Annotated in this window: 61 protein-coding genes and 1 tRNA gene (2 of these 62 only partly in view); 18 read left to right on the top strand and 44 right to left on the bottom strand. The window is 57.9% G+C overall.

The features are described 5' to 3' along the window. From eno to ispF, 15 genes are all read right to left on the bottom strand, one after another. On the bottom strand, window positions 1-566 hold the 5' end (the start) of the coding sequence (eno, locus tag K3767_RS09175; protein WP_221173282.1) for a phosphopyruvate hydratase. Its footprint begins 706 nt before the window's first position; the window shows 566 of its 1,272 coding nt (coding positions 1-566); its start codon is at window positions 564-566; its stop codon lies beyond the left edge, outside the window. After that, window positions 559-1,542 carry a bifunctional heptose 7-phosphate kinase/heptose 1-phosphate adenyltransferase gene (locus K3767_RS09180; protein WP_221173283.1) on the bottom strand — a complete coding sequence of 328 codons (984 nt, stop codon included), beginning with the start codon at window positions 1,540-1,542 and terminating at the stop codon, window positions 559-561. The genes eno and K3767_RS09180 overlap by 8 nt, the downstream gene beginning before the upstream one ends. Before the next feature lie 4 nt (window positions 1,543-1,546). After that, complete coding sequence (gene recA, locus K3767_RS09185; RefSeq protein ID WP_221173284.1) at window positions 1,547-2,581, bottom strand: recombinase RecA; 1,035 nt, start codon at window positions 2,579-2,581, stop codon at window positions 1,547-1,549. 176 nt (window positions 2,582-2,757) lie between these two features. Continuing rightward, window positions 2,758-2,961, bottom strand: coding sequence for a cold-shock protein (locus K3767_RS09190; protein ID WP_168719675.1), 204 nt, complete (start codon window positions 2,959-2,961; stop codon window positions 2,758-2,760). 125 nt (window positions 2,962-3,086) lie between these two features. Further along, the gene (locus tag K3767_RS09195; protein WP_221173285.1) at window positions 3,087-3,446 is read right to left on the bottom strand and encodes a DUF5615 family PIN-like protein; all 360 of its coding nucleotides are present in this window, start codon (window positions 3,444-3,446) and stop codon (window positions 3,087-3,089) included. Further along, window positions 3,436-3,660: a DUF433 domain-containing protein gene (locus tag K3767_RS09200; RefSeq protein WP_221173286.1), complete on the bottom strand. Its 225-nt coding sequence runs from the start codon at window positions 3,658-3,660 to the stop codon at window positions 3,436-3,438. Before K3767_RS09200 ends, K3767_RS09195 begins: the two co-directional genes overlap by 11 nt. Before the next feature lie 88 nt (window positions 3,661-3,748). Beyond that, window positions 3,749-4,876: a glutamate 5-kinase gene (proB, locus tag K3767_RS09205; protein WP_221173287.1), complete on the bottom strand. Its 1,128-nt coding sequence runs from the start codon at window positions 4,874-4,876 to the stop codon at window positions 3,749-3,751. After that, window positions 4,869-5,885, bottom strand: coding sequence for a GTPase ObgE (obgE, locus tag K3767_RS09210; RefSeq protein WP_221173288.1), 1,017 nt, complete (start codon window positions 5,883-5,885; stop codon window positions 4,869-4,871). Before obgE ends, proB begins: the two co-directional genes overlap by 8 nt. Then, complete coding sequence (locus tag K3767_RS09215; protein WP_221173289.1) at window positions 5,869-6,510, bottom strand: redox-sensing transcriptional repressor Rex; 642 nt, start codon at window positions 6,508-6,510, stop codon at window positions 5,869-5,871. The genes obgE and K3767_RS09215 overlap by 17 nt, the downstream gene beginning before the upstream one ends. Further along, window positions 6,491-7,573 (bottom strand): S-methyl-5-thioribose-1-phosphate isomerase, encoded by a 1,083-nt coding sequence (gene mtnA, locus K3767_RS09220; protein WP_221173290.1) that lies wholly within the window; start codon window positions 7,571-7,573, stop codon window positions 6,491-6,493. Before mtnA ends, K3767_RS09215 begins: the two co-directional genes overlap by 20 nt. Beyond that, window positions 7,573-7,950 (bottom strand): DUF86 domain-containing protein, encoded by a 378-nt coding sequence (locus K3767_RS09225; protein WP_255592382.1) that lies wholly within the window; start codon window positions 7,948-7,950, stop codon window positions 7,573-7,575. Before K3767_RS09225 ends, mtnA begins: the two co-directional genes overlap by 1 nt. Next, window positions 7,904-8,359 carry a nucleotidyltransferase family protein gene (locus K3767_RS09230; RefSeq protein ID WP_221173292.1) on the bottom strand — a complete coding sequence of 152 codons (456 nt, stop codon included), beginning with the start codon at window positions 8,357-8,359 and terminating at the stop codon, window positions 7,904-7,906. Before K3767_RS09230 ends, K3767_RS09225 begins: the two co-directional genes overlap by 47 nt. Continuing rightward, on the bottom strand, window positions 8,356-9,786 hold the full coding sequence (gene gatB / locus K3767_RS09235) for an Asp-tRNA(Asn)/Glu-tRNA(Gln) amidotransferase subunit GatB (RefSeq protein WP_221173293.1): 1,431 nt from the start codon (window positions 9,784-9,786) through the stop codon (window positions 8,356-8,358). The genes K3767_RS09230 and gatB overlap by 4 nt, the downstream gene beginning before the upstream one ends. Before the next feature lie 78 nt (window positions 9,787-9,864). After that, a complete protein-coding gene (gene uvrC, locus K3767_RS09240) occupies window positions 9,865-11,661 on the bottom strand; it encodes an excinuclease ABC subunit UvrC (protein ID WP_255592402.1) in 1,797 nt (598 codons plus the stop codon). Further along, window positions 11,651-12,127: a 2-C-methyl-D-erythritol 2,4-cyclodiphosphate synthase gene (gene ispF, locus K3767_RS09245; RefSeq protein ID WP_221173295.1), complete on the bottom strand. Its 477-nt coding sequence runs from the start codon at window positions 12,125-12,127 to the stop codon at window positions 11,651-11,653. Before ispF ends, uvrC begins: the two co-directional genes overlap by 11 nt. A 60-nt stretch (window positions 12,128-12,187) precedes the next feature. On the opposite strand from ispF, the gene K3767_RS09250 reads away from it, so the two are divergent. The 5 genes from K3767_RS09250 to K3767_RS09270 are packed head-to-tail and all read left to right on the top strand — an operon-like array spanning window position 12,188 to window position 16,549. Then, entirely contained in the window at window positions 12,188-13,438 is a 1,251-nt protein-coding gene (locus tag K3767_RS09250) for an EAL and HDOD domain-containing protein (protein ID WP_221173296.1), read from the top strand. After that, on the top strand, window positions 13,435-14,829 hold the full coding sequence (gene murC / locus K3767_RS09255) for a UDP-N-acetylmuramate--L-alanine ligase (RefSeq protein ID WP_221173297.1): 1,395 nt from the start codon (window positions 13,435-13,437) through the stop codon (window positions 14,827-14,829). Before K3767_RS09250 ends, murC begins: the two co-directional genes overlap by 4 nt. Window positions 14,830-14,831: 2 nt before the next feature. Further along, the gene (locus K3767_RS09260) at window positions 14,832-15,482 is read left to right on the top strand and encodes an endonuclease V (protein ID WP_221173298.1); all 651 of its coding nucleotides are present in this window, start codon (window positions 14,832-14,834) and stop codon (window positions 15,480-15,482) included. Continuing rightward, window positions 15,475-16,167, top strand: a complete 693-nt coding sequence (ispD, locus tag K3767_RS09265) for a 2-C-methyl-D-erythritol 4-phosphate cytidylyltransferase (protein ID WP_221173299.1) — start codon at window positions 15,475-15,477, stop codon at window positions 16,165-16,167. Before K3767_RS09260 ends, ispD begins: the two co-directional genes overlap by 8 nt. A gap of 43 nt (window positions 16,168-16,210) precedes the next feature. Then, complete coding sequence (locus K3767_RS09270; RefSeq protein WP_221173300.1) at window positions 16,211-16,549, top strand: hypothetical protein; 339 nt, start codon at window positions 16,211-16,213, stop codon at window positions 16,547-16,549. Between the two features lie 19 nt (window positions 16,550-16,568). Here the strand turns inward: K3767_RS09270 and K3767_RS09275 are convergent, their stop codons facing one another. Next, window positions 16,569-17,468: a L,D-transpeptidase family protein gene (locus tag K3767_RS09275; protein WP_221173301.1), complete on the bottom strand. Its 900-nt coding sequence runs from the start codon at window positions 17,466-17,468 to the stop codon at window positions 16,569-16,571. 17 nt (window positions 17,469-17,485) lie between these two features. Here K3767_RS09275 and cysS point away from each other — a divergent pair, with 17 nt between their 5' ends. Beyond that, a complete protein-coding gene (cysS, locus tag K3767_RS09280; RefSeq protein WP_221173302.1) occupies window positions 17,486-19,822 on the top strand; it encodes a cysteine--tRNA ligase in 2,337 nt (778 codons plus the stop codon). Beyond that, window positions 19,815-20,483 (top strand): endonuclease III domain-containing protein, encoded by a 669-nt coding sequence (locus tag K3767_RS09285; RefSeq protein ID WP_221173303.1) that lies wholly within the window; start codon window positions 19,815-19,817, stop codon window positions 20,481-20,483. The genes cysS and K3767_RS09285 overlap by 8 nt, the downstream gene beginning before the upstream one ends. On the opposite strand, the gene K3767_RS09290 is transcribed toward K3767_RS09285, so the two are convergent. Both K3767_RS09290 and K3767_RS09295 read right to left on the bottom strand, forming a co-directional pair. Continuing rightward, on the bottom strand, window positions 20,473-21,120 hold the full coding sequence (locus K3767_RS09290) for a transposase (RefSeq protein WP_221173304.1): 648 nt from the start codon (window positions 21,118-21,120) through the stop codon (window positions 20,473-20,475). The two genes, K3767_RS09285 and K3767_RS09290, sit on opposite strands and share 11 nt — an antisense overlap. Window positions 21,121-21,206: 86 nt before the next feature. Next, window positions 21,207-22,109: a DMT family transporter gene (locus K3767_RS09295; RefSeq protein WP_221173305.1), complete on the bottom strand. Its 903-nt coding sequence runs from the start codon at window positions 22,107-22,109 to the stop codon at window positions 21,207-21,209. Window positions 22,110-22,167: 58 nt separating this feature from the next. On the opposite strand from K3767_RS09295, the gene xth reads away from it, so the two are divergent. Further along, on the top strand, window positions 22,168-22,956 hold the full coding sequence (xth, locus tag K3767_RS09300) for an exodeoxyribonuclease III (RefSeq protein WP_221173306.1): 789 nt from the start codon (window positions 22,168-22,170) through the stop codon (window positions 22,954-22,956). Here xth and K3767_RS09305 read toward each other — a convergent pair. Together K3767_RS09305 and K3767_RS09310 are read right to left on the bottom strand one after the other, a co-directional pair. Further along, window positions 22,945-23,913, bottom strand: coding sequence for an NAD(P)-binding domain-containing protein (locus K3767_RS09305; RefSeq protein WP_221173307.1), 969 nt, complete (start codon window positions 23,911-23,913; stop codon window positions 22,945-22,947). The genes xth and K3767_RS09305 overlap by 12 nt on opposite strands. A 43-nt stretch (window positions 23,914-23,956) precedes the next feature. Next, a complete protein-coding gene (locus K3767_RS09310; RefSeq protein ID WP_221173308.1) occupies window positions 23,957-24,409 on the bottom strand; it encodes a universal stress protein in 453 nt (150 codons plus the stop codon). Window positions 24,410-24,477: 68 nt separating this feature from the next. Between K3767_RS09310 and K3767_RS09315 the strand changes: the two genes are divergently transcribed. Next, window positions 24,478-25,326 carry a PHP domain-containing protein gene (locus K3767_RS09315; protein ID WP_221173309.1) on the top strand — a complete coding sequence of 283 codons (849 nt, stop codon included), beginning with the start codon at window positions 24,478-24,480 and terminating at the stop codon, window positions 25,324-25,326. On the opposite strand, the gene K3767_RS09320 is transcribed toward K3767_RS09315, so the two are convergent. The 3 genes from K3767_RS09320 to K3767_RS09330 form a co-directional block, all read right to left on the bottom strand. Next, window positions 25,268-26,044: a pseudouridine synthase gene (locus K3767_RS09320; protein WP_221173310.1), complete on the bottom strand. Its 777-nt coding sequence runs from the start codon at window positions 26,042-26,044 to the stop codon at window positions 25,268-25,270. The two genes, K3767_RS09315 and K3767_RS09320, sit on opposite strands and share 59 nt — an antisense overlap. A 106-nt stretch (window positions 26,045-26,150) precedes the next feature. Continuing rightward, the gene (locus K3767_RS09325) at window positions 26,151-26,537 is read right to left on the bottom strand and encodes a type II toxin-antitoxin system VapC family toxin (protein WP_221173311.1); all 387 of its coding nucleotides are present in this window, start codon (window positions 26,535-26,537) and stop codon (window positions 26,151-26,153) included. Further along, window positions 26,521-26,772, bottom strand: coding sequence for a ribbon-helix-helix domain-containing protein (locus K3767_RS09330; RefSeq protein WP_221173312.1), 252 nt, complete (start codon window positions 26,770-26,772; stop codon window positions 26,521-26,523). Before K3767_RS09330 ends, K3767_RS09325 begins: the two co-directional genes overlap by 17 nt. A 212-nt stretch (window positions 26,773-26,984) precedes the next feature. Here K3767_RS09330 and K3767_RS09335 point away from each other — a divergent pair, with 212 nt between their 5' ends. After that, window positions 26,985-28,295 carry a TldD/PmbA family protein gene (locus tag K3767_RS09335; protein ID WP_221173313.1) on the top strand — a complete coding sequence of 437 codons (1,311 nt, stop codon included), beginning with the start codon at window positions 26,985-26,987 and terminating at the stop codon, window positions 28,293-28,295. Window positions 28,296-28,371: 76 nt separating this feature from the next. After that, window positions 28,372-31,119: a preprotein translocase subunit SecA gene (secA, locus tag K3767_RS09340; RefSeq protein WP_221173314.1), complete on the top strand. Its 2,748-nt coding sequence runs from the start codon at window positions 28,372-28,374 to the stop codon at window positions 31,117-31,119. A gap of 2 nt (window positions 31,120-31,121) precedes the next feature. Here secA and uvrB read toward each other — a convergent pair whose 3' ends face one another. The 5 genes from uvrB to larC are packed head-to-tail and all read right to left on the bottom strand — an operon-like array spanning window position 31,122 to window position 35,435. Beyond that, entirely contained in the window at window positions 31,122-33,146 is a 2,025-nt protein-coding gene (uvrB, locus tag K3767_RS09345) for an excinuclease ABC subunit UvrB (protein WP_221173626.1), read from the bottom strand. A gap of 5 nt (window positions 33,147-33,151) precedes the next feature. After that, entirely contained in the window at window positions 33,152-33,421 is a 270-nt protein-coding gene (locus K3767_RS09350; protein ID WP_221173315.1) for a type II toxin-antitoxin system RelE/ParE family toxin, read from the bottom strand. Further along, window positions 33,418-33,618 carry a hypothetical protein gene (locus K3767_RS09355; protein WP_221173316.1) on the bottom strand — a complete coding sequence of 67 codons (201 nt, stop codon included), beginning with the start codon at window positions 33,616-33,618 and terminating at the stop codon, window positions 33,418-33,420. The genes K3767_RS09350 and K3767_RS09355 overlap by 4 nt, the downstream gene beginning before the upstream one ends. A gap of 25 nt (window positions 33,619-33,643) precedes the next feature. Continuing rightward, the gene (locus K3767_RS09360; protein ID WP_221173317.1) at window positions 33,644-34,204 is read right to left on the bottom strand and encodes a Uma2 family endonuclease; all 561 of its coding nucleotides are present in this window, start codon (window positions 34,202-34,204) and stop codon (window positions 33,644-33,646) included. A 25-nt stretch (window positions 34,205-34,229) separates the two neighbouring features. Continuing rightward, window positions 34,230-35,435 (bottom strand): nickel pincer cofactor biosynthesis protein LarC, encoded by a 1,206-nt coding sequence (gene larC, locus K3767_RS09365; protein ID WP_221173318.1) that lies wholly within the window; start codon window positions 35,433-35,435, stop codon window positions 34,230-34,232. A 106-nt stretch (window positions 35,436-35,541) separates the two neighbouring features. Here larC and K3767_RS09370 point away from each other — a divergent pair. Further along, window positions 35,542-35,628, top strand: a tRNA-Leu gene (locus K3767_RS09370). Between the two features lie 177 nt (window positions 35,629-35,805). Here K3767_RS09370 and K3767_RS09375 read toward each other — a convergent pair. The 11 genes from K3767_RS09375 to K3767_RS09425 form a co-directional block, all read right to left on the bottom strand. After that, entirely contained in the window at window positions 35,806-35,961 is a 156-nt protein-coding gene (locus K3767_RS09375; RefSeq protein ID WP_221173319.1) for a hypothetical protein, read from the bottom strand. Window positions 35,962-36,597: 636 nt separating this feature from the next. Beyond that, complete coding sequence (locus K3767_RS09380; RefSeq protein WP_221173320.1) at window positions 36,598-37,221, bottom strand: hypothetical protein; 624 nt, start codon at window positions 37,219-37,221, stop codon at window positions 36,598-36,600. Between the two features lie 1,123 nt (window positions 37,222-38,344). Then, window positions 38,345-38,686 (bottom strand): hypothetical protein, encoded by a 342-nt coding sequence (locus K3767_RS09385; RefSeq protein ID WP_221173321.1) that lies wholly within the window; start codon window positions 38,684-38,686, stop codon window positions 38,345-38,347. 48 nt (window positions 38,687-38,734) lie between these two features. Next, the gene (locus K3767_RS09390) at window positions 38,735-38,998 is read right to left on the bottom strand and encodes a hypothetical protein (protein ID WP_221173322.1); all 264 of its coding nucleotides are present in this window, start codon (window positions 38,996-38,998) and stop codon (window positions 38,735-38,737) included. Between the two features lie 23 nt (window positions 38,999-39,021). Then, window positions 39,022-39,297, bottom strand: coding sequence for a hypothetical protein (locus tag K3767_RS09395; RefSeq protein WP_221173323.1), 276 nt, complete (start codon window positions 39,295-39,297; stop codon window positions 39,022-39,024). Next, a complete protein-coding gene (locus K3767_RS09400; protein ID WP_221173324.1) occupies window positions 39,287-39,481 on the bottom strand; it encodes a hypothetical protein in 195 nt (64 codons plus the stop codon). Before K3767_RS09400 ends, K3767_RS09395 begins: the two co-directional genes overlap by 11 nt. Beyond that, a complete protein-coding gene (locus K3767_RS09405) occupies window positions 39,478-39,657 on the bottom strand; it encodes a hypothetical protein (protein WP_221173325.1) in 180 nt (59 codons plus the stop codon). The genes K3767_RS09400 and K3767_RS09405 overlap by 4 nt, the downstream gene beginning before the upstream one ends. Next, window positions 39,624-41,807 (bottom strand): DNA polymerase, encoded by a 2,184-nt coding sequence (locus K3767_RS09410; protein ID WP_221173326.1) that lies wholly within the window; start codon window positions 41,805-41,807, stop codon window positions 39,624-39,626. The genes K3767_RS09405 and K3767_RS09410 overlap by 34 nt, the downstream gene beginning before the upstream one ends. A 909-nt stretch (window positions 41,808-42,716) precedes the next feature. Further along, window positions 42,717-44,669, bottom strand: coding sequence for an AAA family ATPase (locus K3767_RS09415; protein ID WP_221173327.1), 1,953 nt, complete (start codon window positions 44,667-44,669; stop codon window positions 42,717-42,719). A 789-nt stretch (window positions 44,670-45,458) separates the two neighbouring features. After that, the gene (locus K3767_RS09420; protein WP_221173328.1) at window positions 45,459-45,926 is read right to left on the bottom strand and encodes a hypothetical protein; all 468 of its coding nucleotides are present in this window, start codon (window positions 45,924-45,926) and stop codon (window positions 45,459-45,461) included. A 322-nt stretch (window positions 45,927-46,248) separates the two neighbouring features. Then, window positions 46,249-46,560, bottom strand: coding sequence for a hypothetical protein (locus K3767_RS09425; RefSeq protein WP_221173329.1), 312 nt, complete (start codon window positions 46,558-46,560; stop codon window positions 46,249-46,251). A gap of 89 nt (window positions 46,561-46,649) precedes the next feature. Between K3767_RS09425 and K3767_RS09430 the strand changes: the two genes are divergently transcribed. Together K3767_RS09430 and K3767_RS09435 are read left to right on the top strand one after the other, a co-directional pair. Then, entirely contained in the window at window positions 46,650-46,949 is a 300-nt protein-coding gene (locus K3767_RS09430) for a hypothetical protein (protein ID WP_221173330.1), read from the top strand. Window positions 46,950-46,951: 2 nt separating this feature from the next. Next, window positions 46,952-47,647 (top strand): hypothetical protein, encoded by a 696-nt coding sequence (locus K3767_RS09435; protein ID WP_221173331.1) that lies wholly within the window; start codon window positions 46,952-46,954, stop codon window positions 47,645-47,647. Between the two features lie 204 nt (window positions 47,648-47,851). On the opposite strand, the gene K3767_RS09440 is transcribed toward K3767_RS09435, so the two are convergent. From K3767_RS09440 to K3767_RS09460, 5 genes are all read right to left on the bottom strand, one after another. After that, entirely contained in the window at window positions 47,852-48,127 is a 276-nt protein-coding gene (locus K3767_RS09440; protein WP_221173332.1) for a hypothetical protein, read from the bottom strand. A 29-nt stretch (window positions 48,128-48,156) separates the two neighbouring features. Next, a complete protein-coding gene (locus K3767_RS09445; RefSeq protein ID WP_255592403.1) occupies window positions 48,157-48,708 on the bottom strand; it encodes a site-specific integrase in 552 nt (183 codons plus the stop codon). 96 nt (window positions 48,709-48,804) lie between these two features. After that, window positions 48,805-49,632, bottom strand: a complete 828-nt coding sequence (locus K3767_RS09450; protein WP_221173334.1) for a hypothetical protein — start codon at window positions 49,630-49,632, stop codon at window positions 48,805-48,807. A 232-nt stretch (window positions 49,633-49,864) separates the two neighbouring features. Beyond that, the gene (locus K3767_RS09455; protein ID WP_221173335.1) at window positions 49,865-52,240 is read right to left on the bottom strand and encodes a hypothetical protein; all 2,376 of its coding nucleotides are present in this window, start codon (window positions 52,238-52,240) and stop codon (window positions 49,865-49,867) included. Then, on the bottom strand, window positions 52,237-52,446 hold the full coding sequence (locus tag K3767_RS09460; protein ID WP_221173336.1) for a hypothetical protein: 210 nt from the start codon (window positions 52,444-52,446) through the stop codon (window positions 52,237-52,239). Before K3767_RS09460 ends, K3767_RS09455 begins: the two co-directional genes overlap by 4 nt. 193 nt (window positions 52,447-52,639) lie before the next feature. On the opposite strand from K3767_RS09460, the gene K3767_RS09465 reads away from it, so the two are divergent. The 4 genes from K3767_RS09465 to K3767_RS09480 all read left to right on the top strand — a co-directional run. After that, window positions 52,640-53,011: a hypothetical protein gene (locus tag K3767_RS09465; RefSeq protein WP_221173337.1), complete on the top strand. Its 372-nt coding sequence runs from the start codon at window positions 52,640-52,642 to the stop codon at window positions 53,009-53,011. Then, entirely contained in the window at window positions 53,001-54,791 is a 1,791-nt protein-coding gene (locus K3767_RS09470) for a type IV secretory system conjugative DNA transfer family protein (protein ID WP_221173338.1), read from the top strand. The genes K3767_RS09465 and K3767_RS09470 overlap by 11 nt, the downstream gene beginning before the upstream one ends. A 119-nt stretch (window positions 54,792-54,910) precedes the next feature. After that, window positions 54,911-55,060 (top strand): hypothetical protein, encoded by a 150-nt coding sequence (locus K3767_RS09475; protein WP_221173339.1) that lies wholly within the window; start codon window positions 54,911-54,913, stop codon window positions 55,058-55,060. A 74-nt stretch (window positions 55,061-55,134) separates the two neighbouring features. Next, window positions 55,135-55,174, top strand: the start of a protein-coding gene (locus K3767_RS09480; protein ID WP_221173340.1) for a hypothetical protein. The gene runs 362 nt beyond the window's last position; only the first 40 of its 402 coding nucleotides appear in the window; its start codon is at window positions 55,135-55,137; the stop codon falls past the right edge of the window.

Consider the following 55,174-nt stretch of genomic DNA (forward strand, 5'->3'; position numbering starts at 1 on the left):
AAAGTATGATAGGTTTCTGCTCCGGCCCGCAGGGCTTCCGAAAAGCTCGAAAGGCCGCAGGGAACAATCATAAATTCCTGGATATCCAGCGGATTGTCTGCGTGAACGCCTCCGTTGAGGACATTCATAAGGGGAACCGGAAGGACCCGGGCTCCCACCCCTCCGAGATAGGCGAAAAGGGGGAGTTCTGCTTCCGCTGCGGAGGCCTGAGCCACGGCCATGGATACCGCAAGAATGGCGTTAGCGCCCAGGCGACTTTTATTCTCGGTGCCGTCAAGATCGAGGAGTACGCGGTCGATCTCCGCCTGTTCCGTGGACTCGAGACCTACCAGCTCCGGCGCGATAATTTCGTTCACATTTTGTACCGCCCGCAACACTCCCTTACCCCCGTAGCGGTCCTTTTCTCCGTCCCGAAGCTCCAGTGCTTCGTGCGTTCCGGTGGAGGCCCCGGAGGGTACCGCCGCCCGCCCGAAGGCTCCGGAGTCCAGAAAGACCTCCACCTCCACAGTGGGATTGCCCCGGGAATCCAAAATCTCTCTGGCCTGGATGGCTACGATCTCACCCATCTTGACCTCCTTTAAGAGCTTTTTCAAATTCCTCCCACAGGACCGGTTTGGTACCCATTTTACCCACCACTATACCGGCGCAAAGATTGGCATAAGCCACCACCTCTTTGAGGGGAAGCCCCACGGTGTAAAAGGCCGTAAGCGCCGCTATGGCCGTGTCTCCGGCACCGGATACATCATACACCTCTTTGGCCCGGGCCGGAAAGTGCCAGTTTCCCTCTCCGGGATGATGGAGGAACATACCCTCGGAGCCCAGGGTCACCACCATGAAGGAGAGTTCATAACGCCGGACAAGCTCCTGAGTACCACGAACCAGGTCTCCTTCGGGCAAGCCCAGCACCCGGAGAATTTCATTAAATTCCTTGCGATTGGGGGTAATACAGGTGGCGCCGGTGTATTTTTCCCACCTGAGCCCTTTGGGATCCACGAATACGGGAAGACGCCTCCGGCGGGCCTCCTCCACCACCCACGAAGAAAATCCCGGGGAGGAAAACATTCCTTTAGCATAATCCGAAAGAATAACGGCCTGTACCTTCGAGAAAAGGGTCTCCAGACGTTCTTTTAATAGATCGCGCACCTCCGGGCCGGGGGCAACGGTCTTTTCCGTGTCAATGCGCAGGAGATGCTGGGCCTGCGCGATCACTCTGGTCTTTACCGTGGTGGGACGCTCCGGGTCTTCTACCAGGGCCGAAATTCCCAGCCCGATCTCTCCCGCGAGTCTGCGGAAGACCTCTCCTTCCCGATCCTTTCCCAGGAGTCCGCAGAGTTCCACGCGCACCCCCAGACCACACAGATTGGCAGCCACATTAGCCGCACCGCCCAGGGCGTGAGATATCTCCTTCAATTCAAATACCGGAACCGGGGCCTCGGGAGAAATGCGCCGTACCTCTCCCCAAAAATACTGATCGAGCATAACATCTCCTACCACCAGAATGGTAAGACTGGAAAGACTTTCTTTGAGTTGCGCGGGTTCCATCGGGCTATTCCTGAGCGGTCTTCTCTGCGGAGGGGGTCTCCTCCCGCGGAAGCCCGGCCATCTCCCGGATGCGCATCTCTATCTCCCTGGCGAGATCCGGCTTCTCTTTAAGCAAACGCCGTACATTCTCCCGGCCCTGTCCCAGCCTCTCACCGGCATAAGAAAACCAGGAACCGCTTTTTTCAATGAGCCCCATGGCTATTCCAAGATCGATAAGCTCTCCCTCCCGGGAAATGCCTTCTCCGAAAAGGATTTCAAATTCCGCCTCCCGAAAGGGCGGAGCCAGTTTGTTTTTCACCACCTTGACCTTGGTGCGATTGCCAATCTGTTCGGCCCCCTCTTTCACCTGACCGATTCGCCGGATGTCAAGCCGCAGAGTAGCATAAAACTTAAGGGCCATCCCCCCCGTCGTGGTTTCCTGTGGTCCGTAACTAAACCCACCGATCTTCATCCTGGTCTGATTTATGAACACCACGGCGGTGTCTGTCTTGGCAATGACCGAGGTGAGTTTGCGCATAGCCTTGGACATGAGCCGGGCCTGAAGACCTACCTGCTGATCGGTCATCTCTCCTTCCAGTTCCGCTGCCGGAACCAGAGCGGCCACCGAGTCCACCACGATCACATCCACCCCGCCACTCCGGGCCAACACCTCAGCTATTTCTAAGGCCTGTTCTCCGGTATCCGGCTGACTGATTAGAAGATCGTCCACATTCACCCCCAGTTTTTCCGCGTAATGTACATCCAGAGCGTGTTCAGCGTCGATGAAGGCCGCCACCCCTCCGGCTTTCTGGGCCTGGGCTACTATGTGAAGAGCTAGGGTAGTCTTCCCGGAGGACTCCTGCCCGAAGATTTCGGTAATGCGTCCGCGAGGAATACCTCCGATTCCGGTGGCTATATCCAGCGAAAGGGATCCGCTCGGAATGGCCCGCACTTCGATGCGTTTTCCCCGCTCCCCCAAGCGCATGATGGCACCTTTCCCAAACTGGCGCTCAAGTTGAGCTATAGCCGCTTCCACAGCCTTCTTCTTATCCAGGGCCATATTTGCCTCCCCGTTACTAAAATTCTCCTTCTAACAAAAGACCTCTCTTGTGCTCATGTCCGTACAGCAAGATTGTTTTTATAACCACTTTAGCATATCCGCCGGGAAAAATCCATTTAACCAATAAAAAAGGCCCGCTCGCGCGGGCCTTTTAGTTTTCAGGGCCGAACCGTCGACTAACCGATCACTCTCACATTGCTCGCCTGCTCACCCTTCGGGCTCTGCGTTACCTCGAACTCCACCTTCTGGCCCTCCCTGAGGGTCTTGAAACCCTCCATCTGGATGGCGGAGTAGTGCACGAACACATCTCCACCATCGTCCCGCGAAATGAACCCGTAACCCTTCTTCTCGTCAAACCACTTCACCGTACCTGTTGCCATGATGCTAAAACCTCCTTAAAAATTTACTCTACTCTCAGCCTAGCACCTCCCCGGAAAAAGTAAAGCCCTACAGGACCGAGAAACCGGATCCTATCAGTGCTTTTTCTCAAACCGGGATTTGTAAACTAGCTGCTAATTCGTATCCGTCCCGGCTCACAGACGAAAACCTTTCCGGCCTGTTCCCTATCGCAGATCGCCTGGAGGCATCTCAAAATCGCTTCCAGCAGACTCTCCATCGAGAGATCCGAACACCCGCGCACCACCATCACACCGGCGTGATCCTCAGGCAATCTTATCACCGAGCCGAACCCCAGATCTTCCGTGAGAATCAGAAATCCCCGCGCCTTCGCCCAGGACAGTATCTCCTCATCCGAAGCGCCCTTTAAACCCACCTCTCGCACATCAACGGCCTCAAAACCATGGCTTCTCAAAAAAGATGACAGGCGGAGAGGAAGGTTTTCGTCCACCAGAACCTTAAGCGGCAATCAAATACCTCTCTTCACTAAGCCGAGAAGCAGCAAAGGCAAGAACCGCTCGCACATCCTCCAGGGTGAGGCCAAACTCCGAAGCTACTTCCTCCATAGACATTCCCTTCGCCAGATACTTCAGCACTACCCCCACCGGCACACGGGTGCCTTTCACGACCGGAAGTCCTCCCTGAATGCGAAGATTTGCTTCAATTCCCGGAAAAATCTCCATCACCAACCCCTCTGAATCGTTATTTAACCAAAAATTTCCCTGGTAGAAAAGTTCTCAACCCTGATTTCCGGTTAACTGGATATCAGCCTCACAGGAGGACCAGGTCGTCCCGGTGGATGACCTCTTCCCGGCCCCGGAAGCCCAGTTTTTCCTCTATCTCACAGGAACGCGCTCCCAAGATGCACCGAAGCTCTCCGGAACTGTAGTTGGTGAGTCCCAGGGCCACCGGGTGTCCGGCCTCGTCCACGCATTCCACGCAGGCCCCTCGTTCGAATTCTCCCTCCACCGCCCGCACCCCCGCGGGGAGGAGACTCTTTCCTCCCTCGCGCAGGGCCCGAACCGCCCCCTCGTCCAGCACCAGGCGCCCCTCGGGTTTTGTGCCGTGGGCGATCCAGAACTTGCGCGCCGAAAGCCTCCGTTTGCCCGGAAGAAATACCGTTCCCACCTCCTCGCCGGAGAAGATTCGTTCCAGCACGAGAGGGGTGCGCCCGGAAGCCAGAATCATGGGAACCCCCAGGGAATTGACCATTTTGGCGGCCCGAAGCTTGGAGATCATTCCGCCGCGTCCGAAGCGTCCGGGACGCCTTCCGGCCATGGCCTCGATCTCCGGAGTAATCTCCCGAACCAGGGGGATCGGTCGGGCGGAGGGGTCCTCCCGGGGATCCCGCTCGTAAAGGGCGTCCACCTCGGAAAGACAGATCAGAAGATCGGCCTCCACCAGACCCACCACCAGGGCCGCAAGGAGATCGTTGTCCCCGAACTGGATCTCCTCCACCGCCACGGTGTCGTTCTCGTTCACGATGGGGACCACCCTCCAGCGCAGAAGGACCCGGAGGGTGTTTCTGGCGTTGAGGTATCGACGACGGTCCTCGAGATCCTCCCGGGTGAGAAGGATCTGGGCCACATGGGTTTCGTAGCGGGAAAAGGCCTCCTCGTAGGCCTGGATGAGGCTGCTCTGTCCCGCGGCGGCCAGGGCCTGTTTTTCCGCAAGGGTAAAGGAACGGGAGGGAATTTCGAGCTTGCGCCGCCCGCAGGCTATGGCCCCGGAGGACACCAGCACGATCTCGTAACCCTGTCGCTGGAACCGGGAGACCTCCGCGGCGAGACCCTCTATAACCTCCCGCGAAAGTCCCCCCTCGTCGGCCACCACGGCGCTTCCCACCTTTACCACCAGCCGTCGAACCCCGGCCAGGACCTCTCGCCTGGACTCACTCATCCCCGGAACGCACCTCCCCCAGGGTTATCAGGCGCCAGAGTCCCTCGAGGAGCTCGCGAATTCCCTCGCCGGTGGCCGCAGAGATGAGGTACACGGGATGCCCCCGGGCCTCGATCTTTTCCCTCACCGGATTGAGCACCGCTCTCTCCGGTATCAGGTCGATCTTGTTCAGGGCCACCGCCCGGGGTTTGCGCAGGAGTTCCGGTTGATAGTGCGCCATTTCCCTTTCCACCACCTCGAAATCGTGCAGCGGATCCGGCGAGGCGGCATCAACCAGCTGAAGAAGCACGCGGGTCCTTTCCACATGTCTCAGAAACTCGAGGCCCAGACCCACCCCCTGGTGGGCCCCCTCGATGAGGCCCGGAAGGTCCGCCACGACGAAGGTCCTTTCGTCGGAAAGGGAGACCACCCCCAGGTTGGGCTGAAGGGTGGTGAAGGGATAGTCGGCGATCTTGGGACGGGCCGCGGAAATGCGGGAAAGAAGCGTTGACTTTCCGGCGTTGGGAAGCCCCACCAGTCCCACATCGGCGATGAGTTTCAGTTCCAGGACGAGCCAGCGTTCCTCTCCGGGTTTCCCGGGCTCGGCGTACCGGGGGGCCTGATTGGTGGGAGTGGCGAAACGGGCGTTTCCCCGGCCGCCTTTGCCTCCCCGGGCCACCACCAGACGCTGGCCGGGTTGTACCAGGTCTCCCAGGATTTCGCCCGTTTCCGCGTCCCGCACCACCGTCCCCACCGGGACGCGCAGGATCAGGTCCTCCCCGTCCCGGCCGGTCATCTTCTTGCCCATACCGGGACGCCCGTTTTCGGCCCGGAAGTGCACCCGATGATAGAAGTCGTAGAGGGTGTGGAGCTGGGAATCGGCCACCAGGATGACATCGCCGCCGTCCCCGCCGTCGCCGCCGTCCGGCCCTCCGCGCGGGACATACTTCTCCCTGCGAAAGCTTACGCAGCCGTGCCCGCCGTCACCGGCCTTCACATGGATCTTGACCCGATCAACGAAGCGCGCCATCCTCTGAGCCCAAGGCGAAAGTCACCAGATCAAAGGAAAGGGTGAGATCCGCATTGCGGAAGATAAGGTCTTTACGGGGGGCTTCAAGGGGCTCGGGGCCCAGGTTGATCACCGCCTTCACCCCGGCGGAGCACAGGGCTTCCAGCATCTCCCCGGCCTTCTCTCCCCCCAGGGTGATGACTCCGATCTCTATGTCGGATTCCTTGACCAGGTAAGGCATCTGCTCCAGCGAATACACATAGACCTCGTGCAGGACCTTCCCTATCCATTCCTCGCGCCAGTCGAATACCGCCACAAACCGAAATCCCCCCTCGGCGAGCCGTCTTTCCGCGAGAAGGGCCAGGCCCAGTTCGTTCACCCCGGCAAGCGCCAGATGCCAGAGGCGATCCCTCCCCAGGATCCGGCGCAGCTCCCTTTCTAGGGAACGCACCTGATAGCCCACACCCCTTACCCCGAAGGTTCCTATGAAGCTGAGATCCTTACGCAACTGAGCCGCGGAGACCCCGCAGAGGCGGGCCAGTTCCTCGCTGCGGATGACCTCTCGCCCCTCCCGGGAAAGCCTGGCGAGGACCCGCAGGTAAAGGGCCAGACGGTAAACCGTGACCTCAGGGAGTTTGAGCTTCACCGGAGAGCACCAAGGGGATATTTTCGGCGTAGGGGGGTTTTATCACCCCTCGCTCCGTCACTAGGGCCGTGATCAACGAGGCCGGGGTGAGGTCAAAGGCGGGATTCACCGCGTTTGTCCCGGCAGGGGTTATGCGTTTCCCGACACAGAAGTGGACCTCCTCCGGAGCTCTCTCCTCAATGGGGATTTCCCCTCCGGAGGGACACCCGAGATCGAAGGTGGAGGAGGGGGCCGCCACATAGAAGGGGATCCCGTGTTCCCGGGCCAGAACGGCCAGGGTGTAGGTGCCGATCTTGTTGGCCACATCCCCGTTGGCCGCGATGCGGTCGGCCCCAACGATCACCGCCCTGACCACTCCCCTGGCCATGAGGAATCCTGCCGCCGCGTCCGGTATCACCGCCACCGGGATACCGACCTTCTTCATTTCCCAGGCCGTAAGCCGGGCCCCCTGGAGATAGGGCCGGGTCTCGTCCGCCAGCACCGAGAGCCGCTTTCCGGCTTCCACCGCCGCCCGGATCACCCCCAGGGCCGTACCGTAGCCTCCGGTGGCCAGCGCCCCGGCGTTGCAGTGGGTGAGCACCGTGCCCTCCTCGGGAAGGAGATCCGCGCCGAAGCGTCCCATGCGCCGGTTGGCGGCCAGATCCTCCTCCCAGATGGAAAGGGCCTCCCGCCGCAGAATCTCCACCAGCTCCCCCGGCCCGGCGTCCGTTTCGTTTTCGGCCCGCCTGACCATGCGGTCTAAGGCCCAGAAGAGGTTCACCGCCGTCGGGCGGGCCTTCGCCAGCCCCTGCGCGATGCGTCTCAAGCCGGCCAGGAAGGCCCTCCGGGTACGGGCCCTGAGGCCCTCCGCCCCCAGGACCAGCCCTATGGCCGCGGTGATCCCTATGGCCGGAGCCCCCCGGACCACCATGTCCCTTATGGCCTTGCGCACCTCCCGCCAGGTGCGACACCGGACATAGACCTCCCGCCGCGGCAAAAGCCGCTGGTCCAGAAGGTAAAGCCCCCTTTCCGTCCACCGCCAGGCCCGGATGGTGTCCGGTTCCGCGGGCTCAAAAACCCTCATCAAAAATACCCCTCCACCACCTCAAGAAATCGGTAAAGGTCGTCTAGATAATCGAGTTTTTTATGGACTTCTTCGTCTTCCAGTCTGGCATAAACATGGGCCAACAAATTTCGAAACTGGACCAGAACCATGAGTCTTTCCCCTAGATCTTCCGGAAGATGTCCGGCTTGCACCAGTTTTTTTACACATTCGCGATAGCTTTCCGGCACTCCGAGATCTAGACGATTTACCAGATGACAACAAATGTCGATCATAATTTGGATGCTTTCGTAAAAACCGTACCGCAGGGACCAGCCATCAATCCCGGAAGGAGACATTTTTCGAAAATTTTCAAGTCGCTGCAGATTGCTCCTTAGCCTCGCGAGAAGTTCTCTCACGCCACCTCCTCAGGTGTTCTTTAAAGTATTTCCAGTTTAGTTCCCGCAGAAAAGCGGTATCCCAATAATGGTGCCAGATTTTTTCTCGCCAGGATAGCCATTCAATTTGATCCGTTATCTTGATAGGAATTCCTTCCCGGGTAATCTCAAAAGCTACGGCCGGACTCGTTTCGTATATTTCCGGAATCTGAATTACATCCACCCGACCTCGACACAAATCTTCAAGCTCTCCGGTTACGCGGAGAAGCTCATCGAAAGTTAGTTGCGGCTCCGCGAGCACCGCCACATCTATATCACTTTCCCGTTTGATGTCTCCGCGAGCCACGGAACCGAAAAGGATCACGATTCGGAAACGCTCCCGGGGCTCAAAATAGGCCCGGAGTTTTTCCATAATCTCTTCTCGTCTCATTCCTCGAGCAACCTCGCAAGGATCTGATTGACCAGTTTGGGGTTGGCCTTGCCCCGGGTCTTTTTCATAACCTGCCCCACGAAAAAGCCGATCACTCCCTTTTTTCCGGCCTTATACTTTTCCACCTCGGCGGGGTTTTCGGCCAGTACCTCCCGGCACACCGCCTCAAGCGCCCCTTCGTCGCTCTCCTGACGCAGTCCCTTTTCCTCAACCAGCTCTTTCGGGGAGCGTCCGGTGGCGTAAACCTCGGGAAAGATCTTCTTGGCCGCGGTGATGGAAATGACCCCGTCCTCCACCAGTTTGAGGAGCTCCGCGATGTGCTCGGGTTTCAGTCCGGTCTCGTCTATTTCCTTGCCCTCGCGGTTCAGCTCCCTCAGCACCTCGGTCATGAGCCAGTTGGAGACCTTCTTGGGCTGGGGAAAAAGCCTCACGCAGGCCTCGAAGAACTCCGCAAGGGACCGGGAGGCCGTGAGGATCTCGGCGTCGTAGGCCGGAAGACCGTATTCCCTGAGGAAACGCTCCTTTTTGGCGTCGGGGAGTTCCGGAAGTTCCGCGCGCACCCGTTCGATCCAGGCCTCGTCGATCCTCACGGGAACCAGATCCGGATCCGGGAAGTAACGATAGTCGTGCGCCTCCTCCTTGCCCCGCATGGAGTGCGTGGTGCCGGTGGCCTCGTCGAAGAGCCGGGTCTCCTGGACCACCTCCTTGCCCTCCAGGATGAGCCCGATCTGGCGCTTGATTTCGTAGCGCAGGGCCCGCTCCACATGGCGAAAGGAGTTCATGTTCTTGAGTTCCACTTTCGTGCCGAACTCGGAGCTGCCCTTGGGCCTTACGGAGACATTGGCGTCGCACCGAAGGCTCCCCTCCTCCATGTTCCCGTCGCAGATCCCCAGGTAGCGCACGATGGTGCGGAGTTTCTTGAGGTAGGCCACGGCCTCCTCCGGGCTGCGGATGTCCGGCTGACTCACGATCTCGAGAAGCGGCACCCCGGTGCGGTTGAAGTCCACATAGGAGACCGGGCGTTTCTCGTCGTGAACCAGTTTCCCGGCGTCCTCCTCCATGTGGATGCGGACGAGACCGATCCTTTTTCGTTTCCCGTTGACCTCGATTTCGATGGCCCCGCCCTCGGCGATGGGGGCCTCGTACTGGGAGATCTGGTAGTTCTTGGGAAGATCCGGGTAAAAGTAATGTTTTCGGGCAAACACGCACACCGGATTGATCCGGGCGCCCACGGCCAGGGCCAGCCTCAGGGCGAAATCCACCACCCGTCGATTGAGCACCGGAAGGCTCCCGGGCATTCCGGTGCACACCGGGCAGGTGTGGTGGTTGGGCGGAGCCCCGAATTTGGTGGAACAGCCGCAGAAGATCTTGCTCTCGGTTAGGAGCTGAGTGTGGACCTCCAGCCCGATCACGGCCTCGAATTCCATGCCCTACCTCCGGGAAACTTTTCACAAAGCTTATCCCCGGGGCCCCCGCCGGTCAACTTCAAAAAATGGGATCCGATCCTATTTTTGGAGGTGGCGGATCAGGGTTTCGGCCGCCGTTCGGTTGAAGCCCGGTAGGCGGGCTATCCCGGACACGCCCGCGGAGAGTATCTCCTCCGGGCTGGAGAAGCGGGAAAGGAGGACCTTTTTTCTCTTCGGGCCTATCCCGGGGATGCCGTCCAGGAAGGAGGCCAGGGCCTCTTTCTCCCGGGTTTTCCGGTGAAAGGAGAGGACGAACCGGTGGGCCTCGTCCCGGATCCGCATCAGAAACCGGAGCACCTCGCCGTGTCCGGAAAGCCGCAGGGGGTTCTTGCGTCCGGGAAGATAGACCTTTTCCCCCTCGTCCTCTCTCTCCTTGGCGATGGAGCAGAGTCCGATCCTTTCCGATAGTCCGAGTTCCTCCACCACGGTGCGGGCGGTCTCCAGGTGTCCGCGTCCCCCGTCTATAACCAGAAGATCCGGGAGATCGTTCTCCTCGAGGCCCCGCCGGAGGCGCCGGGTGAGCACCTCCCGCAACATGGCGTAGTCGTCGGGGGTTCCGGAGACGGTACGAATGTGGTAGCGCCGGTACCGGTTCCTGTCCGGTTCTCCCTCGAAGAAGGCCACGATGGCCCCCACCGGGGCCGCGCCCTGAAGGCTCGAGAGATCCACGGCTTCGACCCGTTGCGGGATCACCGGGAGCTTCAGGACCCCGGCCAGTTCCTCGGCGAGTTCCTCCCAGGTCCGCTCCCCCCTGAGCCTCGAGCGCAGGGCTTCCTCGGCGTTGCGCCGGGCGATCTCGTAAAGGTCTTTGAAGGAAACTTCCTCCGCCGAAACGAGACGCACCGGCCCTCCCCGTAGCTCGGAAAGCCACTCCTCCAGGACGGCCCTTTCCCCGGGAAGCTCCGGAAGGACCACCATCTCGGGAAGGAGTTTCCCCTCGTCGTAAAACTGAGCCAGAACATCCTCCCAGGGATCCTCTTCCGGGGTGCCGCGCAGGTGGAAGATTTTGTGCCCCAGAAGCTTTCCCCGCCTTACGAAAAGGACGGCTCCGGAGACTCTGTCCCCTTTCCGGGCCAGGGCGAAGACATCGAGGTCCTTTTCTTCGGGAAGCACCGCGGCCTGAGCCTCGAGGATCCTGGACAGGGCCCGGAGGCGATCCCGCAGTAAGGCCGCCCGCTCGAACTCCAGCTTTTCCGCAGCGGCTTCCATCTCCCGGGATAGTTTTTCCAGCAACTCCTGGCTTCGCCCCTCTAGGAAGGCCACGGCCTTTTCCACGATCCGACGATATTCCTCCGGCGTGATCAGACCCGCGCAGGGCCCCGGACACTTCCCGATCTGATAATAGAGACAGGGACGGGTGCGGCGGTGCATCTCGGCATTGGAGCACCGTCGCAGGGGGAAAAACCTGGTGAGAACCTTTACGGTTTCGCGCACGGCCCCGGCGGAAGGGTAAGGCCCGAAGTAAAGGGCCCGATCTCCCCGGCGCCGGCGACGCACCACGGTAAGGCGCGGGAATCTCTCCCCAAGGGAGATCCGGATCAGCGGATAGGCCTTGTCGTCCCGGAGGAGCACATTGTACCGCGGGCGGTGTTTCTTGATGAGGTTGGCCTCGAGGATCAGGGCCTCTTTTTCGTTGCGGGTGAGGATGGTCTCGAGCCTTTCCGCCCGGGCAAGGAGGTTCCTCGTCTTGGGGGTGGCGGGGGTGAGGTAGGAGGCCAGCCGGCGCCTGAGGTTTTTGGCCTTGCCCACATAGAGAACCGTGCCCCGGGAATCGATAAAGAGGTAAACTCCGGGGGCTTCGGGAATCTCGCGGAGATTCTCCGGGCTAAGCTCCATCCTCACGCAACACCGCCACGGCCCAGGCGGCCACCCCCTCCTCTTCGAAAAGGGCCAGGCCCTCCGGGCTCTTGGCCTTGAGCCCCACCCGTTCCACCGGAATGGCCAGAAGACGGGCCAGGTTTTCCCGCAGGCGATCCCGATGGGGAACCAGTTTGGGCCGGGCCAGAACCAGGGTCAGGTCCACCTGATAAACCGAAAGGCCCTTTTCGGAGACCAGTCGCAGGGCCTCCCGCAGAAAAAGCGAACTTGCCGCACCCCGATACCGGGGATCGGTGTCCGGAAAGAGGGAGCCCAGATCCGGAAGTCCGGCGGCCCCGAGGATGGCGTCGGTGAGGGCATGAAGGGCCGCATCCGCATCGGAATGACCGGAAAGCCCCACCTCGCAGGGTATCTCCACCCCGCACAGCACCAGGCGACGGCCCGGTACCAGACGATGCGAGTCAAACCCCAGCCCCACGCGCATAAATGCAACCCTATCGAAATTTTAACTATTTTTTGCTACAATAACATCCAGGTAGAGTATATGGATAATACCTATTTTCCTCGGGTTTATGTGGCGCGGCAACCCATTCTGGACGAACGAGGGCGCACGCATGCCTACGAGTTGCTCTACCGGCAAAGTCTGGAAAACTTCTTCGTTCCGGAAGAAAACCGGGAAGACATAGCCTCCAAGAGGGTCCTGGTGCATGCCTTTCTGAATTTCGGTCTGGAAAACATAGCCTTCGGACGCAGAGTCTTCGTGAACTTCACCGGTGAGCTCCTGAAAGCGGGGATTCCGTATCTCCTGCCTCCCCAGAAGCTGGTTATAGAGGTGCTCGAAAGAATTTCCGATCCGGACGAAGTCAGGCCTGTGGTGAGAGAGCTTAAAAAGAGGGGATATCTGATAGCCCTGGACGATTTCCGGGAGGATTCACCCCTTAAGATATTCCTGCCCTATGCCGATTATGTAAAGATAGACTTTCGTATCACCCCTTCCGAAGAGATAAAGCGTCTCTGTGAAGAACTGAGGGGCGATTTCCGTCTGGTGGCGGAAAAAATAGAAACCCAGGAGGAACTTGAGGAGGCTCGCTCCCTGGGTTTTACCTACTTTCAGGGGTTCTTTTTCGCCCGCCCCAAGATCCTTTCCTCTCAGGAAATCCCGGTCTTAAAGATCCATTACCTGCGCCTTATCAAGTTTCTCTATTCTGCTCGGGACAACCTGGAGGAAGTGATAGAGGTAATAAATTCCGATCCGGCTCTGGCCCTGAAACTTCTCAAATACATAAATTCGGCCTTTTTCGGGTTTGTTACCAAAATTCACTCCGTAAGGCACGCCGGGGTGCTGCTGGGTTATCAGGGGCTTCGAAAGTGGGCCTCTCTGGTGGCCCTTCACCTTATGGCTGCGGATCGTCCTCCGGAGCTCATAATAAACTCCATGGTGCGAGCCAGGTTCATGGAACTCCTGGCCCGGCGGGTGGGCCTTGAGGAACGCGCCGACGACGCCTTCATCGTGGGCCTTTTCTCCCTCCTAGAGGCGATGGTGGATCAGCCCATGCACGCTATAATCGCCGACCTTCCCCTGGAAGACGATGTTAAGGCCGCTCTTCTCGGACGGGATAGTCCCTTCACCCCTCTTCTTTCGGTAATTCGGGCCTATGAAAGCGGTCAATGGGAAATTCTTAAAAATTTGGTGCCCAAATTAAACCTTCTTTCCAACAATACCCTTCCGGAAATTTACGCCGAGGCCCTGTCCTTCGCTCATCAGGCCTTTTCTACGGGAGGGTCTTCCCAATGAGGGTTCACCTGCTCGGGGTGGGGGGGATCGGGATGTGCGCTCTCGCCGGATTGCTTTCGGCCCGGGGTTTTTCGGTTACCGGAAGCGAGGGGGCGCCTCCCTATCCCCCCTCAAGCACCGTGCTGGAAAAACTGGGGATTCACCCCCGTATAGGTTATCGTCCCGAACACATAGACGAACTCTCTCCGGAGGCCGTGGTGGTGGGAAACGCCATCCGGGCGGACAATCCGGAGGTTCGCCGGGCCGAAGCCGCCGGACTTCCCTTACGATCTCTTCCCTCGGCGCTGGCCGAATGGGTCCTTCCCGGGCGCAGATCCCTGGTGGTGGCCGGAACCCACGGAAAGACCACCACCGCCGCCCTCCTCGCCCACGCTCTGGAAAACCTGGGGAGTGAGCCCACCTATCTCGTGGGCGGCCTTCTGCGGGACCGAAAGCTCAATTTCGCCTGGGGAAACGGCCCTTTCGCGGTCCTTGAGGGGGACGAATACGACACGGCCTTCTTCGACAGGACCCCCAAGTTCTGGCACTACCACCCTTACGCCGCCATCCTCACCTCGGTGGAGTACGATCACGCCGACATCTATCCCCACTACGAGAGCTTACTTGCCGCCTTTGAAAGGTTCGCCGGGCTCGTGGCCGCCGAGGGCCTTTTCGTCTTCTGTGCGGACGATCCCGGGGCCGTGCGGGTGGCCGGGCGTACGCCAGCCCGGAGGGTCTCCTACGGGAGGGATCCGGAGAGCACCTATCGCCTCCTCAAGACCCGGAGCCTTTCCGAAGGGACGGAGGTCACCTACCGGGGGCCCGGAACCACGGGCACCTTTTTTATACCCCTGTGGGGGGAGCACAACGCCCTTAACGCCCTTGCGGTGTGGGCCCTTCTCCGGGAGCTCGGTTTTGAGGACACGCGCCTTAGGGAAGCTTTCCGGAGGTTTCCCGGGGTCTCGCGTCGCCAGGAGGTCCTTTATCGGGGAAGGGTGACGGTGGTGGACGACTTCGCCCATCATCCCACCGCGGTGAGGGTCACCCTTTCGGCCCTGCGGGAGGCCTTAAAGCCCCGCCGCATCCTTCTGTGTTTCGAGCCCCGCACCAACACCAGCCGGCGGAGGCTCTTTCAGGGGGCCTATGCGGAGGTTCTCGCGGAGGCCGACGAAGTGTGGCTCAAGAAACCCCCGGGGCTGGAACGCATCCCCTCCTCCGAAAGACTCGATCTTGAAGAGCTGGCCCGGGCGGTGTGTGGCAGGGGCCGGGGAGGCCTGGTCGTCGAAGAAGATCCGGCGGAGGCGCTCGCGGCCACCGCGGAGGAAGGGGATCTGATCCTTTTCATGTCCAGCGCCTCCTTCGGGAACACCTACGAGAACCTGATCCGGCGTCTTAAGGACAAGGGGCTTTAGCGGTGGGAGTCCTGGACCTCGAAAGGCTCAGGACCCTTCAGGTGGAGATCGCGCAAAAGGCCCGATCCGGATCCTTCGGGAGGGAACCCCGTCGGGTGGCCGGGGTGGATGTGGCTTACCGGAAGGACGGAAATTGGGCCTTTGCCGCAGCGGTGGTTCTTTCCTGGCCGGACCTCCGGATACTCGAGGAGCGAGTTTTGAAGCTTCCGGTCCGATTCCCCTATGTCCCCGGTTATCTTTCCTTCAGGGAAGTCCCGCTTCTCAAGGAGCTCCTTCGGACCCTCCGCGAGAAACCGGACCTTCTTTTCGTGGACGGGCAGGGACGGGCCCATCCCCGCCGGTGCGGCCTTGCGGTGCACCTGGGGGTGGAGGTGGGGATTCCGAGCCTTGGTTGCGCAAAAAAGCCCCTCCTTCCTGGGGTGGTCCTTCCCGAGGACCGGCGCGGAGCCAGGACGCCCATCCTTCTCGAAGGGGAGGTGGTGGGATATGCGGTGCGGACCCGCTCCGGGGTGAAGCCGGTCTATGTCTCTCCGGGGCACGGGCTTTCGGTGGAGGAGGCCGTGGAGTTTGCGCTTTCCGCCTCGCGGGGATTTCGTATTCCCGAACCCATAAGACGGGCCCATCACCTGGCCACGGAGGCCCGGAATGCCTGAGACGGCGGCCATTCTCGCCGCAGCCGGCCGGGGCGTGCGCCTGGGGGCCGAAATCCCCAAACAGTTTCTTGAGGTGAGGGGAAGGCCGCTCTTTCTCTATTCCCTCTCGGTCCTTGAGGAACATCCCGGGATCTCCGAGATCGTGGTGGCGGTGCCTCCGGGCTGGGAGGAGAGGGTGTTTACGATCATCCGTAAGGAGGGTTTCCGGAAGGTGAAGGCCGTGGTGCCCGGGGGGGGAAGCCGTCAGGAATCCGTCCGCCGGGCCTTTTTGCGGATCTCCCGCCGGGTGGAAGCGGTGCTGGTGCACGATGCGGCCCGGCCGCTTCTTTCCGCGGATCTGGTATCAAGGGTGCTCGAGGCCGTATGGCTTGAGGGGGCAGCGCTTCCTGCGGTCCCGGTGCGGGACACGGTGAAACTGGCGCGCGAGGGACGGGTGGTAAGGACCGTCCCCCGCGAGGGACTCTTCCTGGCTCAGACCCCTCAGGGAGCCCGCCGAGAGTGGTTCGAGGAGGCCTTGCGCCGCGCCGGAGACCGGGAGTTCACCGACGAGGCGGCCCTGCTTGAGGCCGCGGGTTTCCCCGTGCGGGTGGTCCCCGGAAGCCCCCTCAACCTTAAGCTCACCTATCCGGAGGACCTCGTCCTCGTCGAAAAGCTTCTCGGTCTTGACATCCGCCCGAAATTGTGAGGTTATTAAGGTAAACCATTTCTAATCAAGGGGAGGTCGTAACATGTTTCGGAAAATTAAGAAGGGGTTAATCGGTCTGGGATTGGTTTCCGTATTGATAATGCCGGTGGGTTGCACCCAGAAACTTTCCCAGCAGGATCGGGCCCTTATTCAGCAGGCCATAGAGGCCTCCAAGCAGGCCCAGGCGGCGGCGGAGGAGGCCAAGAAGGCCCAGGCCCAGGTGGAGGCGGAGCTGGCCCGTATCGAGGCTGCGGCGAAGCAGGCCGCTCTTGCGGCTCAGCGGGCGGACGCGGCGGCCACCCGGGCGGCGGAAGCGGCGGAAAAGGCCAACGCCGCTGCGGCCAAGATGGAAAGGATTTTCGAAAAGTCCCTGCGAAAGTAGGGCTGACAAGCGGGGTCCCTCAGCGCACCTCTCCCACCTCGCGGGGGACCCCGTCGGGTTTCCTGAGCACCTCTCGCACCCGGAAGAGATCGAGGGTTAGGTCGTATCCCGTCTCTCTTTCGAGACGCGCGGCCATTTTTACCACCTCGAGTACCGGATCCGGAAGCCGTTTCTCTATGTCGGGGAAGGCCTGAAGGTAAACGCGCCCCTCCCGAATACCGAGTTTCACCGGCTGGTAGAGGACTCGCACCGGAGTCCCCACCGGAACCAGGGGAAAGAGGGCCTTGATGTCTTCGGGATAGAGCCGGATGCAGCCGTGACTCACCCTCCGGCCGATACCCCAGGGACGGTTGGTCCCGTGGATGGCGTAGGCCCCCCGGGAAAGATACAGGGCGTAATCCCCCAGGGGGTTTTCCGGCCCCGGGGGCACCACCTCGGGCAGCGTGGGATCTTCCTTCCTTATGGATTCCGGCACATGCCAGTAAGGGTGTTCCTTCTTTCGATAAACCGTGTAGATGCCCTGGGTGGTGAGCCTTCCCTCTGTTCCTATTCCTATCGGGGCGGTGTAAACCACCCGGACCCCGCCTTCGGTCCGAAAGTAATAAAGACGCATCTCCGGAAGGTTTACCAGGATACCCGTGTGAGGACCCTCGGGGAGAACGAATTCCTTGGGGATGAGTACCCGATGTCCGGCCGGGGGTATCCAGGGATCCAGCCCGGGATTGGCCAGAACGATCTGGTTGTAGCCCAGGTCGTAGGCCCGGGCCACATCAAGCAGGGTCTCGTTTCCCGAAAGGGTGTGGTAAAGGATTTCCCCGAAAACGCTCTGTCCCTCCGGGATCACGAACCGGTCCAGGGCCAGGAGACGAGCCGGCAGACACAGCCCCAAGATTAGAAGTAGGCGGATCAAAAATTTCATGTTAGAGATTTTAAAACATGGAGACCTTTCGCAAACCCTCGAAAAACATTCTGGAGCTTATCGGCAACACCCCTCTGGTAAAGTTGCGCCGCATCCGGGTTAAACCCCGGGTGGAGATCTGGGTCAAGCTGGAAAGTTTCAATCCCGGAGGCTCGGTCAAGGACCGGATCGCCCTTTCCATGATCGAGGACGCCGAGGAGAGGGGGCTTCTCACCCCCGGAAAGATCGTGGCCGAGGCCTCGAGCGGGAACACCGGTATAGGCCTGGCCATGGTGTGTGCGGTCAAGGGTTACCGTTGTCTCATCGCCATGCCCGAGTCGGCCTCCATCGAACGGCGCAAGATCATGCAGGCCTACGGAGCCGAGATCCTGCTTACCCCCGCGGAAAAGAGCACCGACGGGGCCATCGAAGCCATTTACGAGCTGGTCCGGCAGTATCCGGACAGGTACTACAATCCCGATCAGTTCAACAATCCGGCCAACTGGAGGGTTCATTACCGCACCACGGCTCCGGAGATCTGGCGGGATACCGAGGGGCGGGTCACCCATGTGGTGGCCTCCATGGGGACCACCGGGACTCTCATGGGGCTCGCCCGCTACTTCAGGGAAAAGGCCCCCCAGGTACGGGTGATAGGGGTGGAGCCGGTGCCGGGGCATCGCATTCAGGGCCTCAAGAACATGAAGGAATCCTATCCTCCGGGAATTTACGACCGCAAACTGCCCCACGCGGTAATCAATGTGGACGACGAGGAGGCCTACGAATTGAGCCGGCGTCTGGCCCGGGAGGAGGGCATCTTCGTGGGCATGAGCTCCGGGGCGGCGCTGGCCGGGGCCCTGAAGGTGGCCCGGGAGATAGACGAGGGGCTCGTCGTGGTCATCTTTCCCGACGGGGGCGAGCGTTACCTCTCCACTCCTCTGTGGGTCTTCCCCGAGCCTCCGCGCCGGGAGGACTTTCGCCTGACCAATACCCTCACCGGAAAAAAGGAGGTTTTCGAGCCCCTTGAGCCCGGAAAGGTCCGGATCTACACCTGTGGCCCCACGCTCAATCGCCGGCCCCATCTGGGCCTTTACCGGAGGATGCTCACCGCGGATCTGCTGAGGCGCTGGCTCGAGGCTCGGGGCTTTGAGGTGAACCATGTGGTCAACCTTACCGACTTCGACGACAAGACCCTGGCCGCGGCGGAAGCCGCGGGGCGTCCCCTTAAGGAATTGACCGAAGAGCTGGCCCGGGAATTCTTAGAGGACCTCCGGTTTCTCCGCATAAAGCCCGCCACCCATTATCCCCGGGTGAGCGAACACCTTTCGGAGATGGTGGATCTCACCCGCCGGCTCCTTCAGAGCGGGGTGGCTTACGAAAAGTACTCCTCGGTCTATTTTGATGTCTCTAAACTTGCCGATTACGGAAAACTTTCCGGAGTGGATCTTTCGGGGCTACGGCCCGGGGCCACCGTGGATCTCGACGAATACGAAAAGGATTCTCCGGCGGATTTTACCCTCTTCAAGAGGGTAACCATTCAGGAACTCAAGCAGGGTTACTTCGTGGACACGGAATGGGGAAAGGTGCGTCCGGGGTGGCACATTCAGTGTGCGGCCCTGGCCATGAAGTACCTGGGGGAAAAGTTCGACATCCACACCAGCGGTATGGACCTCCTCTTTCCCCACCACGAAAACGAACGGGCCATTGCCCGGGCCCTCACGGGTGAGGAATTCTGTCGCTACTGGGTGCACTCGGCCCTGGTGCTGGTGGAGGGCAGGAAGATGTCCGTTTCCGCCGGAAACGAGGTGACCCTTGCGGACCTCCGGGCCAGGGGATATACCGGTCGCGAGATACGGTTTTTCCTCCTGCGGACCCACTATCGCAAGCCTCTGAACTTCAGCTTTCGGGCCCTGGAGGAGGCCCGAAGGGCCCTTTCCTGGCTGACTCTTTTCTGTGGCCTCCTGGCGAGCGCACCCCGGGGTGGGAGATCCTCCGAGGCTGAAGAGGCCCTTAAGGAACTACGGGAGGGGTTTGAGACGGCCATGAACGACGACCTCAATGTTCCTCAGGTGGTGGCCGAACTCTTTCGCTTCTCCCGGCGGTGGTATCCTCTGGTGGTGGAAACCGGCGTGCCGGAGAGCCTGAGAGACGAGGCCCTTTCCGTGCTTAAAGAAATCGACGGAGTGCTCGAGGTGCTGGTCTTTCCCGAGGAGGTGCGGGAGGAGGGGGTTCTGCGGATCGTTTCCGAGAGGGAGACCGCCCGCAAGTCCCGGGATTTTGCCACCGCCGATCGTCTGCGGGACGAACTTCGCCGGGCGGGATTCCTCCTGGTGGACACTCCTCGAGGTCCCCGGGTCTTCCGTCTCCCGGATGAGTAGTTATTACGGGGATATTCTTCAAGAAATCTACCGGCGACTTTTCCGGCACTTCGGTCCGCAGCACTGGTGGCCTGCGGAAAGCCCCTTCGAGGTCTGCGTGGGGGCCATACTCACCCAGAACACCAACTGGCGCAATGTGGAAAGGGCCATCGAAAACCTTAAAGCCCGAAACCTGCTCTCCCCGCAGGCCCTCTATGAACTTCCAGAAGATCTTTTGGCCGAACTTATTCGCCCGGCCGGGTACTTCCGGGTGAAGGCGCGGCGTCTCGGAGAATTCGTGCGCTGGCTGGTGGAGCGCTACGGGGGGAATCTTTCGGCCCTTGAGGAGGTGGACACCGGGGAACTCCGTCGGGAACTTCTCACCCTTCGGGGCATAGGTCCGGAGACCGCCGACAGCATTCTTCTCTACGCTCTCGGGCGTCCGGTGTTCGTGGTGGACGCCTATACCCGGCGCATTCTTCTGCGCCACGGTCTCGTCACCGAGGAGGCCGATTATCACGAGATCCAGGAGCTTTTCATGGAAAATCTTCCGGCAGACCCTGATCTTTTCAACGAATATCATGCCCTTTTGGTGGCCTGCGGGAAGCACCTCTGCCGCTCCCGCCGCCCCCGTTGCGGCGATTGCCCCCTTCAAGAAATGGGATCCGATCCTATTTTTTGAGGTTAGGCGGACGACCTCTTTTCCGTTCCTCGAATCCGAACCGACGGGCGAAGTCCGGTGGTCCCAGGGGCCTGTTCTTACGGCTGTTTTGACGCAAAAAAGCCAGAAGTTCCGGCGGCTCCGGTTGCCGTCGCCATTCCAGATAATAGGCTTTCGTCTCCGGCGTAAAGGGCGGCTCATCTAAAAATTGGGATCCGATCCTATTTTTGCTGGCCGAGGAATAGGGATAATCCTCCGGCCATTCCACCAGCCCGGCTCTCACCGGGTTGCGCTCTATGTAACGCATGACCTTCCAGAGGTAGTGTTCGTGATCCACTATGGAGGAGTGATATTTGGCCCGCCAGAGCTGCCCCTCCTGGCCGTATTTGCGGTTGTAATACTGGGTATAGGTCACCAGAAGACCCTGCATGAATTTAACGAGATCCTCTGGAGTTTCAGGAACTACCAGGAGGTGAAAATGATTAGGCATAATACAAAAGCTCCAGATTCGGATTTCTCGTTTCCTTTTGAGATTGCCTACGATGTCAAGGAAAACTCGATAATCCTCTTCCTCGTGGAAACAGGTTTGTCCATGATTAGCCCGGGAGACGACATGATGAGGATATCCCGGTGCAATTATTCTTGGTCTTCCCGGCATACTCCCCTTCTGCCGAAAGTAGGATCCGATCCTATTTTTAGCATGGTCAGTTATGACGGGGCAAGTCCGGAAAATAGGATCCGATCCTATTTTTGGGTGAGGGCCAGGAGAAAGACCCCCGAGACCATGACGAGGGCGGCGAAAAGGCGAAGGCGCAGGTGACTCTCCCGGAAAAAGGCCCCGCCCAGAAGAACGCCGAAGAGGATGCTGGTGCGCTTCACCGCGATCATGTAGGCCGCCGGCGCAAGACTTATGGCCTTCATGTGCGCAACGACCATGAGAGCCTGCGTCAGTCCCAGAAGGAGCACCCCCTTTGCGTTCTCGCGGAGAAAGGAAAGGAGCGGGGGTCTTTTAAGAATTGCGAGAACCGCGGGCACGAAAAGACCCAGGATGACGAAGTAGGTCCCGGCAAACCACAGGGGATCGGAAAGGAGCACGGCCCTCTTTCCCAGAACCGAGGTTACGGCGTATATAAGGGCTACCCCGAACATCAGGAGAGAACCTCTCTCCCTCACCAGGGCCCGAAAGGGAGCCAGGGGCCCTTCGGAGACGGCGGGAAGGTTCAAAAGGTAACTTCCGGCCACCACCAGAAGAATCCCCCCGATGCCCGCCCAGGAAAGCCTTTCGCCCAGCACCACATACCCGGTGAGAATGATGAAAGCCGGAGTAAAAGAGAGAAGCGGCAGGGTGAGGGACAGGGGGGAAATCCGTATGGCTTCCATGTAGAGGAGGATGGCTAGGGTCTCAAGGGGAAGGAGTAACGCCACGGTCCTGACGAAGTCCGGATTCCCGAAGGCCAGAAGGGTCCGGTGCAAAAATTCCGCAGGGGAGAAGGTGGCCAGCAGGAAGGCCACCAGGAAAGGAAGGGGTCCCAGAGTGCGGGCCACGGCCATGAGGACCATGCCTTCCCGGGAAAAGAACTTTTTATTGAGCGCATCCCCCAGAGCCACGGAAAAAGCCGCGGTGAGGGCCAACCAGAACCACGACATCGCCGACCCCTTGGGAGAGGATGTGCCGAGCATTATAATGTCCGGCGGAGGCGGCGTCATGTCCTGGAAGGTGATTACCTGGAATGTGAACTCTCTCAAGGTCCGCATGGAACAGGTCCTGCGTTACCTGGAAGAGGAAAACCCCGCGGTGCTCTGTCTGCAGGAGACCAAACTGCGGGACGAGGCCTTCCCCGGGCGGGAGTTTGAGGCCCGGGGCTGGCGAATCCTTCACGCCGGTGGGCCGGGACGAAACGGGGTGGCCCTCGTCTTCAGGGAGGAGGCCCGGAGACCCCTCCGGGGTTTCCCGGGCCTTGAGGATCCTCAGGCCCGCGAACGAATCCTGGGAGCGGAGATTCGAGGGATCTGGGTGTTTTCCGTGTATGTGCCCAATGGAAGCCCGGTGGGCTCGGACTATTTTCTGTACAAACTGGAATTCCTCTATCGCCTGAGGGAATTTCTGGAACGACACTTCCGACCGGAAGACCCCTTGATCCTATGCGGCGACTTCAATGTGGCCCCGGAGGCCCTGGATGTTTACGATCCGGAGCTTCTCGAAGGGCAGATATGTTTTCACGAAAGAGAACGCGCGGCCTTTCGTCTTCTTCTCGAATGGGGGCTTGTTGACGCCCTGCGCCTGAAGCACCCCGGGCGTTCCGGTCTCTTTTCCTGGTGGGACTATCAGTTCGGGGCCTTCCGGGCCAACCGGGGGATGCGGCTCGACCACATACTCCCGACCCGTCCTCTGGTTGAAAAACTGGCGGACTGCTTTATTGACCGCCGTCCGCGCTCCTGGCCCCGCCCCTCGGATCACGCCCCGGTGGTGGCCGTCTTTGACCTATCGGACTAAGTTCCCGTACTTCTCGACGATCCGTTCCACCACTATGTGTGCGGTGTTGAAGGCCGCCATGATGCTGCCCTTCTCAAGCGCGATGTCTCCGGCCAGGAAGACCCCCGGAAGATTGGTCTCGTAGTACTCATCGAGCCTGGGCCGACCGTCGTCGAACTCCACCCCTATGCTTCTCAGGAATCCGGCCGGGGTGCTTCCCCCCAGACAGTAATAGATGCGATCGAAAACCATGGTGTTTCCATCCTTGAAGACTACTTTCACCCCTGCGGGATCCGGCTCCAGGTGGTCAATATCGGTGTTAAGCATGAGTTTGACCCGCCCCTCCCGGGCCTTCTTCTCCAGGTTTTCCAGATTTACCGGATTGATACGGAAGAACTTGGGGCGGCGATAGGAAAGATAGACCTCGTCGCATCCTTCACAGAGGAAACAGGCCGTCTCCGCAGCGGTGTCTCCTCCTCCCACCACCAGGACCTTTCCCCCGGTGGGACATTCGCACGGGGCCTCAAAGAAAACCCGATCCCGCACCTCTTTCGGAATAGGATAGTCGGGTTTGCGGGGTTTTCCGAAGATACCTATGGCAATCACCACCACCGGAGCTTCCAGAACGAACTCCGCGCCCACCCGAAGCTTCCAGCCCTGCTCCCCTTTCTCGATGGCCGTGACTTCGCTCCGGTAGCGGATGTCCAGACCGTATTCCCGGATGTAGTTCTCCATGCGCTTTAGAAAGTCTTCCTTGGATTCGGTCTCGAAGGAACAGATCCCCAGGGGCTCCACCACCATCTTCCGGAACACGGCATCCACCCGCTTCCCGGGTCGATAAAGGCGTTGAATGGTATCACAGAAGGTTTCGGCCTTTTCGAAGAGGACCACCGGGGCGATCTCTCTGGCCCGGGCCTCCACACCCACGGCGATCCCGGCCGGCCCGGCTCCCACCACCGCTATTTTGGCCCTTTCCATGCCTTCCCCCCGAAACTGATTTTCGGGGGGCTAGCTTAGCACATTATCCGCGTTTTTGAAAAGGGTTTACCGTGAGCACCGGACAGGGGGCGGTCTTGACCACCTTTTCGGCCACGCTTCCGAAAAGGGCGCGCTCGAGCCCCTTCCGGCCGTGGGTGCCCATGATTATGAGGTCAATGCCCTTTTCCCGGGCCACTTCGCAGATCTTTGCGGCTACCTCCCCGGTCAGGACCAGGGGTTCCACCTCGAGTCCGGAAAGATGTTCGGAAACGAAATCCTCCATCCGCTTTTGAGCCCCTTCCAGGAGCTCTTTTTCAAGCTTCTCAAGAGCCGCATGAGGGACATAGAACCCGGCATAACGCATGATGTCTTCCACTATGAAAACCACATATAGCCTGGCCTCGAATTTTTCCGCAAATAGCCGGGCATAGCTAGCCACCCTTTCCGAGGCCTCGGTGAAATCCACCGGGAAGAGGATGTTTTTTATTTCGGCCATGGACAACCTCCCTCGTTGAATTAAATTTGAGAACCTCTATCGAAAATTATAGCAAAAGGAGTCTCAAAATGATAGACTTACACACTCACTCCACGGCCTCGGACGGCACCTATTCTCCCGCGGAGCTGGTGCGTCTGGCCAGGGAGACGGGGCTTTTCGCCCTGGCGCTTACGGATCACGACACCGTGGAGGGTCTTCCCCAGGCCCTGGCCGCGGCCGAGGAGCACGGAATCCGATTCGTGCCCGGGGTAGAGATAAGCGTTCGTTTCGAGGGGCCGGGACACTGTCACATCCTGGGTTATTTCGTGGATCCACACTCATCGTCCCTGCGAGAGACCCTGGGGCTTTTACAGAAGGCCCGTCGCGAGCGCAATCGTCTCATGGTGGAAAGGCTTCAGGCGCTGGGGGTGGACCTTACCCTCGAAGAGGTGGCGGCCCGGGCCGGGGAGGGAGAGATCGGCCGTCCCCACTTTGCCGCCCTTCTCGTGGAAAAGGGCGTGGTGCGGAGCGTGGAGGAAGCCTTCGAGCGGTACCTCAGGAAGGGGGCCCCGGCCTATGTGCCCAAGGCGAGGCTTGCTCCTGAAGAGGCCTTTTCCGCCATTCGGGCTGCGGGAGGGCTTCCGGTGCTCGCCCATCCGGTGCACCTCAAACTCTCCGCCGAGGAACTGACCCGCTATGTCGCCGGGCTTAAGGAAATGGGACTTGAGGGCCTCGAGGCTTATTACACCGACCACAGCAGGGAATTCACGACCCTGTGTCTGGATCTCGCCCGGCGTTACGATCTCGTGCCCACAGGGGGGAGCGACTTCCACGGTCACAACAAACCGGACATCAAGCTGGGAAGGGGCTTCGGCAACCTCACGGTTCCGGACGAGTGTTATCGGCGTCTCCGTGAGCGGTGGGAGCACCAAAAGTAGGATCCGATCCTATTTTCCGGAGGGCGGAGAGTTCGTCGGGCCGAAGGGGCCGGATCTCGCCCGGGCGGAGATTCCCCAGGGTTAAAGGTCCGAAACGGATGCGCACCAGGCGTTTTACCAGGGTGCCGGCGGCGGCGAAGATGCGACGCACCTCCCGTTTGCGCCCCTCGTGGAGGCGAATCTCGTAAACGCATTCCCGCCTGTTGCGACGCAACGGCCTGATCTCGTCCGGAAACACACGGCGCCCCTCGATCTCCAGACCCTCCCTGAGGATGCGCAGAAGAAGCTCCTCCCTCGGGGGACGGACCAGCCACACCCGATAAACCCGGGGGATTTCGAATCGGGGATGGAGAAGTCTCTGGGCCAGGTCTCCGTCGTTGGTGAGAAGGAGGAGCCCCTCGGAATCCCTATCCAGTCGTCCCACCGGAAAGACCCCGGAGGGAAGCCCCCGCAAAAATTTCGCTATGGTGGGGCGCCCGTGAGGGTCGGAAAGGGCGGTAATATATCCCCGCGGTTTGTAAAACACATAGTAAACCTTCTCCGGAAGACGAACCGCGCGCCCGTCCACCTCCACCCGATCGCGTTCGGGGTCCACCCTGGTGGCCACTTCGGTGACGACGCGGCCGTTCACCTTCACCCGTCCGGCACGAATCATCTCCTCGGCCTTGCGCCGGGAGGCCACCCCCGCCCGCGCCATAAACTTGGCCAGCCGCATCATTTTCCTTTCCCGCTCCTGAGCCCCGGTCGAATTCTTCGCCGTTTCGTGTGGGATTTTGAGGAAAGACCCACCGTCTTCGCAGAGATGTCTCGAACACGGCACAGGATCAAACGAAAATTACATCGAGTCCTTTTACCCTTTCAAAATCACTATCCGTGGTGATCACGGCCTTACATCCCTCCTCTATGAAACCGGTCAAAATTAAGGCGTCCAGAGCAGGCAAACCGAAAGCCATGCTGATCTTCGAAGCTCTGGCGAAAGTCTCCTTCTTCAGTTCGACCACCGTGACCCCTTCACAAAAGTCTCTCAAAAACCTCATGGCCTTCTCGTAACCGATCCCCCTCCTCATGAGCACCTTAGGAAACTCATACCATGAGACTGTACTCACGACCCCGCGCCATTTTCCGGAAGCCAGTTTCTCGGCATACCCTCTGGAGCGTTCATCTCCTTCGTATAGCTTCAGCAGGAAACCCGTATCAAGCCCGACCCTCATCGAAGAGCCTCTCCTTCTTTCTTTCCTTCTCTTGATAGGCATTCCAGACCTCGATCAGACCTTCATCTTTCTCTCCTGTCCAGCGGTCCAGAAATTTCCTCATTTTGTTCTTCCTTTCCTCGTATAGAAAAAAATCCTCCAGCGCTTTCTGTATGACCCTAGATATGGATTCTCCCGTCTCTCTCGAGAGTTCTTCCAGTCGCTTTCTCATCTCCTTCGGCAGGTAGATCGTCAACGGTCCTCCTCTCATATGACCCCTCCGGTTCTTTTATAAGAGGAATATAAGACACCAAAAGGCTTGAATCAATCTCCTTGCCCGATCCTGTATCTGATCCCTCGGCGTAAATGTCCTTTGATCCTTATTCCTTCTCCGCGGAGGGAGGGGGCCTCCCTCCGCGGGGAGGATCGGGGTAAAGTTTTTGGGAATCGGGATGGAGGTATCGAATCGTGGAGGACCTTTTTGAGCCTGTGGTCGAGGTGGCCCGCCGGCACGGAGTGTGGGCGGAACTATGGGGAGAGGTCACCGAGGGCCTCACCGTGGAACGGCGGGACGGAAGGGTTCACGCGGTAGAACCCTATCGGGAGACCGTATTTTCCGTGCGCATCATTCACCGGGGCCGTGCGGGCCTTTCCTACACCACCCGTGCCGAGGCGGAGGCCATAAGAAAGGCCGCCGAAAGGGCCCTGGAGCTCGCCCGCCTGTCGGAGGAAGAGGGAGCCGTCCCGGATCCGCAGCCCCTTCCAGAGGTGCCCGAGGTCCGCGTGGCGCACCGGGAGGCCGGGGAACTGGCCGGTCTTCTTGAGGAGGCGGAGGAAGAGGCCCTCACGGCCGACCCCCGGGTGCACCGGATCGAACGGTCCGTGCTCTCCTGGTCCGAGACGCAATATCTGATCTTCCAGAGCGAGGGGGTGTCGGCCCGCTGGTCCGGCGGACACTATCAATTTCTCATCTCCGTTACGGCCCGGGAGGGAGAGGAGGAACGCTCGGCCTGGGAGTGGCGGGAGGCCCCGGCCCTGGAAAACCTGAATCTCCGGGGGCTTTCCCGGGAGGCTGCGGAAAGGGCCGCCGGGCTCCTCTCGGCCCGAAAGATTCCCTCCCGGAGGCTTCCCGTGATCTTTCCTCCCCAGGCCGCGGTCTCCCTCCTGGAAACGCTATCCCATTCCTTCTGCGGGGACGAGGTGGCCCGGGGGCGATCCCGGCTCGCCGGCAGGGTGGGCGAACGGGTCTTCGCCCCCCACCTGACCCTGGTGGACGATGGACTCCTCCCGCAAGGGGCGGAAACCCGTCCCTTCGACGACGAAGGCGCCCCCCAGAAGGAAACGATCCTGGTGGGCGAGGGAGTCCTGGAGGGGTTTCTCTACGATACCCGGTGGGGACGCCGGGCGGGCGTTCCCTCCACCGGCAACGCCCGCCGAGCCTCCTTCAGGACGCTGCCCTCGGTCTCCCCCACCAATCTTTACCTCCGCCCGGGGGAACACTCCCTGGATTCCTTGCGTCGATCCGCGCCCGCCGTGCTGGAGATCTGCGAGATGCTGGGATGGCACACCACCGATCCCATCTCCGGAGACTTCTCCGTGGGGATCTCCGGTTTCCTCCATCAGAACGGAGAACGATACCCGGTGGCCGGTCTGGCCCTCTCGGGTAACCTCTTCGATCTTCTCCGAAGGGTGGAGGCCGTGGGAAGAGACCTTACCTTTTACGGGGATACCGGAAGTCCCTCCCTTTTAATCCCCGATCTGGATCTCTCGGGGAGCTGAAACTTGCCTCCCCTCCATTAGGGGTTACCTTAAGCATAGCTGTCTTCATATCAAGATTCTGCCGACGGGGTTGAACATGGGGCTTTTTACCAGGATTGCGGCCAAGATCGTGGGCACCAAAAACGAGCGGGAGCTCAAGAAGCTCCGGCCTCTGGTGGAGCGCATTAATGCGCTTGAGCCGGAGATGCGCCGGCTTTCGGACGCCGAGCTCGCCGCCAAGACCGCGGAGTTCAAGGAAAGGCTCTCCCGAGGGGCCACCCTGGACGAACTCCTTCCCGAGGCCTTCGCGGTGGTGCGGGAGGCCGCCCGCCGGGTGCTCGGGATGCGGCACTTCGATGTGCAGCTCATGGGCGGGATCGTGCTCCATCAGGGCAAGATCGCGGAGATGAAGACCGGCGAGGGTAAAACCCTGGTGGCCACGCTACCGGCCTATTTAAACGCCCTAACCGGCAAAGGGGTCCACATCGTCACCGTGAACGACTACCTGGCCAGGCGAGACGCGGAATGGATGGGGCCGGTTTATCGCTTCCTGGGGCTTTCCGTGGGCTACATCGTCTCGGGAATGGACGACGCCGAACGCAAGCAGGCCTACGCCTGCGACATCACCTACGGGACCAACAACGAGTTCGGTTTCGACTACCTGCGCGACAACATGAAGTATTCCCTGGAGGACATGGTCCAGCGGGGGCACTACTACGCCATCGTGGACGAGGTGGACTCCATCCTCATCGACGAGGCCCGGACGCCGCTTATCATTTCCGGCCCCTCCGAGGAATCCACCGAAATCTACTACGAAATAGACAAACTGGTGCGCCAGCTCAAAAAGGATGTGCACTTCACCGTGGAGGAAAAGACCAAGACCGTGGTCCTCACCGAGGAGGGCGTGGCGGAGGTGGAGCGTCTCCTGGGGATTCCCAACCTTTACGACCCCCGCCATGTCAACCTGGTTCACCTCATCCATCAGGCCCTCCGGGCCCATCACCTCTTCCACCGGGATGTGGACTACATCGTAAAGGACGGACAGGTCATCATCGTGGACGAGTTTACCGGGCGGCTCATGCCCGGGCGTCGCTGGTCCGACGGTCTGCACCAGGCCATCGAGGCCAAGGAAGGGGTGCGCATCGAAAGCGAGAATCAGACCCTGGCCTCCATCACCTTCCAGAACTACTTTCGCATGTACGAGAAGCTGGCCGGCATGACCGGCACCGCCGAGACCGAGGCCGCGGAATTCAAGGAAATATACGATCTCGATGTGGTGGTCATCCCCACCCACAAACCCATGATCCGCATCGATTACCCGGATGTGGTCTATCGCACGGAGCGCGAAAAGTTCGAGGCCGTGGTGCGGGAGATCGAGGAGCTTTACCGTAAGGGGCGACCGGTGCTGGTGGGGACCACCAGTATTGAAAAGAGCGAACGCCTTTCGCGAATGCTCAAAAAGAAGAAGATTCCCCATCAGGTGCTCAACGCCAAGTATCACGAGCGCGAGGCCGCCATCATCGCCCAGGCCGGGCGCCCTCACGCCGTGACCATCGCCACCAACATGGCCGGCCGGGGGGTGGACATCCTTCTCGGGGGCAATCCCGAGGGGCTGGCCCGGGAGGAGCTCGAACGGGAGGGCTACGATCCTGCGGAGATCGACGAGCGGGCCTGGCGTGAGGCCCTGGCCATGGCGAAGGAGGGGCGGGATCCCACGGAAAAGTACCCTGAGCGCTGGGCCGAGGTCCTCTACGAAAAGGTCAAGCAGTGTCAGGCCGACTACGAAAAGGTAAAGGCCCTGGGCGGGCTTCACATCATCGGCACGGAACGGCACGAATCCCGACGGATAGACAATCAGCTCCGTGGGCGGGCCGGACGCCAGGGCGATCCCGGGTCATCCCGTTTTTACCTCTCTCTTGAGGACGAGCTCCTGCGGCTCTTCGGCTCCGACAAGATCAAGGGCCTCATGGACAAACTGGGCATGGAGGAAGGGGAACCCATCGAGCACCCCTGGCTATCCAAGGCCATCGAACAGGCCCAGAAGAAGGTGGAGGCCCACAACTTCGAGATCCGGAAGCACCTTCTCGAGTACGACGATGTCATGAACCTTCAGCGGGAGACCATCTACCGCCAGCGTCGCGAGATTCTGGGGGCCGAGTCGGTGAGGGACTGGATCCTCGACATGATCGCCGATGTATGCGAGGGGATCGTGGAGGAATTCCGGGAGGAAAAGACCCCTCCCTCCGAGTGGGATCTTGCGGGGCTTTCCGGGCGTTTCCGGGCCGTGTTCGGTTTTTCTCCCGATCTCTCCCGGGTCCCCGAAAGCGCCGAAGAACTCGCCGAGCACCTCAAGAAGGAGGCCCTTTCGGCTTACGAGGCCAGGGAACGCGAGATAGGTTCCGAGCTCCTGCGGCACCTCGAAAAGATGTTTCTCCTGCAGACCATCGATCTCCTGTGGAAGGATCACCTCCTCACCATGGATCACCTTCGGGAAAGCGTGGGGCTCCGTGGGTACGGTCAGAAGGACCCCCTTCAGGAGTACAAGCGCGAGGCCTACGAGCTCTTCACCGATCTTCTGGAACGCATAAAGATTCAGACTCTCACCTATCTTTACCGGGTGCAGGTGGTGCAGGAGGACGAGGTTCGGCGTCTGGAGGAGGAGCGGAGGCGGCGCGAGATGCGCCTCCGTTACGGTCGGGGCGAGGAGTCGGGCGAGGCCGAGAGGCCCAAACCGAAACCCATTCGCCGACAGAAGATCGGCCGCAACGATCCCTGCCCCTGCGGAAGCGGCAAAAAGTACAAGAAGTGTTGCGGAAGAAGAGAGGCCCGCGTGGCCGCGGCCTGAATTTACGACCACTCCAGGGCCATCTGTCTTAGCCGGAAGAGCCGATCGCGCAGGGCCGCCGCCTTCTCGAACTCGAGATTCCGGGCGGCCTTCTTCATTTCCTTTTCCACCCGGCGGATCTCCTTCCTGAGTTCCTCCAGACTCTCAAACCGGTCCTCGTCCTCCACCTCGAGGAGTTTCGGGAGATCCACATAGTCCGCCTCGGCGATGCGGGCCAGCGTGTCCTCCACCGCCTTGGTGATCGTGCGGGGGGTGATGCCGTGTCGGCGGTTGTATTCCTCCTGAATGCGCCGGCGACGGTTGGTCTCCTCGATGGCCTTTTTCATGGAAGGGGTGACGGTGTCGGCGTAAAGGATGACCGTGCCGTTTACATTCCGGGCCGCCCGGCCCATCATCTGGATGAGCGAACGCTCCGAGCGCAGAAACCCCTCCTTGTCCGCGTCCAGAATGGCCACCAGCGACACCTCCGGGAGGTCAAGCCCCTCGCGCAGGAGGTTGATCCCCACGAGAACATCAAAGACCCCCCGGCGCAGGTCCCTTATGATCCTTGCCCGCTCCAGGGTCTTTATGTCCGAGTGGAGGTACTTCACCTTAATTCCCAGATCGGCGTAGTACTCGGTCAACTCCTCGGCCATGCGCTTGGTGAGGGTGCAGACCAGGACGCGTTCGCCCCGGGCCACCCGTCGGCGGATTTCGCCCAGCAGATCGTCCACCTGGTTTTCCGCGGGTCGGACCTCCACCCGGGGATCGAGAAGACCCGTGGGCCTTATGATCTGTTCGATCACCCGGCCTCCGGACTTCTCAAGCTCGTAGGGGCCGGGGGTGGCCGAAACATAGATCACCTGGTTCACCCGGGCCTCGAACTCCTCAAAGGTCAGGGGCCGATTGTCAAGGGCCGAGGGAAGCCGGAAGCCGTATTCCACCAGGGTCTCCTTCCGGGATCTGTCCCCCCGATACATTCCGGCGAGCTGCGGAACGGTGATGTGACTCTCGTCGATGAAGATGAGAAAGTCGTCCGGAAAGTAATCGAGAAGGGTGTAAGGGGGCTCCCCCGGCCTGCGGCCGTCGAGATGACGGCTGTAATTCTCGATGCCGTGACAGTAGCCCATCTCCTCGAGCATCTCCAGGTCGTAGAGGGTGCGCTTTTTGAGGCGTTCGGCGTAGAGGTGCTGGCCCCGTTCCTCGAACCAGCGCACCCGCTCCTCCAGTTCCTTCCGGATCTCCTCGATGGCCCGCCGGAGCCGGTCCTCCCCGGTCACATAGTGGGTGGCCGGAAAGATAACGGTATCCCTGAGGCGTCCCAGCACCTTCCCCCGGAAGGGATCAATGACCTTGATGGCCTCGATTTCGTCCCCGAAAAGCTCGACGCGCAGCGCCCGTTTTTCTTCACTGGCCGGGAAGATCTCGATCACATCCCCGCGCACCCGGAAGGTCCCCCGTTTAAAGTCGTAGTCGTTGCGTTCGTAGTGCATGGTAACCAGGCGGCGGATTATCCGGTCCCGGGAAAGACTCTCCCCCACCCGCAGGTAGAGGTGCATCCGGGCGTATTCCTCGGGAGAGCCCAGGCCGTAAATGCAGGAAACGCTCGCCACCACGATCACATCCCGGCGGGAGAGTACCGCGGAGGTGGCCGCGTGCCTGAGACGATCTATGAGGTCGTTTATGGAGGCGTCCTTTTCGATGTAGGTGTCGGTGGCCGGGATGTAGGCCTCGGGCTGGTAGTAGTCGTAGTAGGACACGAAGTATTCCACGGCGTTTTCCGGGAAAAAACGGCGAAACTCGTGGTAGAGCTGGGCGGCCAGGGTCTTGTTCGGAGCGATGACCAGGGTGGGACGGTTGACCCGGGCGATCACATTGGCCATGGTAAAGGTCTTGCCGGAGCCGGTCACCCCGAGGAGCACCTGGTGTTTCACCCCGGAAAGAATCCCCTCCACCAGGGCCTCGATGGCCCGGGGCTGGTCCCCGGTGGGTTTCAGCTCCGTGGCCAGGTGGAACCTTTCCTCCCTAACCCGCGGCCCGTAAAACATGACTATCAAGGAAAGTGCTTATAAATGTCTTTTCTATGCAAAATGCGAACAAAAATTACCGTGTCTTCTTCAATCTCTAGGCCTATTCTGTAGTCTCCAATCTTAATTCTCCATTGGTTTGATCCGCTTCTCAATTTTTCCAAATCTCCTTTAAACTCTGCTATCTCTCCTATGTTTTCCAATATTTCTATCGTATCCTTTACCTTTGCCAAAACAGTTTTATCTTTGATTTTCTTCAAATCCCTCTTAAAGCTTTTCTCAAACTTTACTTTCATTTGGAAAGTATTTCCATTATTTCGTCCTTGCTTACAAAATCACCTTTTCTTCCCTCTTCAATTGCCTTACTTAGAGCAACATCTTCTATGACCTCCTCCACGATTTCTTTAAACAGTTCGCGCTTCTCCATCATAATTTTAAGTAAAACTTCTTCCAAAATGGCTTTAAGTTCCTGCTCTTTCAAGGTTATTTGCATTTTTTTCCTCCTGATAAAGCGTGTTTTATGATGGTCGGCGGAAAAGTCTGGCGAAGGGGAAGTTGATGGCGCAGGGGCCGAGGTGGAAGGTGAAATCCTCCCGCACGAACACCCCACGGCTCCGATAACGCCCCCCGGAAAGCTCGAAGACCTCGGCCTCCTCCCGATCCGGGTCCACCAGCACATAGTACTTCACTCCGGCCTCCTGATATAGGTTGAACTTGAGGATGCGGTCCTTGGCGGCGGTGGCCGCGGAAAGCACCTCGAAGACCAGGACCGGGGCCTCGGTGAGGGGTCCGTCCTCGGGGAGCTTTCCGCAGAAGACCAGGTTGTCCGGCTGCACCACCGTGTCCTCGGCGATCTTCCAGTCCACCGGAAGAAGGGCCACGCACCCGGGACAGTCCGCCTCCTCCAAGGCCTCCTCGAGAAGACGATGGACGCGTCCGCTCAACAGCTGATGTTTGGGGCGGGGCAAGGGGGCCATGGCGTAGGGCACCCCCTGAATGAGCTCCCACCGCCCCTCCCATTGACGGTAGTCCTCGTAGGTGTAATGGGGAAAGGCCCTCAAGATCCCCGGCGAACCCATGGGCCTCCTCCATAAAGAGGTTCTTTTACTTTTCATTATAGCCGATTTTTTCGAGATATCTCTCCGTCCATCTTTCCAGGTCCTTTTTGATCCGGTGGAGGGGTTTTCTTTCCTTCAAAGCCACTCCGGCCAGGTCCTCGTGTTCGGGTTTGGCCTTGAGGCGGCCCGAGGGGGTTCGAGCCAGTTTGAGGCGCACCGTCCCGTAAGGGGTTTCCATTTCCCGCACCTCCCGCGGGAGAACGCGCCTTTTCACCCGTCGGATACGCACGCCCAGAGTGGAGGTCTCCTCCAGAACGAGGTCGGAAAGCCGGGAGACCTCCTCCGGGCGGCAGAGCACCTCGAGCCTCACCCCGGGCCGGCCCTTTTTCATGAAGCGGGGGGAAAATCCCACATCGAGAGCCCCTGCCGAAAGGAGCCTTTCGGCCACATGGGCCAGGGTCTCCGGGGTCTCGTCGTCGAGATCGGTGACTATTTCGCAGACCTCTTCTTTTCCGATGCGGGAGGAGGTTCCCACCAGGAGGCGCAGGAGGTTGGGACGGGTGCTCAGCTCGTGATGGCCGGCCCCGAGGCCCACCGTCTCGAGGGACATTTCGGGGAGGGGGCCGAAGCCCCGGGCGAGCACCCGCACCAGGGCCGCTCCGGTGGGGGTCACGGTTTCCAGGCGTTCCTCCACGCCGTAGACCGGCACGCCCCTGAGGATCTCCAGGGTGGCCGGTGCCGGGAGGGGAAGCACACCGTGGGCCGTATGGATCAGGCCCTGTCCCAGAGGAAGGGGCGAGACATAAAGCTCGGTGATGCCGAGACGCTCGAGCCCCCAGAGGACGCCCAGCACATCCCCCAGGGTATCCCAGGCCGAAAGCTCGTGGAGGTTCACGGCCTCCAGACTTACCCCGTGTACCCGGGCCTCGGCCTCAAAGATCCGTCGGAAAACCCCCCGGGCCTTTTCCCGCAACCCTTCGGAAAGATCCAGACGGTCAAGAAGGGCCATGAACTCCGCAAACCGGGAGGGAAGCCCTCCGGGTTCGGCCGCGGAAAGGCGGACCCTCAGGGCGGAGATCCCGGCCACCGAAACGCGTTCGGTTTTAAGAATAAGACCCCCGGGGAGGGTGGACAGGAAGGTGGAAAGATCCTCTTCCGGAACCCCGGCCGCGATGAGGGCCGCCAGGAACATGTCCCCGGCCACCCCCCCCACGGCCTGGAGGTAGGCCCGCTTATTTTCCCTTTCGGTCATGCCGAAAAGAATAGGATAAGATCCCGCGTTTGGCCAGAGCCAGTTTCCGGTTATAATTTTGGGCAGGATTGACAGGTTCGGGTTTTCATTTTACTTCTTTAAACGAGCCGAGGTGGCGGAATTGGTAGACGCGCTGGATTCAGGATCCAGTGGGGATACCCCCGTGCGGGTTCGAGTCCCGCCCTCGGCACCATCTTTTCCTTGATTATCACGGCTTTCAGAAAGGCGGGGTCGCTTCCAGAGACGGTGTGGGGACACCTTAAATAATCCCTCTCAATCCGTTGATATTCAAAGGAATTGTCGAAGGTTCGTGTTGAAAATTACTCTCAACAAGTGAGGTTTAGGGGATTCGATTTCCGATTTTGGGTGATTATTCCCGATTAGAGGAAGCCTTCTTTTCCTGCTTCTCGAGCCAGTCCCCAAGGGAAACCAGCTTTCGGGACCGGTCCTCCACCTCGGAAAGGGTGATGAGCTTCGGGTTGAGACGGACATACTTCCGGGTGGTTCTCACTTCCGAATGTCCCATGTAAGCTCCAATCTCCTCATAGGAAAGGCCTGTTTGAGCAGCTGATAGGCGAAATAGTGCCTCACGCCCTCATATCAAGACCTATCTCAGCGCAAGCCTTCCTCCAGAGCTTTGAAAGCAGGGCCTCCCCGTAGTGGTCCGCCCTCGAATGCGAGAACACAAAAAGGGACCTTTTGCGCCGGAAGAAGGCTCTACCTTTTCCCTTTATACCCGGACACAAAAATTTAGGTACCACCACCCCGCCGTCCCTTCAGACTCAAGCGTTTCCGGGACGCGTCAAAGAGTGTCAAAAACTCGCTTATCGCAATAGGGTCTCAATTACGATGTCCTCTAACTGGGCTTTTTTTCGAGGAATTTGGCGCGCCCGGGAGGACTCGAACCTCCAACCTTTGGATTCGTAGGAAAATACGCCCCTTCGTGCGAGGCAGTAAAAGCGAGAAAACGAAAGAAATCGTGCGTTCGTGAGGCGCTCTTTCTTTCCCTGGATTTTCCCTGAGTGGATGTGGTGTAGTTAAGGGTAAACATATACAACATCTAGGGGTCCCGTGCACCGCAGCAGTGGCGAGGCATTCCGGCGAACGGGTTGAGAGGCGAGGAAAAGAGAGGACCCCGGGAACTGCCCCCCGGGGTGGCGGGTTAGAAGACGAGCCAGATGTAAGCGTCACCCGACACACATCTAAAACCATTTATGACGTGCTCGCCCCACCGGACCGAGCCGTTCTCGGGACCGTCGCCGTTATCCAACCTTTCATCCAAGGCGTCGAGGAAGCGGATGAAGGGGTGGTCCGGCTCAGGCAAGCAGCGGTAATACACGTATCTGTTCCGCGGGTCGGCCTTCCAGACGTAGTCGAGCGGCGAAACGTTCGCGGACGCGCGCAGGCGAACAAATACGCGCCGGTAAGGGTTTTCGTCCGCGAGCCAGACCCAGACCTCTGGGTCAAAAACAACTAGTTTGTTGCGCAAAACATCATCCGTGCTGAGATACCCTATGTCGAACAGCGCAGCTAGAAAGAAACCGCGACGAGAGAGTCCCGCAATATACAGCGGTTCGAGGTCTTGCGAGTATCCCTGCGTGCTCACTGTCGCATCCTTCACCCAGACATCCCCCTCACGGACGAGAGCGGACTGGAACGCCGTTCGTACCGCCAGGACATCCTCTATCGCGGCGGCTATCCGTGCTTTTTCTATCCACTGTAGGATTAAAGGCGCAACGACCGCCGCGATAACGGCAACGACCGCGACGGCAAGAACCACCTGCAAGACCGCGCTTCCTCTCTGTCTGTGTCTCTGTCTGCGCATACCCTCACCCCCTACATGTTTTTCTATATGTTTGTAGGAAAGAAGAACGAGAGAAAAATTTCTTGCGTTGAGAAAAGGTTTTCGAGGACTGTTCGTCAGAAAAAAGGTTCACGGGAAAGAGAAAACAGAGAAAATTTCTGTTTATCCTCGCCTCACCTCGACGGCCTCGACCGGGTGAGGCATTCGAGGTTTTTCTTGGTTGGCTTGTAAGAGTTCCTACAAAGTAGCCATCCACTTTACCTAAAACCTCGCCGGACCGCGTCTGAAAAACCTCTCTAACAGTTCCGCGTGCGTTCCGTGGACGGGTGGGGTCGAACCGCAGCTCAGAAAAGGCGTTCTGGTCGTTCCTGGCCTGAATATATTTCGAAATTTTAAGCGAAAATCTTAAACAGGTATCAAACCCTTTGTTAGACATATCCCCTCAAAATTCCCCCTCTATGTTTCGAAATTTTACGGATTTTTCCCTGGCTCTTCTTTTACCCGAAAAGGACAAAAAACGAGTGGGAGGTGTCGTTATGAAAGTGTGGCACAGGTTCAAGTGGAAGGATGGACATAAAGTAGACGAACTTACGGCAAGGAAAGCTATCCGGTATAAGTGCCTCGACTGCTCGTGTTGGAACGAACGGGAAGTGAGAGAGTGCGTCGTGAAAGACTGCCCTCTCTACCCGTTCCGTATGGGTTACGCTCGCCCACCGGAAAGTACCGTCGAACCGCCTGCCACCGAAACTACTTAACCCTCACCTCACGCGACGGGACTGGACATCCCGTCGCCTTTCAACCCTTCCTTAAACGCGTCGTTTTTCCCAAAATCCGGATATACGGTTTACCGTTTGAAAACGGAACGCGTCAAACAGGTATCTAGATACCTGTCCGCGATATTTAGCCTCAAAAACCCCGGAAAAGTAGGGGGTTTCGCGGCAAAAACAGGCGGATTTTCGAAGGGTCCAAACCTCACCTCAGCCTCGACCTAAACCTTCGCCGCGTCTCTCGGTTCTCTCTTCTCTATCTCTTGTAAGAGTTCCTACAAGTTAAGCGCAGAGAGAAACAGGACCCCCGCCCCGGCGAGGGCAAGGGTGGGGTGGGGCTACGCTGGAAGAGGTTCCGCGTCGTCCTCGACCTCTAAGACGGGGATAAAAGCGGAAGGGTCCCGGACGGGCGGGCGGTCGCCGCAGAGTTCCTGGATGAGAAGTCCCGCCAAAACGAACCTCACCTCGCCCAGGACTATACCGACGTGTGTAAGAGAGGACGCGGCGTAGCGTTCCCCCAGGCGGCGGGCAAGGGCGGGAAGTTTGGGGTCCTGGCTCGCTGCGAGAACCTCGACCGCGTTAGCGGCGGTTAGGATGACCTCTGGGACGGGCGAGAACGGAAGAGCCTCGCCCGCGGCGTCGAGAAGGTTGAAGGCTTGTCGCAGCGTTTCCTGTCTCATCTCATACCCCTTTCCCGGGGACGGTCTCACGCCGTCCCTGGGTGTGGTTTACATGGAACAAACGTCGTCCTCGTCTTCCTCGTCTTCGAGGTGGTCGTCGAGGTTAAAGCCCGTGTAGCCTGTGAGACGGGCGCGGAACGACAGGTCGTCGAGGAAGTGTTTATACTCATCCGGCGTGATGTCGCCTAACCGGTACGCCATCTCAGCCTCGTCTAGTAAACCACGCAGGTCGTCGAGGTAATGTGGTGAAGCCTCAGAGAGTTTCTCAAGCCTCTCGTAAAGTTCTTGTATTCTCATTTCTTGTATTCCCATGGCACACCCCCTATTTGGTGTGTTTACATCCCCAAACCGTCCTCGGCCTCTTTCTCGTCTTCCTCGTCTTCGAGGGCGAGGGTCTGTTTGACGCGCCGGAACTCGTCGTCGGTTAGTTCCCCGTGTTTAAAAGCCTCGCGCGCCTCGGCAAGCAGGGCGCGGAATACCTCGTCTCGTTCGCGCTCGATGGTGCCTCGGTCTTGGTCAAGCAACCCGGCCTCGGCGAGTTTGAGACCGACCGCGTAATATTCAGCGATGGCGTCGACGTGTTTGAGTAAAGCGTTTGCGTTACTGGTCATCTCTCACACCCCTTTTAGTGTGTTTTTGTCGTCCGTTAAGCATCACACCGTAACGAAGCGTAAGCAGGCGTTTTTCCAACTCAAACTCTTCCGGTGAAAGCAGACCCCACCTAACGAGGTCTCGCAGGAAGAGAAGTTCGTCCGCGGCTTGGTGTTCAAGTTCTAGCCAGTCCGCTTCTCTCATTCCTCAACCTCGTACAGCTTTTTGAAGAGTTCGAGGGTTTCGTCTTTTAGTGAAAGCAGACCCAGTAAGCAGGCGGCGCGAAGGTCAAAAAGAAACGCCTCGGCGGGCTTCCCCGTCCGCCACGCCGCCTCTTCCAGTTCCGTCAGTTCCCTGAAGACCCGTTCTCGTCCTTGCACTTTTCCACCCCCTTTCTTGCTTCCTCGAGGGTCTCGACGCGCCCGTCCTCGTAAACGAACAGCACGTCCTCTTCCGGGACGGCGTTCCCGCCTTTCACAAAAGGCAGAAGCTCGTCCATAGCCTCTTCCATCTTCGCACGGACTATGTCTGCTACTTCGAAACGCAGGTCCTCGCGCACGCAGTAAACCAGCTCGTCGTGAATGAGCAGGACGGGGAAAGCCGCGTCGAGCCAGCCGCGGCGGGCGAGTTCGACGCGGATTTTCACCATCGCGAGGGCGGCGATGTCAAAGCCGGTGGCCTGACCATGATAATTGAATGCTCGCTTTAACCCTTCAGCTAATGCCTTGCGTTCCGTCCACTCGCCGCGGTTGCGTTTTAGCGTAGTGTCCTTATCCCACTCTTCCTTACTGGGCGCTTTGGCTAACAGCGAACGCCCGCCCGGGGTGTAAACCCAAAACTGGCCGTCGTTGCGGTAGTAGATGCGGCGGATTCGACGATGCCAGTCGGCTATGCCCTGGTAGAGAGAAAAGAAAGCCGCGTGCCACCTCTCGCAGTCTTCAAGCGAAGGGTCCGCACCTTGCTGTTTGAGCGTCCGATAAAGGGCTCGCGGGGACCCGCCGTAAACGAGAAGGAAGTTCGCGCCTTTGCCTACCTGTCTTTCTTCTTTCGAGACTTCATCCTTGCCGAACAGCGCCGAGGCCGTGCGACGATGTAAGTCCCCGCCGTGCTTCCCGTCCACCAGGACCTCTCGCATCTTCTCTTCCTTTGCAAAGTGGGCGACTATGCGTATCTCTTGTCCGGGAAAATCGGCTCTGATAAAAACGAACCCCGGCGGTGGGACGAGCAGGTCCTTCTTGTACTGCCGCGGGATTTGAAGTAGGTTGGGGTTGCGGCAGACATAGCGCCCGGTCGAAGCCCCGCAAGCGCCGACGATGATACGCGCCGGGTCCGCCGCTACGTAACCGGCTAACAGGTCGAACTCTTTTTTAATCTTCCCCAACTCTATCGCCTCAATGACCAGGTCTACCGCGTCCGGGGGAAGCTTCCCCGCCTCAATCATTTTTACGAGCTCGGCCTTGGCGGTTTTGTTGAAGCCGTCAACCTCGACCCCAAACTTGCGCAGTCTCTCGACAATCTTCCGGTTCTGCGAGTACTTGAAACCCCACTTCCGGGCGAAGTCTTCCCCGCGTTTATCTACTGCCTTTCTCAACTCTTCCACGCGTTCTGTGTAGCGAGGATTGACGCGGTAGTAACGTTTGAGGGAAGTTTCGAGCCGGACGTGTTCAACGAGCCAAACGCAGAGCAGGTCCAGGCCGTCCCGCTTCCAACCCGCCCGTAACAGCGCGTCGCGTTGCGCTCTGTAAACGTGTAAAAGAACCGCGGCATCCCTGGCGGCATACTCGAGCTGGCTCTGGGAAAGTTCCGTTTTGTTCCAGTCTGAGGCTTGCTCGTCTTTTGAAAGTTCGAGGTCGAGATACTTTTTCACCACCGACGCGAGGCTCGGTCCCGGCACGGTGGGACGCCGAGCATGGGTACCCTGAACTAGACGTTCAAAAATCATTGTGTCCCACACTCTGGACGGAATCTCAGCCCAGGTCCCGGCGGCCTCGCGCCAGACGGCGAGGTCAAACGCCGCGTTGTGGAAGACCCACAGTTTGTCTTTCCCCACCTCAAAAAGGCGTCTCAACCGCCCGGCGGCGTCGCCCAGGGCGAAAAGGTCGAGTATGTAGACCTTCCTACGTCCGGTGTAAATTGAGAAAAGCCGAGGCTTCATTCGCCAGGGTATCACCTTTTCCGCGGCGTCCTTGTCTTCAGCGACGGTCTCAAAATCCGCGTAGACCACCTTTGCCTGAGAGACCGCCCGCAGGGCTTCTTCAAAACCCGCATCGTCCCTCACCAGGACCCACTCGCAATCGAGAGGGTGTTTTGTAAGGATTCCTACATTTGAAGTGTCTTTGGTAGGTTTGGTAGGTAAAACGGTCCGGGGCGTCAAGCGGAAAGGCTTCTCTTCCGCCGCCCGCCGCGCCTTGACCGCTTCCACCAGGCGGCTGCGGCGAGGGGTGGGGTGGCGGTTCGTCTTAAGGCGAACCGCCAGTTCCACTGCCCGCTCGTCCCTCTCGAAGTCAAGCGCCAACCTCAACCAAGCCATCGCCGCACCTCCTATTTAGTTTTGTTGTTCCCCTTTAATGGGGCGGGCTGTATAGAACAGCCCGCCCCATTTAAAGTTATTGTTAAAGTTATTGTTAAGGGCTGAAACGGTTACAGCCTCAAGGGTTTCCGGGCACGAGCGTCCGTTTTGGGTCCGCGAAGCGTCCGTTTTGGGTCCGCGAAGCGTCCGTTTTGGGTCCGCGCGAAAAGTTTGTTTTCGAACCTGAGCGAACCGTCCGCGGCATGCGAGAGAGGTATGTTTAGTAGAGGGGCTATCCGCGAAACGTGTTTGCGGTAGAACTCTCTTACGTGCCGGATGCGAGGTGAGGGGGCATATACGTGTAATGTTAGTATCTTCCAGAGAAAATCCTCTCTTTTCCCCTGTCTCAGGTCTCTAGCGTGTGCGAGAAGCTTTAAATATGCATAGCGCGCATGTCGTCCACGCAGAGCGTGAAAAAGGCGCACGTCCAAGGCAACGCAAGCCCCTTTATTAAGGGCGGATATCCAGGTTTTAAGGAAAACATCGTCGAACTCTACATAAATACCCTGGTCAAGCACGGTTCTACGCAAAATACGTTCAAAACGCGGGATTTTAGGTGATTTATAGACGCTATCTTTCGTATTACATTTAAAAGAGGTCAGGAAACGGACGCTTTCTCGTATTCGTTCTCGCGTTTTGGCGTTTAACGGAAGAGCACAGACTCGCGCTACTTCGTGTGCGCTCGTTTTAAGCGAGAAGTACTTTCCTTTTTGGCGGTACAAAGCTACCAAAGCGGCGAGAACGAGGGTGTCAAAAGGATTTATGCGGTAGGTGTAGAAAACACCCGCGACGCAGTCTACGTCGTCTTCATGTTCGATACGTCGCGCAAAGACCCAGGGACCGGTTAAAAACCAGTTTGGTATGCGTATGCTAGACTTTTGCATTCTTATCACCCCCTTTGACGGATTTACCAGTTTCGCTGAGAGCATCTTGTATGCACTGCGGTTTCGCTGTCTGGTAGGTTAGCTCTTCATCCTTCCGGAAGAGGTTTAGATAGACCGTGTCAAATTTACTTTGTCTGTTAGCTTTGACGCACACCGCAGCGACCCAGTCGCGACATGCCTCAACAGCGTGGGATTTGAGTTTTCTGATAGAAGGCGGCAACCCAAGATGCGCTTTTAGAAGCGCGACGACAAAACGAGTGGTATTTTGAATGTTCATTACGCCTGAAATGGCGCTTGCTATCAACTCTTTATTGTCAAAATCTAAAGCTTCTTTAGCTATCTCGCTAAGAAGAGCTTTGTTCATGTGGTGAAGAATGAAGATAGTAGCGCCCGTCTTTTTTGCTATGTGGTAGAAGTGTTTAAACGTTTCGGTGACGTCCAGATTGTTATTTGCATCCACGCCTAAGGCTGAAAGGTGGTCTACGAAGATTAGCGAGAAACCTTCGTGGGCCAGCGCGGTTACGTAGCTGAGCAGTTTCTGGGCTTCTGGTGTAATGCGCTCGTGACGGAAAAAGCGCATACCCGGAATGTCGAGCGTTTCATCGTCCTCGATGACAAACCAGGTTTCGGCTTTGCTTCGTTCTAGTAAAAACGCCCGGTCCTGTTCTGGGAGGCGGGCTTTTAGCCAGGACAGCCTTTCTAACAGGTCTACGCGAGGCTCTTCGAAAGAAATAAAGGCGGCCTTCAAACCTTGAAGCCCTGCAAGTAGGCAGACATAAAGAGCGAGGGTAGTTTTCCCCACTTCACCAAACCCCGCGAGCAGAGCAGCGCTACGACGGGGGATGTGAAATGGGACTTCTAACAACGGCGTTGATTTTTCAATGTTGTCAGCGTCAAGGAACGCGTCCCTGCGGTGAAGGTACAGTTCGGGGAAGGCTTTTTCAGCTTCGGCGCGAATCGTCAGACGTTCTATCTGCGCATTTTGAAGAAAATGCGCTCTACTCTCGCAGAGACGTAGAAAATTTTCTCTCGAAAGAGAAACGTCTTTGAAAGCTTCATCCGGGTCTTTAGCGTGAGGATTAAGGCTTTCGTACCGTAAAACGAAGACATCCGCGAACCTGATTCGCCGCAGAGCCTCTTTCAGCGCCTCGAATCCGGCGCGGTCCCGGTCGGGGGCAAGGATGATGATGGGAAAAATTTCAGCGAGCATTCGTCCTACCTGTGGTAAGGCAGACGCCCCACCCGCCGCAACGGGAACGATTGAGGGGTCCCGGACGGCTCGCGCTATTTGAAGAGCATCAAACTCACCTTCGACCAGGACCAGGGCTGTTTGTGACGGTTCTAGAGGTCGTCTGGCAAAGAAGACGATATTTCCGCCGTCGTTTGAGTTGTCTGAAAAGAAGAATCGCTTTTCGCGGGGTGGACGAAACTTCCAACGGCTCAGCCCGGTGGTGGGGTCGTGATAACGGAAAGCGATGTAAGCGGAACCATCGCGTTCTTCTATACTCAAGACGCCTTCTAACAGGAAGTCGGCGGCGTCTTCACCAAGGCGCTCGCGTAGGTATTTGAAACAGTCGTCTTTTGAGTACTTTTTTTCTTCCCGGTGGGTTTGAGGGACTTCCGGTTCAACATCCCCATTTCTGTCTGAAATAGAGAGTTTATCTGCTTCAATGTGACCTGATATCTGACAGCCGAAGCATTTAAAGCGAACCTTGTTTTCCCCGGTTCCCTTACGCAAGCTTAAGGTGAACGAAGGTGAAGTGTCTTTTCTTCCCACTCTTTCAGGGTGGAAGGGGCATAGCGCCGTGTGGTAAAAGTACCCAGCGCTTTCGCGGAACGGCGACCAGGTGAAGTCATGGTTGGGAAACTGTTTTTCTAGCTGCTTGCGAGCTTCCTCGAGAAGCTTGACCGCATCCTCTTTCCTTGCTACTTTATTCATGCAGGGACCTCCTATCCGTTCTTCTTGCCCTTTCCTCGCCCCCGCCCGTCGGGGGTTTAATTTGTTTGAGGTTCCCAAATAGGGACGAGGTTCTCGTCCGCGTCGAGGGTGAACCCTGTAGGGACGCGGTAGATTTTCGCCACTCGCCCTCGACTGTCCCGAACGATGCGCAGAAAGCCTTTCCGAGCCATTCTTTGCAAGGCTCGCTGTATAGTTGTGAAGCCAAGCGAGGTGTGCCTGGCTACTTGCGGGCTGGTAATCTCACTACGCCCGGCGAGGTAAGCGTGAATAAGGATGCTTTTTTCCACTGTGGACATCCCGCGCCCTCTAAGGATTGTTTCGACGACAGTTGCATTCTTCATTTTCATCACCCCCTGCAAAATGTCTTTTTATTCATGTTTAAATGAATAAAGATTGAGGAAAACTAAACCATTAAGTCCACTTTTAACCTGAGACCTGGACCGCCCGGACCGCCCGGTCGTCGAGGGGTTCCGGCGGCGAGAGGCGGGACGGACGCTAACTTGTAGGACTTCTTACAAAACACACGAAACGAAACCCCGCCGCCCTGGGTTTCGGCGACGGGGGTTTTTGAGGTGAGGCGTATGGTGAGAGGGAAGGGTTTTGCGCTTTAGTTGAAAAGGCGAGGGAACCGGCGGTGCAGGAACGCTTTCAGAGATGTTCCCCGGGCGAGGACGAATTCAGCGGGCATAGAAGAGAGGGGGATGATAAGGAAGGCGGACGAACCGTCCCGGTTCCACTTGAGGCGGCCGGGGATGCGTTCGTTTTTCTTTACAAACTCGCGGAAGACGGCGAGGTCTGCCAGGACCAGGAAGCGAAATCCGTCTCATCCGGTGCGGCGATAGCGTAGAAGAGGAAGTCCGCGTGACCTTGAAGGATTTTATCGAGTTCGGTTTCGCAATTTCGACGGATAGCGCGCAGAGTGATTTCCTCTCGCATTGTCTCGAAAAAGCGTTCCGCTCGCGGGAAACGTCTCACTCGGCAGGCGACGCGGGCGCCGCGGCTTTCGAGAACCATGAAGTCCGTCGCCTCGTCTCGGTCTATTGAGAGAGGTGCGACCGGGGCGAGGATTGAAGAAAGAATCGTTTGGACGTGAGGGACGAACCGGTCCGCCCACAACCAGTCGCGGCGGACGGCGCGGGAAACGTAATCAGGAACATCCTGGCGAGGTTGCAGTCGGGCTTGCGCGAGGTTTTTCTCTTCTTTATAAAGGTGAGAGAGACTGTCTAACCTTTCCATCACCTTTCCCCCTTCCGCCTCTTCCGGTTCCACCCCCGCCGGAAGAGGCTTTTCTCTTTTTGTTAAAAATCAAAGAAATTTCCGAGAGGAAAAGTGGATAGGAACCATCTCTTTTTATTGAGGGAAAGGGTATTGACGGGGTGGCGGGTGTAATTTTCTTGAGAAGGTAAACCTGAGACGCCTTCTTCCGGCGAGGCCGGGCGTTTTCTTCCTCGGAAGTCGAGGCGACGCTTTCTTCCGCCTCTCGGCGGTCGCCTCACTTCGGAAAGGGTTTCATCGCCTTCTTCCTGCTTCGCAGGACGCCTCACCTCGGAAGACTTTCTCAGTCGCCTTCTTCCGCCTTACGGCGGTCGCCCCACCCGTGCGCCGCCCTGGGGAAAGGATTCCTGCCTGAGCACCGCATTCCGCCTTCGGCTTCCGCCTCCCGGCGGATTTTCCACCGCGCAATTCCTTCCCCCCTCTCGGCGGCGCACGGAACCTCGACCTCGACTACAACCTCAACCTCGACTTCAACCTCGACCACGGTTTTAACCTCGGCGGTCTCTCGGCTCACAGACGGACCGCCTTCAAAAGAAATTTCGTTCTCAGTCGAGGCTTTAAAACAGGTTTTCGTGAAAATGCCGTTGGATTTCAATTTTAGTCTTCTTCTCTTTTTCTCTGAGATTTCTTTAAACAAATAATAAAAACAGAGGCAAAACGAACACGAGGAAGGGGGTAAGGGTGATGAGGAAAGGCGAATTTTTCAAGATTTGTTTTCTAGGAACGGTCTTGGGGGTTTTACTGGGGTTTTTAATTGCGTTGTCTGTCGCTCTTTTTCCTCGCGCTGTGGGAACCGTCGTCCAGTTCTGGAACGAACGCTCTATCCACGTCCGGGCGCAGGATTTGTCCGCGCTAGTCGAAGACGGCACCTGCCGTCTTCTTATCTTGGGTGACTCTCACCGGCGCGGCTCGCGAGACGGTCTGCGGGCGGTGCTGGCGTGTGAAGACAAGTATGAAGACAAAAATACGCAGAAGGGGGTGTAAAAATGAAAGCAAAAGCAAAAACGAAAACTCTACTTTTGGCGCTGGTTCTCTTCCTTTTTGCCTTCGCGGTCGTGGGGACGGCGAGGGCGATGGATGCTGATGAAGGGGATAAATATTTTCTCGGTATGATGGATAAGGTGAAGAAAGAGGAAGTTCCGAACGTGGTTCGTGCGATGATGCCGCCGAAAAAGGTTCTGGATAGGCTGGCGAAGTATTACGCGCCGGAATTCGGGGTTTCGGTGAGTGACGCGAAAGAGGCGTTCCGTTCCTCGGTGACGACCGAGGCGAGGAAGCTTGTCTATTGTCTCAAGCGGTTCTACAAATTTGGCAAAATCCGCCCTATGACGGAAGACGAGGCGAAGAAGTTCGAGGGAATGAAGCAGTATGAGGCCGCAGAGCGTGGAATAACGGTCGTTTACGACAATGATTTTTACAACGACCAAGACCTTCAAATAGCTGGTGTGGATAAGGCGAAGCAGTGTGCTTACTGGTTGTATAAAGATGGAAAAACCGGAACGGTGTTTATACCGCGCATGTGCGAGGTAGACGGGAAGATGTTTCTCACTGGGCTTACGGTATTCGCCCGGGGCGTAAAGACCCGCGACATGTTCGGAAGTCCCGCGGCTAGGGTTCCCATGCAGATTTTGCAGTGCTATTCCATCCAGGATAACGGCCCTGGCGTCGGGTTGATGTTCTAGCCGCACCGCCTCACCTCTTCCCCCTTCCTCGGGGGCGGTCCCGGTTTCTCTTCCGAGACCGCCCTTTTTTGTGTTTCGAGGTTCCGGGTTGGGGTTGAGGTGAAATTAAATGTATGACTTCATACAAGTTATCGAGAAACGAAAAGATAGGGGGGCGGCGAGGTTCCCCGCCGCCCCCGGCAGTAGGTGAGGGGCAGCGATGCGTTACATTCCGAACCCGTCCTCGTCCCAGTCGTCCCAGTCGGGCTGATAGTCCCGCGGTGGGATGCGGATAGAGGCAGCGTCATCTCGTCCCCACCGCAGGTCGTCCAGGCGGTTAGCTACGAGGTTGACAGTTCCGTCTATGGTGCTCAATTTTTCACTTTGAGTGTCCACCTTTTTAGCTAGTTCTCGCAGGGTTTCCCAGAGCGCCTGGACCTGTCCTTTCAAAACCGCGTTTTCTCGTTCTAGAGCCTCGATGCGTTTTTCGAGTTCATTCATGTTTACACCCCCTATCGTTTTTGATTATGTTAAATGAGTCCCCTTTCACGCAAAATATGTTTTGCCTCGACCGGGTGGATTTGCAGGTATACCGCCGTCGTCGTGAGGCTCGCATGACCTAACAGGTTCTGAACGAGCGTGAGAGGCACCCCTGCGCGGATGAGTTCGATTGCGCGGGTGTGCCGCAGGATATGCGGGTGGGACAATTTACGCGGTATCCCCGCCTCTTCAGCTCGCGCTCGGAAGACCTTGCGGAAGTTCGCCGGGTCGAGTTTGAAAAGCCGTCCTCTCAGGTCCGGGTGAGCTACAAGGATTTGCGAGAGTTCGGCGACGACATTTGCGGGAAGAAAGACGGTCCGAGTCGCCTCACCGCGGCGTTTCAGCGTGCGTATCCTCACCTCTGCGTTCCGCCAGTCGATGTCGGTATCGTCTTGTATTGCCAGGACCTCACCCAGGCGGGCGCCGGTGAAGCGTAAGACGAGAAAAGTCGCCCAATACCGGGCGCGCCTTTTCCTTTCTCGTTCCGTGCGCGCAGAGTCAAACCAGGCTTGGAATTGTGCGGTCAGTGAGTTCACCTGCACCTCGCTCAAGTAGGACGGAAGCCCCCGCCCGGTTGAGGCGGGGGTGAGGACGCCTTTCGAGGTTCGGACGGCTAGAGTATGCATGGTAACACCCCCTTAGAGGATACTTCTACGACGGAACGGCAGAATCCGGGTGGGTTCCGTCGTCGAGGTTTCGGGCGAGGTTGGGGTTTTAGGTTCTTTTTCAACCTTCTTAGCTTCTCTTATCCTTACCTCATTAGCTTTCTTGATGAGTTCCTGTCTGGCTTGACGGTAGATGTTATCAGCCAGTTCGTCCGCAATCGACTGCATAGACCACCTCTCGCGGTGCCAGACGAGACTCTTCAATCTCGCCCAGCTATCCGTCAGCTCTTCAAAAAGCCGCGTAATGTCGTCGCGAGGGGGGACGGTGCAAACATGGAACGTGTGCAAGACCGACCTGGTCGTTTTCGTCACGACGCCGTGTGTGGTATAGATTTTTCGCTTTTCTTCTAACGGAACCTCTTCCCTCACCTGGATTATGAGTCGCCACCGTTCGTCGTTATCTTTTTTCTTTTGTTCTTCCTCGTCTTCACGCATATCCTCTCTGTTCTCGACTTTTACGCCTGATGGAATGTAACGGACGAGCATAACTGTATCACATTCAAGTAAGAAATCCGGGTCAAGAGGGTCGCGTCCGCGCAGGAACTGATGCAATTTCTGTTCGCTCTTCGATGGTTCTTTCCTGCGTTTTCTCTTCGCCCAAGCGAGAAGCGCGGTCTGGCAAGCGCGGCAAAGTTTCGTAAAGAGCATCCATTCCCGGCGAACCATCTCGCGCCAGAGGTCCTCGTGTTCGCCCAGTTTCGCGTCTTTCGCCCAGTCCGGAAGAACCTCGTCTAAGACCATCCAAAACTCGCCCATCGCCTCGTTTCTTTCTACCGCTTCAATTGCATTCATCTGCCTCATCCTTCTTCCCCCTTTCAACTACCTTTTTTAATAATATGAAGAAGAGTGAAACAGAGGAAAACAGGACCAGAGCTTCCACTTTTTATCCGCTCAGAATCCTTAATTTTCAAGGCTTCTCGGTCGTGGTTGATTACCTTCAATCGAGGTTTCTACCCGAAAATGGATAAAAACGAGTAGAGATAAAAGAGAGGGACGGCCTCGACCGTGAGACCGTCCCGAGAGGGGGTGAGGGTTAGAGGGTTTTTTCCAGGTCTTCGAAGGTCTCTGCGCCTCTGCCCTTAGCGAACGCATCCGCCCTGGGGGATAGGCTGTCCGCGACGGTCTTTACCGCCGCGCCTTCGCCGCCTGCGAAGGCGGTCGTTATCCGGTTTTGAGCTTGTGCTTCCGCCTGCTGGAACACCCCCGTCACCGCGCCCATCGAGAACGCGCCGTAAAGCATCGGGCGATACTCTTGTCCGAAGACCACCTGGTGGGCCAACATGGGAAGAAGAGTCAAGCCGAAACTCAAACCGAGAGGCCAGAACAAATCCGTTATCAGTTTGAGAGGGTTTTGGACGCTTAACCCTAGAAAACTGTGCATGTATGCGTTCAATATTGACCAAAAATAAGTCAAACCGTTCGAAAACAGATTCGAGATAAAACTCAGCGTCATCGCGCTTGCCACGCCGAGAGCCGCGAGTTCCGCACCCACCGCTACCGGGACGAAAGCAAATCGCGCCATCGGGATGAGCGAGAATTCCCCTCTCTGCTCGTCCGCGCCCACCGTAGCCGTCATGGTCTTTCCGAACGCAAAGAGCAGCCACACCGGTAATAACGCTATCCCCGCCGTGGTTCCATAGAGAGCGGTAAAGTAGCCGAGGGTATACATGAGAAGTAAGCCTGAAACCGGAAGCATCGAGAGAGCCATGATGGCTATTCTTACCGGTCCTTCGAAGAGTTTGACCGCTCGCGAGAGAAAAGTAGCGAGTTTCGAAACTATCTGGTCGAGGCCGAGTTTTTTGAGGAATTTCGCTGTGAAACCGGTTCCTACTACGCCTGCCACAACCTCATTACCGTTAATCCAGTCGTCGGTCTCTTTATTTTCGCTTACCCCAGGCTCTTTAACTTTGAACCCCGACCACGGAATTATCCCTTTTACGGGCGCAAGCGCGCTTCTCAGAACGCCGGACGCGTCCGCGAGGTTCCCATACTCGCCGGGTCCGCCCTCACTACCCGGAACGAGAGGCACCACCTCGGCAAACACCAACCGGTCCGTGAGAAGCGAAGCGTAGACGGAAGAATTGCCGAACCGGTACTCGTCGTACTTGTCGATGTTCCTTTGCGCAACCTTTCTCATGTAGAGAAGAGCGCCGGTAATGTTTTTTCCCAGCTCAAGACACGCCCGGTTGGCGCGAAACTGGGTGTCGTCTGAACGCAACAACTCGTCGTATTTCCTGTACGCGGCCTCGAGATTTTCAGGGCTACTACAAGCCTCGTCCCGGACGCTGAAGCCGAAGTCCGCAGAGTCGAGAAGCCCCGCAAGCGCGCCTATCAAAGAGTTTCCACCGCCGAGAGAGAAACTACCGCCGAAAAACTCGCCTACAAGGTTGTTTACGATATCGTTCAGGCTGCCGAACCCTTGCCCGCTTCCGGTACTTGCCACCGCAGGTTTTTTCACCTTCACCTTGCACGGGTCGAGGACCTGGACGAGGCCATCGCCTCTTTCCCAGTCCACATCGTCCGGGTGAATGTCGAGGTCTGCCCTGCAATTTTCGAGAAAGAGCGGAAGGTGAGTGCGCACAAACAGCTGAGGTGAGACGCCCGCTTTCTGCGCGTCGAAGTAGTTCTGCCCCACGTTTGCCGTGACTATCGCGGGGTTTTCGTCGAGGGTCCCCTCACGGGCGAGTTTCACTATCCGGTCCATCGGAACCGCCTTGGTCACATAAGCCACGTCGGGACTCTTTACCCGCCGCACGGCGTACCTCGCGTATCCATACACCCCGCCAGGGAACCTCTGAAGGCTTGGCGCGACGATGGTCGTCTCAGGCAACTCCCCCGCGCCGTATACTTCCGCGCTGTCTGCCAAGGCCGCAAACGAGTAGTCGCTGAACCGTCCTTGTCCCTTTAAAGCCCTTTCTGCGTCTTTCATCGCCCTTCGTATTTTCCCCGCGAGGAACTTCCCCTTGAACACATCCAGCTCGGCCAGGTGTGACGCGGTGAACGATAGCGAAGCGAAGGTGTTGTAGAGAAAGATGAGAGCCTTCCCCGCCCCGGAACGGCTGGAAACCTCGTTTAAGGCGGCGAGCGCGCCGCGCAGACCTTTATCCCCGCTTCCCGGCTCGACGACATAGACGGTCATAACTTCTTTCTTGAACTCGCCCGTAGCGCAGGCGTTCTCGCCGGGAAGCGTCGCAAACGACACGCCCTCGGTGAGGTACGCGTACGCCTCAAACGGCATTCCGCCGAAAGCGTCCACCTTGACCTCACGGGCGTCGTTGCCGGGGTTGAGAAAGGTGATTGCGCGGTTAACGCTCGTTCGAAACCGGGATTCCACGCTGTCGGGAATAACCGACCTGTCCCCCACCTTAATGACCGCGCCTAAGAGAAGCGTAATAAGAAAGGTATTCAATACCAACTTCGCCGCCCAGATGGCAATGGCATCCGGTCGCCTATGAAGTGCGTCACCAGAGAAACCGTGAGGTAGTAGACGACCACGACGGTAGCTATCGCGGGCAAAGCATAGAGAAGGATGGTAAAGACTCGCGCCATCAGTTCCGCCTGATGCGCGTCGAAAGCAAGTATCTGAGAGGTGGCTGATAGAGAAAGTCCGTCCATTTTCCCTCACCCCCTGTTTTTCCTTTTTCCATAATTAAGTTCCGGGAACGGTGAGGGAAAACATAAATTTCTCTCTATGTCCTTCAGCTTTCCCCTACTCTGTCGCGACTTTCGAGGGTGTTCTGAGTAATTTTCTCTCTTCTTTCCTGTTTCGTATCTTCTTTAAAAAAGAGAACAGACAGGGGGTTTAGAAATGAACAAAGCGGCTTGGAAGAAGTTTCTTCCCTACACGGTTGAAGACGGTTTGGTTCGTTACCCCTGCCCCTTGTGTCACGAGGGTGAGGTCCAGGCTGAAGTGGAACGAGAGAGGAAGCAACGGATTTTGGGCGGGGTGACGGTCGAGGTTGAAACCGGCATCGCATCTTGTTCCGCCTGCGCGGCGCCACAGGCGCTTCATATCCGTCGCGAGTACGACTACGAGGAATGGGAAGTAAAAGAGACTATTGAGGTGGTTTATCGAGATTTTAACGCTTTATGCTGGCGTATCGGTTATCAGCGCGAAAGAACAGCGAAAGTTAGCTGTATCCCTGAATTTTTCTTGCCAGAGGTGGGGGATGAGGGGTAAAATTTCAGCCGCGACGGTTAAAACCCGCGTCGTCCGCATCCTCGACCGCGCTTTCGCTTGGTTAGACGATTTACGACTCAGACCGGGACATCTGTTTCTTATCTGGCTCGGTCTGTCGGGACTGTTTTTTATCCGCGAAGTGGGGGCCTGGGTTGCTCAAAGACTGGTAGAGTATCCTTGGGGTCTTCGTTTCCTCGCCGCCTTTCCTCACGCGGCAGACGGGGGGATTAATTATGCTCTCTACAACGCTTACCTATCCGCCATCCTCGCCACCGTTCCTGTCGTCATCCTCGCTCTCAGTTATGGCGACTTTTCCCGCTATGGACGGGCAAGAGATGAGAAAGTCGCGCTGGATGTGCTGGCAGGCTGGCTCTCGCGGCGGGCGGAACTCGCGCAATTGCGCGGACGCATCGAGTTCGGACGCGTCGTGGACCCTCGTTCGTTGCGCCTGGGTCCGAGGTGGGGGGTGAACTTAGAGCAGCTATTGAGCCCCCACTGCTTCATTTTTGGACAGTCGGGGTCGGGGAAGACGAGTACTAGCCTCGTCCATTTTCTTCGCCGCTACGCGGGGGACTCTCAAGTGGGCTGCCTTGTCTTCGACGCAAAAGACGGTCTCATCAGGTGGACGGACCAGGCAGGGTTACCTTTCCGCTACGCCGGACCCGTTCTGGATGGAATAGACGAGAAAAAGAAAGCTAGCGTGAGTTTGCTGTCGTTATGCTGGACTTATCCGACGCTCATTGACGGTATTAGGCGTATTTTTATCGATTATCTGAAAATCCCCGATGATGCTAACACGAACCAGACCGACCCCAGTGCGTCCCGGTGGGAACGCTACGGAAAGGAATGTTTCGCGGGACTCGTGGCGTGGTGGGTTTTGGTTGAAAAGATGAAGAAACAGGAATTAACAAACAGAAAGCTTTATCAATACGTCCGTTCGTTTCACTTTCAGCAAATACCTCAATTTTATGAGGAATTGCGCTCTCTGTCTCAAGCAAGCGACAGAGAGACGGCAGAGTTAGCTAGTTTCGCTTTGAACGCCCTGTCACCCCTCGCAGGGAAGAAGCAGGGTGAGCACGCGGAAAGCATCAAAACCAACGTTCGCCAGGTTTTGGAACTATTTGGTTCTAGTGATTTTGCAGAATTCGCCCAGGGCGAGGAAGTGGACCCTATTGCACTTCTTAATCAAGGGGCGAATCTCTTTTTCACTACGATGTCACGGGGTCGAATCTTACCAAGCCTCTACAACATCTTTCTAAACTACATCCTGCAGCAATTCACCAACGACGCCCCTCGCCTTCGCTTGGTGGTGTTGGTAGATGAGGCAAGCAGTTATAGTGTTAAGATGATGCAGGACATCCTCGATAAGGGGCGCAGCTGGGGTGTCTCTCTCACCTGCGTCTGGCAAGATTTGCATCAAATCTCGCGCATTTACGGCGAACAGAACGCCCGGGCGTTTCTTACAAATGTGAGCCTGATTTTCGCTTATGTCCTCTCAGCGAAAAGCATCGGCGAGATAATCGACTGGAAATTGGGCACGGATTTGATTACACGCGAGAGAACCCCCGCCCCGGCTCACGCGGCAAGGTTCGGGTTGCCGTTTTTGGGGTCTCACCAAGAACAGATTAGAGAAGCGCGGGTTCCCATCGCCACCCTCTTGGATGTTCTTGGTCGCGTGAACGAGAAATACACCCGCCAGGGGGTGGGGATGGGCTGCCTTGTGATGGCAAATTTAAAAAGCGGTTTGCGCAGATTTTTAAGCGTCAACGAATGGGTGTAAGGGGTGAAGAGATGCAAAAACAACCTCGACGTCTCGATTCGCTGCTAAGGAATGCCCTTCGAGGGCAGGGAAAACTGCTTTTACAAGACACAGAACGCATTGAAGCCGAGAGACGGCAGATGCTGCGCATCCTGAGCGACCCCATCCTCTGGTTCGGTCCGGACTGGAAAAACTGCTTCCGCCGCCGTCCCCGCTACCCTCAAGTTTCTATACACGAAGCTTTCAGCCCGGAAGAACTCTTCGGTCCCAACTGGCGAGATATGATTTGACAGGTTTTCGAAGAATGGTCGCCGGAAAACCCTCAAAACCGCCCTCAGAAATCCCTGAAAACGGGGTCGAGGTCATGAGTGATAGAAAAAAGAAAACAGGTCTTCAAAAAGACG

Origin of the sequence: Thermosulfurimonas sp. F29, from assembly GCF_019688735.1 — a bacterium.
In the GTDB taxonomy this organism is placed as follows: Bacteria; Desulfobacterota; Thermodesulfobacteria; order Thermodesulfobacteriales; family Thermodesulfobacteriaceae; genus Thermosulfurimonas_A.

Bases quoted from the DNA above. Each gene is read 5' to 3' on its own strand.
- K3767_RS09315 (WP_221173309.1), top strand. From the start codon at position 24,478: ATGATAGACTTACACACTCACTCCACGGCCTCGGACGGCACCTATTCT.
- K3767_RS09470 (WP_221173338.1), top strand. From the start codon at position 53,001: ATGAGGGGTAAAATTTCAGCCGCGACGGTTAAAACCCGCGTCGTCCGC.
- K3767_RS09310 (WP_221173308.1), bottom strand. From the start codon at position 24,409: ATGGCCGAAATAAAAAACATCCTCTTCCCGGTGGATTTCACCGAGGCC.
- K3767_RS09385 (WP_221173321.1), bottom strand. From the start codon at position 38,686: ATGAGACAGGAAACGCTGCGACAAGCCTTCAACCTTCTCGACGCCGCG.
- K3767_RS09320 (WP_221173310.1), bottom strand. From the start codon at position 26,044: ATGATGCGGCTGGCCAAGTTTATGGCGCGGGCGGGGGTGGCCTCCCGG.
- K3767_RS09475 (WP_221173339.1), top strand. From the start codon at position 54,911: ATGCTGCGCATCCTGAGCGACCCCATCCTCTGGTTCGGTCCGGACTGG.
- secA (WP_221173314.1), top strand. From the start codon at position 28,372: ATGGGGCTTTTTACCAGGATTGCGGCCAAGATCGTGGGCACCAAAAAC.
- gatB (WP_221173293.1), bottom strand. From the start codon at position 9,786: ATGGAATTCGAGGCCGTGATCGGGCTGGAGGTCCACACTCAGCTCCTA.
- K3767_RS09395 (WP_221173323.1), bottom strand. From the start codon at position 39,297: ATGACCAGTAACGCAAACGCTTTACTCAAACACGTCGACGCCATCGCT.
- K3767_RS09355 (WP_221173316.1), bottom strand. From the start codon at position 33,618: ATGCAAATAACCTTGAAAGAGCAGGAACTTAAAGCCATTTTGGAAGAA.
- K3767_RS09410 (WP_221173326.1), bottom strand. From the start codon at position 41,807: ATGGCTTGGTTGAGGTTGGCGCTTGACTTCGAGAGGGACGAGCGGGCA.
- ispF (WP_221173295.1), bottom strand. From the start codon at position 12,127: ATGCGCGTGGGGCTGGGGTTTGACTCGCATCGTCTGGTACCGGGCCGT.
- K3767_RS09250 (WP_221173296.1), top strand. From the start codon at position 12,188: ATGGATAATACCTATTTTCCTCGGGTTTATGTGGCGCGGCAACCCATT.
- K3767_RS09305 (WP_221173307.1), bottom strand. From the start codon at position 23,913: ATGGAAAGGGCCAAAATAGCGGTGGTGGGAGCCGGGCCGGCCGGGATC.
- K3767_RS09430 (WP_221173330.1), top strand. From the start codon at position 46,650: ATGAGGAAAGGCGAATTTTTCAAGATTTGTTTTCTAGGAACGGTCTTG.
- K3767_RS09400 (WP_221173324.1), bottom strand. From the start codon at position 39,481: ATGAGAGAAGCGGACTGGCTAGAACTTGAACACCAAGCCGCGGACGAA.
- K3767_RS09270 (WP_221173300.1), top strand. From the start codon at position 16,211: ATGTTTCGGAAAATTAAGAAGGGGTTAATCGGTCTGGGATTGGTTTCC.
- K3767_RS09390 (WP_221173322.1), bottom strand. From the start codon at position 38,998: ATGGGAATACAAGAAATGAGAATACAAGAACTTTACGAGAGGCTTGAG.
- larC (WP_221173318.1), bottom strand. From the start codon at position 35,435: ATGACCGAAAGGGAAAATAAGCGGGCCTACCTCCAGGCCGTGGGGGGG.
- K3767_RS09465 (WP_221173337.1), top strand. From the start codon at position 52,640: ATGAACAAAGCGGCTTGGAAGAAGTTTCTTCCCTACACGGTTGAAGAC.
- K3767_RS09450 (WP_221173334.1), bottom strand. From the start codon at position 49,632: ATGAGGCAGATGAATGCAATTGAAGCGGTAGAAAGAAACGAGGCGATG.
- recA (WP_221173284.1), bottom strand. From the start codon at position 2,581: ATGGCCCTGGATAAGAAGAAGGCTGTGGAAGCGGCTATAGCTCAACTT.
- cysS (WP_221173302.1), top strand. From the start codon at position 17,486: ATGGAGACCTTTCGCAAACCCTCGAAAAACATTCTGGAGCTTATCGGC.
- obgE (WP_221173288.1), bottom strand. From the start codon at position 5,885: ATGGCGCGCTTCGTTGATCGGGTCAAGATCCATGTGAAGGCCGGTGAC.
- K3767_RS09230 (WP_221173292.1), bottom strand. From the start codon at position 8,359: ATGAGACGAGAAGAGATTATGGAAAAACTCCGGGCCTATTTTGAGCCC.
- K3767_RS09325 (WP_221173311.1), bottom strand. From the start codon at position 26,537: ATGAGGGTCGGGCTTGATACGGGTTTCCTGCTGAAGCTATACGAAGGA.
- K3767_RS09295 (WP_221173305.1), bottom strand. From the start codon at position 22,109: ATGTCGTGGTTCTGGTTGGCCCTCACCGCGGCTTTTTCCGTGGCTCTG.
- murC (WP_221173297.1), top strand. From the start codon at position 13,435: ATGAGGGTTCACCTGCTCGGGGTGGGGGGGATCGGGATGTGCGCTCTC.
- mtnA (WP_221173290.1), bottom strand. From the start codon at position 7,573: ATGAGGGTTTTTGAGCCCGCGGAACCGGACACCATCCGGGCCTGGCGG.
- K3767_RS09200 (WP_221173286.1), bottom strand. From the start codon at position 3,660: ATGGAGATTTTTCCGGGAATTGAAGCAAATCTTCGCATTCAGGGAGGA.
- uvrB (WP_221173626.1), bottom strand. From the start codon at position 33,146: ATGTTTTACGGGCCGCGGGTTAGGGAGGAAAGGTTCCACCTGGCCACG.
- K3767_RS09460 (WP_221173336.1), bottom strand. From the start codon at position 52,446: ATGGACGGACTTTCTCTATCAGCCACCTCTCAGATACTTGCTTTCGAC.
- K3767_RS09180 (WP_221173283.1), bottom strand. From the start codon at position 1,542: ATGGAACCCGCGCAACTCAAAGAAAGTCTTTCCAGTCTTACCATTCTG.
- K3767_RS09440 (WP_221173332.1), bottom strand. From the start codon at position 48,127: ATGAATGAACTCGAAAAACGCATCGAGGCTCTAGAACGAGAAAACGCG.
- xth (WP_221173306.1), top strand. From the start codon at position 22,168: ATGTCCTGGAAGGTGATTACCTGGAATGTGAACTCTCTCAAGGTCCGC.
- K3767_RS09415 (WP_221173327.1), bottom strand. From the start codon at position 44,669: ATGAATAAAGTAGCAAGGAAAGAGGATGCGGTCAAGCTTCTCGAGGAA.
- K3767_RS09275 (WP_221173301.1), bottom strand. From the start codon at position 17,468: ATGAAATTTTTGATCCGCCTACTTCTAATCTTGGGGCTGTGTCTGCCG.
- K3767_RS09435 (WP_221173331.1), top strand. From the start codon at position 46,952: ATGAAAGCAAAAGCAAAAACGAAAACTCTACTTTTGGCGCTGGTTCTC.
- K3767_RS09350 (WP_221173315.1), bottom strand. From the start codon at position 33,421: ATGAAAGTAAAGTTTGAGAAAAGCTTTAAGAGGGATTTGAAGAAAATC.
- uvrC (WP_255592402.1), bottom strand. From the start codon at position 11,661: ATGGAGCTTAGCCCGGAGAATCTCCGCGAGATTCCCGAAGCCCCCGGA.
- K3767_RS09420 (WP_221173328.1), bottom strand. From the start codon at position 45,926: ATGGAAAGGTTAGACAGTCTCTCTCACCTTTATAAAGAAGAGAAAAAC.
- K3767_RS09290 (WP_221173304.1), bottom strand. From the start codon at position 21,120: ATGCCGGGAAGACCAAGAATAATTGCACCGGGATATCCTCATCATGTC.
- K3767_RS09360 (WP_221173317.1), bottom strand. From the start codon at position 34,204: ATGGGTTCGCCGGGGATCTTGAGGGCCTTTCCCCATTACACCTACGAG.
- K3767_RS09375 (WP_221173319.1), bottom strand. From the start codon at position 35,961: ATGGGACATTCGGAAGTGAGAACCACCCGGAAGTATGTCCGTCTCAAC.
- ispD (WP_221173299.1), top strand. From the start codon at position 15,475: ATGCCTGAGACGGCGGCCATTCTCGCCGCAGCCGGCCGGGGCGTGCGC.
- K3767_RS09190 (WP_168719675.1), bottom strand. From the start codon at position 2,961: ATGGCAACAGGTACGGTGAAGTGGTTTGACGAGAAGAAGGGTTACGGG.
- proB (WP_221173287.1), bottom strand. From the start codon at position 4,876: ATGAGTGAGTCCAGGCGAGAGGTCCTGGCCGGGGTTCGACGGCTGGTG.
- K3767_RS09285 (WP_221173303.1), top strand. From the start codon at position 19,815: ATGAGTAGTTATTACGGGGATATTCTTCAAGAAATCTACCGGCGACTT.